50 protein-coding genes and 1 pseudogene (2 of these 51 cut by a window edge) are annotated in these 57,392 nt (G+C 67.1%); 20 read left to right on the top strand and 31 right to left on the bottom strand.

Annotated elements, in window-relative coordinates:
* Both ACQPZQ_RS18125 and ACQPZQ_RS18120 read right to left on the bottom strand, forming a co-directional pair.
* Positions 1-93, bottom strand: the 5' portion of a protein-coding gene (locus ACQPZQ_RS18125) for an alpha-hydroxy-acid oxidizing protein (RefSeq protein WP_433297244.1). The gene continues 207 nt to the left of window position 1, outside the view; only the first 93 of its 300 coding nucleotides appear in the window; the start codon lies at positions 91-93; its stop codon lies beyond the left edge, outside the window.
* Between the two features lie 47 nt (positions 94-140).
* Positions 141-821 (bottom strand): FadR/GntR family transcriptional regulator, encoded by a 681-nt coding sequence (locus ACQPZQ_RS18120; protein WP_433297242.1) that lies wholly within the window; start codon positions 819-821, stop codon positions 141-143.
* Between the two features lie 393 nt (positions 822-1,214).
* Here ACQPZQ_RS18120 and ACQPZQ_RS18115 point away from each other — a divergent pair, with 393 nt between their 5' ends.
* Genes ACQPZQ_RS18115 through ACQPZQ_RS18105 form a run of 3 tightly spaced genes read left to right on the top strand, consistent with a single transcriptional unit; the run spans position 1,215 to position 4,179 of the window.
* Positions 1,215-2,411, top strand: a complete 1,197-nt coding sequence (locus ACQPZQ_RS18115) for an enolase C-terminal domain-like protein (RefSeq protein ID WP_433297240.1) — start codon at positions 1,215-1,217, stop codon at positions 2,409-2,411.
* Complete coding sequence (locus ACQPZQ_RS18110; protein ID WP_433297237.1) at positions 2,408-3,232, top strand: HpcH/HpaI aldolase family protein; 825 nt, start codon at positions 2,408-2,410, stop codon at positions 3,230-3,232. The genes ACQPZQ_RS18115 and ACQPZQ_RS18110 overlap by 4 nt, the downstream gene beginning before the upstream one ends.
* Positions 3,229-4,179, top strand: coding sequence for a 2-hydroxyacid dehydrogenase (locus tag ACQPZQ_RS18105; protein ID WP_433297235.1), 951 nt, complete (start codon positions 3,229-3,231; stop codon positions 4,177-4,179). Before ACQPZQ_RS18110 ends, ACQPZQ_RS18105 begins: the two co-directional genes overlap by 4 nt.
* 113 nt (positions 4,180-4,292) lie before the next feature.
* On the opposite strand, the gene ACQPZQ_RS18100 is transcribed toward ACQPZQ_RS18105, so the two are convergent.
* Positions 4,293-5,489 carry an LLM class flavin-dependent oxidoreductase gene (locus ACQPZQ_RS18100; protein WP_433297233.1) on the bottom strand — a complete coding sequence of 399 codons (1,197 nt, stop codon included), beginning with the start codon at positions 5,487-5,489 and terminating at the stop codon, positions 4,293-4,295.
* A 587-nt stretch (positions 5,490-6,076) separates the two neighbouring features.
* A complete protein-coding gene (locus ACQPZQ_RS18095) occupies positions 6,077-6,925 on the bottom strand; it encodes a class I SAM-dependent methyltransferase (RefSeq protein WP_433297227.1) in 849 nt (282 codons plus the stop codon).
* Positions 6,926-7,229: 304 nt separating this feature from the next.
* Here ACQPZQ_RS18095 and ACQPZQ_RS18090 point away from each other — a divergent pair, with 304 nt between their 5' ends.
* Positions 7,230-8,423: a tetrahydrodipicolinate N-succinyltransferase N-terminal domain-containing protein gene (locus ACQPZQ_RS18090; RefSeq protein WP_433297225.1), complete on the top strand. Its 1,194-nt coding sequence runs from the start codon at positions 7,230-7,232 to the stop codon at positions 8,421-8,423.
* 49 nt (positions 8,424-8,472) lie between these two features.
* Here the strand turns inward: ACQPZQ_RS18090 and ACQPZQ_RS18085 are convergent, their stop codons facing one another.
* Positions 8,473-9,363 (bottom strand): helix-turn-helix transcriptional regulator, encoded by an 891-nt coding sequence (locus ACQPZQ_RS18085; protein ID WP_433299271.1) that lies wholly within the window; start codon positions 9,361-9,363, stop codon positions 8,473-8,475.
* Between the two features lie 249 nt (positions 9,364-9,612).
* On the opposite strand from ACQPZQ_RS18085, the gene ACQPZQ_RS18080 reads away from it, so the two are divergent.
* Positions 9,613-10,638, top strand: a complete 1,026-nt coding sequence (locus tag ACQPZQ_RS18080; RefSeq protein ID WP_433297223.1) for an alcohol dehydrogenase catalytic domain-containing protein — start codon at positions 9,613-9,615, stop codon at positions 10,636-10,638.
* Between the two features lie 412 nt (positions 10,639-11,050).
* On the opposite strand, the gene ACQPZQ_RS18075 is transcribed toward ACQPZQ_RS18080, so the two are convergent.
* On the bottom strand, positions 11,051-11,467 hold the full coding sequence (locus ACQPZQ_RS18075; RefSeq protein WP_433297222.1) for a MarR family winged helix-turn-helix transcriptional regulator: 417 nt from the start codon (positions 11,465-11,467) through the stop codon (positions 11,051-11,053).
* Positions 11,468-11,963: 496 nt separating this feature from the next.
* Between ACQPZQ_RS18075 and ACQPZQ_RS18070 the strand changes: the two genes are divergently transcribed.
* Positions 11,964-12,614 (top strand): FMN-dependent NADH-azoreductase, encoded by a 651-nt coding sequence (locus ACQPZQ_RS18070; RefSeq protein WP_433297220.1) that lies wholly within the window; start codon positions 11,964-11,966, stop codon positions 12,612-12,614.
* A gap of 27 nt (positions 12,615-12,641) precedes the next feature.
* Here the strand turns inward: ACQPZQ_RS18070 and ACQPZQ_RS18065 are convergent, their stop codons facing one another.
* From ACQPZQ_RS18065 to ACQPZQ_RS17955, 23 genes are all read right to left on the bottom strand, one after another.
* Positions 12,642-13,289: a CG0192-related protein gene (locus ACQPZQ_RS18065; protein ID WP_433297217.1), complete on the bottom strand. Its 648-nt coding sequence runs from the start codon at positions 13,287-13,289 to the stop codon at positions 12,642-12,644.
* Positions 13,290-13,423: 134 nt separating this feature from the next.
* Positions 13,424-14,254 (bottom strand): LLM class F420-dependent oxidoreductase, encoded by an 831-nt coding sequence (locus ACQPZQ_RS18060; protein ID WP_433297215.1) that lies wholly within the window; start codon positions 14,252-14,254, stop codon positions 13,424-13,426.
* Positions 14,255-14,310: 56 nt separating this feature from the next.
* The gene (locus ACQPZQ_RS18055; RefSeq protein WP_433297213.1) at positions 14,311-15,144 is read right to left on the bottom strand and encodes a helix-turn-helix transcriptional regulator; all 834 of its coding nucleotides are present in this window, start codon (positions 15,142-15,144) and stop codon (positions 14,311-14,313) included.
* A gap of 721 nt (positions 15,145-15,865) precedes the next feature.
* On the bottom strand, positions 15,866-16,600 hold the full coding sequence (locus tag ACQPZQ_RS18050; RefSeq protein ID WP_433297211.1) for a TetR/AcrR family transcriptional regulator: 735 nt from the start codon (positions 16,598-16,600) through the stop codon (positions 15,866-15,868).
* A gap of 177 nt (positions 16,601-16,777) precedes the next feature.
* The gene (locus tag ACQPZQ_RS18045) at positions 16,778-18,079 is read right to left on the bottom strand and encodes a cytochrome P450 (protein WP_433297209.1); all 1,302 of its coding nucleotides are present in this window, start codon (positions 18,077-18,079) and stop codon (positions 16,778-16,780) included.
* Between the two features lie 148 nt (positions 18,080-18,227).
* On the bottom strand, positions 18,228-19,433 hold the full coding sequence (locus tag ACQPZQ_RS18040) for an amidohydrolase family protein (protein WP_433297207.1): 1,206 nt from the start codon (positions 19,431-19,433) through the stop codon (positions 18,228-18,230).
* A 26-nt stretch (positions 19,434-19,459) separates the two neighbouring features.
* Positions 19,460-21,163: a DUF885 domain-containing protein gene (locus tag ACQPZQ_RS18035; RefSeq protein ID WP_433297205.1), complete on the bottom strand. Its 1,704-nt coding sequence runs from the start codon at positions 21,161-21,163 to the stop codon at positions 19,460-19,462.
* 44 nt (positions 21,164-21,207) lie between these two features.
* Entirely contained in the window at positions 21,208-22,587 is a 1,380-nt protein-coding gene (locus ACQPZQ_RS18030; RefSeq protein ID WP_433297202.1) for a S10 family peptidase, read from the bottom strand.
* Between the two features lie 178 nt (positions 22,588-22,765).
* Positions 22,766-23,683, bottom strand: a complete 918-nt coding sequence (locus ACQPZQ_RS18025; protein WP_433297200.1) for an ABC transporter ATP-binding protein — start codon at positions 23,681-23,683, stop codon at positions 22,766-22,768.
* A 5-nt stretch (positions 23,684-23,688) separates the two neighbouring features.
* Positions 23,689-24,564 carry an ABC transporter ATP-binding protein gene (locus ACQPZQ_RS18020; protein WP_433297198.1) on the bottom strand — a complete coding sequence of 292 codons (876 nt, stop codon included), beginning with the start codon at positions 24,562-24,564 and terminating at the stop codon, positions 23,689-23,691.
* On the bottom strand, positions 24,561-25,556 hold the full coding sequence (locus tag ACQPZQ_RS18015) for an ABC transporter permease (RefSeq protein ID WP_433297196.1): 996 nt from the start codon (positions 25,554-25,556) through the stop codon (positions 24,561-24,563). The genes ACQPZQ_RS18020 and ACQPZQ_RS18015 overlap by 4 nt, the downstream gene beginning before the upstream one ends.
* Positions 25,556-26,509 carry an ABC transporter permease gene (locus ACQPZQ_RS18010; protein WP_433297193.1) on the bottom strand — a complete coding sequence of 318 codons (954 nt, stop codon included), beginning with the start codon at positions 26,507-26,509 and terminating at the stop codon, positions 25,556-25,558. Before ACQPZQ_RS18010 ends, ACQPZQ_RS18015 begins: the two co-directional genes overlap by 1 nt.
* 3 nt (positions 26,510-26,512) lie before the next feature.
* The gene (locus ACQPZQ_RS18005; protein ID WP_433297191.1) at positions 26,513-28,234 is read right to left on the bottom strand and encodes an ABC transporter substrate-binding protein; all 1,722 of its coding nucleotides are present in this window, start codon (positions 28,232-28,234) and stop codon (positions 26,513-26,515) included.
* Between the two features lie 678 nt (positions 28,235-28,912).
* Positions 28,913-30,256 (bottom strand): MmgE/PrpD family protein, encoded by a 1,344-nt coding sequence (locus ACQPZQ_RS18000; RefSeq protein ID WP_433297189.1) that lies wholly within the window; start codon positions 30,254-30,256, stop codon positions 28,913-28,915.
* Between the two features lie 12 nt (positions 30,257-30,268).
* Complete coding sequence (locus ACQPZQ_RS17995) at positions 30,269-31,885, bottom strand: thiamine pyrophosphate-binding protein (RefSeq protein WP_433297187.1); 1,617 nt, start codon at positions 31,883-31,885, stop codon at positions 30,269-30,271.
* A 245-nt stretch (positions 31,886-32,130) separates the two neighbouring features.
* Entirely contained in the window at positions 32,131-33,120 is a 990-nt protein-coding gene (locus tag ACQPZQ_RS17990; protein ID WP_433297185.1) for a hypothetical protein, read from the bottom strand.
* A gap of 295 nt (positions 33,121-33,415) precedes the next feature.
* Positions 33,416-34,741, bottom strand: coding sequence for a Rieske 2Fe-2S domain-containing protein (locus tag ACQPZQ_RS17985; protein ID WP_433297183.1), 1,326 nt, complete (start codon positions 34,739-34,741; stop codon positions 33,416-33,418).
* 49 nt (positions 34,742-34,790) lie between these two features.
* Positions 34,791-35,144 (bottom strand): hypothetical protein, encoded by a 354-nt coding sequence (locus tag ACQPZQ_RS17980; RefSeq protein WP_433297181.1) that lies wholly within the window; start codon positions 35,142-35,144, stop codon positions 34,791-34,793.
* Complete coding sequence (locus ACQPZQ_RS17975; protein ID WP_433297179.1) at positions 35,137-36,246, bottom strand: ABC transporter ATP-binding protein; 1,110 nt, start codon at positions 36,244-36,246, stop codon at positions 35,137-35,139. The genes ACQPZQ_RS17980 and ACQPZQ_RS17975 overlap by 8 nt, the downstream gene beginning before the upstream one ends.
* Positions 36,243-37,205: an ABC transporter ATP-binding protein gene (locus tag ACQPZQ_RS17970; protein WP_433297177.1), complete on the bottom strand. Its 963-nt coding sequence runs from the start codon at positions 37,203-37,205 to the stop codon at positions 36,243-36,245. Before ACQPZQ_RS17970 ends, ACQPZQ_RS17975 begins: the two co-directional genes overlap by 4 nt.
* A 71-nt stretch (positions 37,206-37,276) precedes the next feature.
* Complete coding sequence (locus ACQPZQ_RS17965; RefSeq protein WP_433297175.1) at positions 37,277-38,080, bottom strand: ABC transporter permease; 804 nt, start codon at positions 38,078-38,080, stop codon at positions 37,277-37,279.
* A gap of 73 nt (positions 38,081-38,153) precedes the next feature.
* Positions 38,154-39,248 (bottom strand): ABC transporter permease, encoded by a 1,095-nt coding sequence (locus ACQPZQ_RS17960; protein WP_433297174.1) that lies wholly within the window; start codon positions 39,246-39,248, stop codon positions 38,154-38,156.
* Positions 39,245-40,621 carry an ABC transporter substrate-binding protein gene (locus tag ACQPZQ_RS17955; protein WP_433297172.1) on the bottom strand — a complete coding sequence of 459 codons (1,377 nt, stop codon included), beginning with the start codon at positions 40,619-40,621 and terminating at the stop codon, positions 39,245-39,247. Before ACQPZQ_RS17955 ends, ACQPZQ_RS17960 begins: the two co-directional genes overlap by 4 nt.
* A 1,742-nt stretch (positions 40,622-42,363) precedes the next feature.
* Between ACQPZQ_RS17955 and ACQPZQ_RS17950 the strand changes: the two genes are divergently transcribed.
* The 3 genes from ACQPZQ_RS17950 (at position 42,364) to ACQPZQ_RS17940 (ending at position 45,579) form a co-directional block, all read left to right on the top strand.
* Entirely contained in the window at positions 42,364-42,594 is a 231-nt protein-coding gene (locus ACQPZQ_RS17950) for a ferredoxin (protein ID WP_433297169.1), read from the top strand.
* A gap of 113 nt (positions 42,595-42,707) precedes the next feature.
* The gene (locus ACQPZQ_RS17945; RefSeq protein WP_433297167.1) at positions 42,708-44,375 is read left to right on the top strand and encodes a DUF6282 family protein; all 1,668 of its coding nucleotides are present in this window, start codon (positions 42,708-42,710) and stop codon (positions 44,373-44,375) included.
* Positions 44,376-44,556: 181 nt separating this feature from the next.
* Complete coding sequence (locus ACQPZQ_RS17940; RefSeq protein ID WP_433297165.1) at positions 44,557-45,579, top strand: amidohydrolase family protein; 1,023 nt, start codon at positions 44,557-44,559, stop codon at positions 45,577-45,579.
* A 337-nt stretch (positions 45,580-45,916) separates the two neighbouring features.
* On the opposite strand, the gene ACQPZQ_RS17935 is transcribed toward ACQPZQ_RS17940, so the two are convergent.
* Positions 45,917-46,792 (bottom strand): LLM class flavin-dependent oxidoreductase, encoded by an 876-nt coding sequence (locus tag ACQPZQ_RS17935; protein ID WP_433297163.1) that lies wholly within the window; start codon positions 46,790-46,792, stop codon positions 45,917-45,919.
* Positions 46,793-47,111: 319 nt separating this feature from the next.
* On the opposite strand from ACQPZQ_RS17935, the gene ACQPZQ_RS17930 reads away from it, so the two are divergent.
* Positions 47,112-47,843: a PIG-L deacetylase family protein gene (locus tag ACQPZQ_RS17930; protein ID WP_433297161.1), complete on the top strand. Its 732-nt coding sequence runs from the start codon at positions 47,112-47,114 to the stop codon at positions 47,841-47,843.
* A 36-nt stretch (positions 47,844-47,879) separates the two neighbouring features.
* On the opposite strand, the gene ACQPZQ_RS17925 is transcribed toward ACQPZQ_RS17930, so the two are convergent.
* The gene (locus ACQPZQ_RS17925) at positions 47,880-48,380 is read right to left on the bottom strand and encodes a Dps family protein (protein WP_433297159.1); all 501 of its coding nucleotides are present in this window, start codon (positions 48,378-48,380) and stop codon (positions 47,880-47,882) included.
* 287 nt (positions 48,381-48,667) lie between these two features.
* Between ACQPZQ_RS17925 and ACQPZQ_RS17920 the strand changes: the two are divergent.
* From ACQPZQ_RS17920 to ACQPZQ_RS17875, 10 genes and pseudogenes are all read left to right on the top strand, one after another.
* Positions 48,668-48,955 (top strand): annotated as a pseudogene (locus tag ACQPZQ_RS17920) (DJ-1/PfpI family protein); the annotation flags it as partial.
* 556 nt (positions 48,956-49,511) lie between these two features.
* Complete coding sequence (locus tag ACQPZQ_RS17915) at positions 49,512-49,811, top strand: hypothetical protein (RefSeq protein ID WP_433299734.1); 300 nt, start codon at positions 49,512-49,514, stop codon at positions 49,809-49,811.
* 87 nt (positions 49,812-49,898) lie between these two features.
* Positions 49,899-50,528, top strand: coding sequence for a TetR/AcrR family transcriptional regulator (locus ACQPZQ_RS17910; protein WP_433299269.1), 630 nt, complete (start codon positions 49,899-49,901; stop codon positions 50,526-50,528).
* A 439-nt stretch (positions 50,529-50,967) separates the two neighbouring features.
* Positions 50,968-51,912, top strand: coding sequence for a LysR family transcriptional regulator (locus ACQPZQ_RS17905; RefSeq protein WP_433297157.1), 945 nt, complete (start codon positions 50,968-50,970; stop codon positions 51,910-51,912).
* A complete protein-coding gene (locus tag ACQPZQ_RS17900; RefSeq protein WP_433297155.1) occupies positions 51,909-52,586 on the top strand; it encodes a DNA-3-methyladenine glycosylase family protein in 678 nt (225 codons plus the stop codon). Before ACQPZQ_RS17905 ends, ACQPZQ_RS17900 begins: the two co-directional genes overlap by 4 nt.
* A gap of 59 nt (positions 52,587-52,645) precedes the next feature.
* Positions 52,646-53,341 carry an HAD family hydrolase gene (locus ACQPZQ_RS17895; protein ID WP_433297153.1) on the top strand — a complete coding sequence of 232 codons (696 nt, stop codon included), beginning with the start codon at positions 52,646-52,648 and terminating at the stop codon, positions 53,339-53,341.
* Entirely contained in the window at positions 53,338-54,492 is a 1,155-nt protein-coding gene (locus tag ACQPZQ_RS17890; RefSeq protein WP_433297151.1) for an alkaline phosphatase family protein, read from the top strand. Before ACQPZQ_RS17895 ends, ACQPZQ_RS17890 begins: the two co-directional genes overlap by 4 nt.
* Positions 54,493-54,593: 101 nt before the next feature.
* Complete coding sequence (locus ACQPZQ_RS17885) at positions 54,594-55,610, top strand: HpcH/HpaI aldolase/citrate lyase family protein (RefSeq protein ID WP_433297149.1); 1,017 nt, start codon at positions 54,594-54,596, stop codon at positions 55,608-55,610.
* 173 nt (positions 55,611-55,783) lie between these two features.
* Complete coding sequence (locus ACQPZQ_RS17880; protein WP_433297147.1) at positions 55,784-56,743, top strand: DUF5996 family protein; 960 nt, start codon at positions 55,784-55,786, stop codon at positions 56,741-56,743.
* A 41-nt stretch (positions 56,744-56,784) separates the two neighbouring features.
* Positions 56,785-57,392, top strand: partial view of an oxidoreductase gene (locus tag ACQPZQ_RS17875; protein ID WP_433299267.1) — the 5' portion only. 181 nt of this gene lie beyond the right edge of the window; only the first 608 of its 789 coding nucleotides appear in the window; it begins with the start codon at positions 56,785-56,787; its stop codon lies off the right edge, out of view.

Below are 57,392 nucleotides of genomic sequence, written 5' to 3'. Positions count from 1 at the left end.
GGCGCCGGCGGCTTGGGATGAACCAGTCGCGCCGGTTGACCTCGCGACAGCCGAGTGAGTGCCCCCCTCGGGCGTTGGCCTGAGCGACGGCACGGTGTGCCCCGTCCGCGCCGAACGGGGCCGTCAGGATCGGGGTCGGCTCAGCTCGGGAGCAGTCCGTTCCAGTAGCTGTCCGCGCTGACCAGGTGGGCGTCGAGAAGTTGCACGGCGCGTTCCTCGTCGCGGTCGAGGACGGCCTGGAAGATCCGCCGGTGTTCGGCGTTCGACTGCCTGCGCCGGTCGCGGTTCTGGAAGTAGAACTCTCGCTGCCGCTTCGTCATGAGGTAGAAGATGTTCACCAGCCGCAGGAGCACCATGTTCTGGGTGGCCTTGACGAGTCCGCAGTGGAAGTCGCGATCCAGCTCGCCGACCGGTTCTCCCGCCGCGATGGCGCGGTCCCACTCGCCGAGGCAGCGCCGCAGTTCATCGATGTTCGCGTCGTCGTGCCTTCGGCATGCCAGCCGGACCGCCTCGAGCTCCTGGATGCGCCGCACTTCTGCCGTCTGGTTGAGTTCCTCCCGCGACAGCGGGATGCCGAGCTCGGCGAACAGCGCCAGCGCCTCGATGCTGGCGGACTCCGTCGTCAGATAGATGCCGGACTTCGGACGCCGCTCGATGAGGCGCAGCGCCTCCAACACGGACAGCGCCTCGCGAACCTGGGGCCTGCTCGCCTGGAACCGCACCGCGAGCTCCCGCTCCGAGGGCGCCCGCTCGTTGCGGGCGTAGCCCCGGGAAAGCAGGAAGGGGACGAGCTCGGCCACGAGGGCGTGCTGCTCCTTCACGGCGTCTCCTTGTCGCGCTGACCGGATCGGAATCCGGAGGCTGGCCTTCCAATCTGGTCAGACCAGATGTTACGCTGCCGTAACGTCCGTCACTCCCCTGGGGCTCCCTGGCCCACGCTCGCCGTCGGGTTCCACGTCGAGAGGAGTCACGATGCCCGACGCGTTCGATCCGTCGTTACGCCGCAGACGCGACACCATGTTCGCCGCGCAGCACAGCGTGGGGCTGCGCTCGCCGGCATTCGACCCGTAGCAATCAATTGGCCGCGCGACCCGCGCCTCAACGAGGTCCGACGTCCAGGGGCGGTCGGGAGGACGAAGCCGATTGCGAGCAGATCCACGAACAGTTCGAGGAGTACGACCGCGGCTGAGCACTTCGACGAAGGGGAACCGAGCGTGAAGATCGCAGCCGTCCGCTGCGTGGAGTACAGCGGCACCATGGACCATCCGGGCGTGTTCTGGGAGGAACGCCTGATCCGCCCCGTCGACATCTACCCCCAGTTCCGGGCCGAGGGACCGACGTTCCTGCCGTCGACCGGCGCCGGTGCCTACCGGATCACCTCGGTGTTCGTCCACATCGAGACCGACGACGGCGTCACCGGCACAGCCGGGCCGATCACGCGGGAGCAGGCGCACATCATCGAGACAGGCTTCGCACCGCTACTGGTGAGCCAGGACCCGCTTGCCACCGAGTACCTGTGGGACGTCATGTACCGCTCGGCGGTGCACGGCCGCAAGGGCGTCGAGATGATGGCGATCAGCGCCCTGGACTGCGCGCTGTGGGATCTCAAGGGTCGCCATTTCGGAGTGCCGGTGTACGTGCTGCTCGGCGGCCCGGTGCGGGATTCGATCCCGGCCTACGCCTCCGCGCTCGGCTACTCGCTGGACCTCGACGCAGCACGAGAACGCGCGGCCGAGATCGTGGCGCAGGGGTTCAGCGCCACCAAGTGGTTCCCCCGGCACGGGCCCACCGACGGCAAGGCCGGAATGGAGGCCAACGTCGCGCTGATCGCGGCGCTGCGCGACACGGTGGGGCCGGGCGTCGACATCATGGTCGACGCGTGGATGTCGTGGGACGTGCCGTACGCACTACGCATGGCCGACCGGCTGGCGGAGTACGCGCCACGGTGGATCGAGGAACCCGTTCTGCCGGACAAGCCGCACTCCTACGCCGAGATCACCCGGCGGATGCGCAGCGACATCCTGGTGTCCGGCGCGGAGCACGAGTACACACGCTGGGGCATTCACCAGCTCATGGCCGTCGGCGCCATGCACCTCTACCAGCCCGATACGTACTGGGCGGGCGGCATCAGCGAGATGCTCAAGATCGCGGCGCTGGCGAGCGCGTACGACGTGCAGCTCATCCCCCACGGCCACTCGGTGCCGGCGAACACGCACATCAGCTTCGCCCAGCCGCCGACGCTCACGCCGATGGTCGAGTACCTGCTCAAGTGGAACACGATCCACCAGTGGTTCCTCGCCCATCCCGTCCACCCGGTCGACGGCGAGGTGACGCCGCCGACCGAGCCGGGCCTGGGCATGGACCTCGACGACAACAAGATCGAAAGCCGGCGAGAGCTGAGCTTCGCGTGACCGACGACAAGCGGGGAGAGATCATGGGTAAGACCTTGCGCGAACTGTGGGACGGCACCGACGCGACGATCGGGGGCTGGTGCTCCATCCCCAGCCCGTTCTCCGCGGAGCTGATGGGCCGCAGCGGATTCGACTGGGTGTGCATCGACACGCAGCACGGGCTCGTGGCCTACGACCAGATGGCGCCGATGCTGCAGGCACTGTCCATCACCGCTACACCGGCGTTCGTGCGGGTGGCATGGAACCAGCCCGACCACATCATGAAGGCGCTCGACGCGGGCGCGCAGGGAGTGATCGTGCCGATGGTCAGCTCCGAGGAGGAGGCACGGGCCGCGGTCGCCGCCGCGAAGTACCCGCCCATGGGAATGCGCTCGTGGGGCCCCATCCGCGCGGCGTTCGACGTCGAGAACTACAGCCCCGAGGTGGCCAACCGGCGCACGATCGTGGCGGTGATGATCGAGACCCCCGGCGGGGTGGAGAACCTCGACGCAATCCTGGCGGTTCCGGGTGTGGACGCGATCTACGTAGGCCCGTCCGACCTCGCACTCGGCCACGGCATGACACCCACTCTCAACGTGACAGACCCCGAGCACGAACGGCTCATCGAGACGGTCGTCGACGCCTGCCGACGCCACGGCGTCGTCGCGGGCATCCACTGCGACAGCGTCGAGACCGCACGACGCTGGCACGCCCGCGGATACGCGATGTTCACGGTCGGCTCGGACGCCGCACTGATGCGGCAGGCCGCCACGGCGGTCGTCGCCCAGGCGTTCGAAGGCAGCAGGCAGGTCGTGCTCCCCAAGACCGGGCAGTACGCATGACCGCACGGGATCGCGTCGAAATCGCCGTGATCGGCAACCAGCGCCCCGCGGTGCTCGAGGCGCTCGGTGCCGAGTTCACGCTGCATGAGGTCGAGTCGTTCGACGACGTCGCAGGCTCGCTGGGCGCGGCGGCGGAACGGATCAGGGGCGGCCTGTCCAGCCCCATGATCGGCCTGTCCGCGCCGATGATGGATGCGCTGCCGAAGCTGGAGATCGTGGCGCTGTTCGGCGTCGGACTCGAACGCACCGACCTCACCTACGCCCGTGAGCGGGGAGTCGTGGTCACGACCACGCCGGTCCTCTACGAGGACGTCGCAGACACCGCCGTGGTGCTCGCGATGGACGTCTCCCGCCGGATCACGGCCGGGGACCGGTGGGTGCGGGCAGGGAAATGGGGTCCAGGTGGGCCTCCGGCATCCGGCAGGCGGTTCTCCGGCAAGAGGGCGGGCATCCTCGGCATGGGCCGGATCGGACGGCTCCTTGCGCAGCGGCTCGCTGCGTTCGACATGACCATCGGCTACTACGACCCGCGGCCCGCGCCCGATGTCGATCACCGGCTGTACTCCTCCGGGGTGGAGCTCGCGCGCGAGTCCGACTTCCTGTTCCTGTGCGCAGCGGGCGGCCCGGGACAGCGCGATCTCGTCGATGCCGAGATGCTCGCCGCGCTCGGCCCGGAGGGTGTGTTCGTCAACATCGCGCGCGGGTGGCTGGTGGACGAAAAGGCGCTGGTCGACGCCGTGGTGACCGGCACGATCGGCGGTGCGGGTCTCGACGTGTTCGCCGACGAACCGAATGTGCCGCAGGCGCTGCGGGAGGCCGACAACGTCGTCGTTCTCCCGCACATTGCCAGCAACACGTTCGAATCCCGCCACGCCATGGACCAGTGCATGATCGACAACATCCGGTCCTGGTTCGCGACGGGCACGGCCATCACGCCGGTGCCCTGACACGACAGCCCGATCCTCCGGGCGGCGCGATCCGGGTCGTGCACGTCGAGTGTGGGCCCATGAACGTCAGCAGTGACAACAGGACGTTCATGGGCCGACGTCGGCCTCGTGTGTCAGGCCTGCGTGCTGTCTTCCTGCTTGCGCTCGGCGGCGTACTTGTCCGTCCAGGCCTGGATGGCCGCGCCGTTCTTGGCGTCGAGCTCGCCGTGGCGGCTACGTGCCCACTCCTGGGCCGCGAGCAACCGGCGCTGCGAGGGCTGGAACGCGGGGATGACGTGGCGGGCGAACAGCTCGTAGTGCCGCTGCGTCGCCTCCCAGTTGGCCCAGTCGTGCTGCATCATCATGTAGCAGCCGAACCCACCCGCGGACTGGTCCATCAGCCGCTGGATCTGGATGATGGCCATGTCCGGCGTGCCGATGACGCCGAGCCCGGTCTCGTTGATCCAGGCGACCCGCTCCTCGAAGGTCTCCCCCACCGCCCGGAACGTGGGCAGCGCGAGGGTCTTCTGGGTGTACTCGCAGAACACGTCGAACCCGTAGCGGACGTCCTCGATCGCCTGCTCCTGCGTCTCGGCGATGTGCATCGGGCCGACCAGCCGCCAGCGCGACCGGTCGGTGGGCCGCCCGGCCTTCGCCGCCTCCGCCTCCAGCACGTCCCAGTGGTGGGCGAGCACGTCGAAACCCTCCCGCGTGGTCGCCCCGAGCGACAGCAACGACAGCCCGTGCTTACCGGCCAGGATCGGTCCGGCCGGCGACGCCGTGGCCGCAACCGCGATGTCGAAGACCGGGTCGGAGTACGGGGCCAGCTGCGTGGCGGCCTCGACCAGCTCGTACCGCTCGGTCTTGTGCGACACCCTGCCGTCGCCGAGCAACAGCCGCAGCAGGACCTCCAGATCCTCGCCGAGCGCGGGACGCAGGGCCGACGGCTCCAGCCCGATCATCGCAGCGTCGGTGGGCAGCGACCCCGGGCCCACGCCGAGCATCAGGCGCCCACGCAGCAGGTGGTCGACGAGGATCGCGCGGTCGGCCACCCACAGCGGATTGTGGTACGGCAGCGAGACGACACCGGTGCCGAGCTTGATGGAGCGCGTCACGGCGCCGACGTGGGCGATGAAGGTGAGCGGGTCGGCGATGATCTCCGTACCGGCGCTGTGGTGCTCCCCGATCCAGGCCTCGTCGTAGCCCAGCCGGTCCATCAGCTGGATCGTCTCGATGTTGCGCTGCAGCGACGTGGTCGGGTTCTGGGTGGACGGCGAGTTGAACGGCGGCATGAAGATGCCGAAGCGCAGCTTGTTGACGGGGTTGGGCACGTGGTTCTCCTCGGTCGGCGATGATCGGCGTCGTCGGGACGCAGCGCGAGCGTGGTCGGCACGACGATCCGGGTGTCGGCGCAGCTTCTCCTAGAGCGTCGCACGAAGACGACGGACCGGGCCGCGACGGCCGACTCGTTGCCTACGCACTCGGTCAGGGTCCGACGGGACACCATCGACGACGAGCTGGCTGGCCCTCGCCGAGCGGCTCGGGCTCGACCCGTGGTGGCACCCGGTGGCGCGCCGAGCGTCCGCAGCCCGGTGACGTACTCCGCCACCCCACCGTCCTACCGCCGCCCGCGCTCGGCGCCCACGGGGCCGAGATCCGCGAGTGGCTGCTCGGCAACTGTGCAGCGGCAACGGCGAGCTGTGCCGCCGGGGCCGACTCTCTGTCCGCATGATCATCAGTTGGGGGCCGGGAGCCGGGTCATGCCCTGCCGCAGGGCCCGAAATGTTGATCAATGCCCGGACAGGCCAGATGCCAGGTCCGTGCGATTGCCGCCTACATCGCCCCGGACAACGGATGGCGCCGATCTCGAGCACCAGACGGGTCGACCCGACCTCTGGTCAGCGACGAGGCGGAACGACTACACGGACTCGAGGACGTCGCCGGCATCCTGAGACAAGTAGGCGGTGATCAGCAGGTGCGGTCCGATGCCGACGAGCTCAGGAACTCCTTCTATACGGCGTGCCGCGTCAAGGACCTCATTCCACGCCAACCGGTCAGCGTGGCGTTCCTCGACGTCCAGCATGAAGTAGCCCGGCCCTTCGATTGCGACGGGCGGCGCCGCGGTGAAGCCCGCCTCCTCCGCTTCGGCCATGAACTCGTCGGGCCGGTGCGTGTAGGCCGCGAACCCACCGGGCTCCAGGGGGTCGAGGTAGCCCGTGGTGAGCGCCCTGTCCAGCGTGGCATCGAAATTCTCGTACGCCACGCTGAGTCTCTTCACCAGCGATCCGTCCAGCAGCGTCGCCCACCGGCTGATGGCGGCGGCGAAGACGACACCGCCAGGTCGCACGATCCGGCGGGCCTCGCGCCAGCAGTGCAGCCGTTGGTCGCGGTCGTGCAGGTGATACAGCGGTCCGAGCAGCAGCACCGCATCGACCGAGTCGTCGGGCAGGTCCAGATGACGTGCGTCGGCGACCGAGCTGTCGATCAGGAGTCCGGCGGCGGAAGCAGCCTCGGATGCCTGTTGGACGTGCAACGGGACCAGGTCCCGATGAATCACGCTGTATCCCGCGGCTGCGAGCCACAGACTGTAGGCACCAGGCCCGCCTCCGACGTCAGCGACAGTGGCCGGCATCGGCGGTAGATGACGTTGCACCAGCTCTTCGGTGCGTTCCCGCTCCAACCGCCCGCGCGCGGAGTCCAGGCGGGCCGCTTCCCTGCCGCGTTCGTAGTAGGGCGCCGCCAACTCAGGTCCCGGATCACCGCGCATGCAGTCATGATCGCTCTGTGGAGTCCCCTCCACACCGGAATTCCCTCGCCGCAGCGGTGCGCCCGACGAGTCACCGGGACAGGTCGAGCTACGCCGCCGTGTCGGGCACCACACAGGTAGTGGCCGGTCTGGACGCCGGGCATCCGACCGTGGTGCAGTTCGCGATGAGCTCCTCGGTGTCCAGGGACAACGTAATTCGGGTCACTTCACGGTTGTCCGACTATCTCAGGAACCTCAGCTACTTATACGTTTAAGAAGTGCTCTGCTCCCGGGGCGCAATTGCGACGAGTCGCGAGAGGACACCATGAATATCGAGAACGTCGAGCAGTTCGCGAAGTTCGTATCGGAAATCGAGGCCCGCAGCGGGTACACCCGTCCGGAAGCCTTTGGCGTGGGCATGGCCACTTTCCGGATCGACTCGCTCGACGAGCCCACCACGATCGGCGCCGACGCGACCGTGCTCGACACCTGGTTCCCCGTGCCGAACCGCGAGGAGAATTTCGGCACCGCCGCGGTCCTCGCGAACCTGGTCGGTCACCGGGGCGGGTCCGGGAGCTACCGCCTGGACGTCGCCGATCTGGAACGCGCTCTCGCGACGTTCGCGCCATTCGCCAACGACGGAAAGCGACACGCGAACGTCACCGCACTGAGCCAGTTGCGAGCCACGCTCCAGCGACTCGAGCGCGATCGCGCGCGCTATGTGAACGGTGAAGTGGGACTCGACCGCGTGCTGCCGCGCGGCGTCGTGGTGACGTTCATCGACGACCTCGCCCACAAGCCGGTCGATGCTCACGACGCGTACTTGCGCCTGCACCTCCTCTCCACGCGCAAGGTCAAGCCACACGGTCAGAGCCTCGACGGCGTGTTCGGCTTGCTCGCCAACGTGGTCTGGACCAACGTGGGACCGTTCGCACCCGAAGGGTTCGAGGAAGTACGCGGTCTCCTGCGCAGCCAGGGCGTCGACGTTCACGTGCACTCCATCGACAAGTTCCCGCGTATGACCGACTACGTGGTCCCGACCGGAGTGCGCGTGGCCGACGCGGATCGCGTGCGACTCGGCGCCTACCTGGGCGAAGGCGCCACCGTGATGCACGAGGGCTTCGTCAACTTCAACGCGGGCGCGCTCGGCAAGAGCATGATCGAAGGCCGTATCAGCGCCGGTGTCACCGTGGACGACGGAAGCGACGTCGGCGGCGGCGCGTCACTCATGGGCACGCTGTCGGGCGGCGGAAACATGGTCATCCGCGTCGGCCAGGGCTCGCTGCTCGGCGCCAACTCAGGCTGCGGCATCCCACTGGGCGACGGCTGCACGGTCGAGGCAGGGCTCTACGTCACCGCCGGCACCAAATGCTTCCTGAGCGACGGACGCGTAGTGAAAGCCCGCGAGCTCGCCGGCCACGACGACCTGCTGTTCCGACGCAACAGCCTGAGCGGCGTCGTCGAGGTCGTGCACAAGAAGAACCAGATCGTGCTCAACCCCGAGCTTCACAAGAACTGAGCCCGCAGGCGGAGCCGGCGTCCCGTAGCCGGCTACCGCGGCGCGCCCGCTAAGGCTCTCCGCCGGGCGGACGGCTGGATGCGCGGGCACCCCGACCCTCCTGGGCAGCCGGCCATTGGCTGCCGATCACCGACAGCAGCTCGAGCTTCTCGTGGCTCTCACTTCCGGGGGTGGCGGTGAACACGAGCAGCATCTGCTGCTGGTCGGAGTCGTGCAGCACCTGGCAGTGCAGTTCGAGAGCGCCGACGGCAGGATGCTCGAACCGCTTCACCGTGGTGCGCGGGAAGCCGGCCTCGTGTTTGTCCCACACATGGCGGAACTCTGCGCTGGTGCTCATGAGCGAGCGCTGCAGTGCTCCGGCCCGGGAGTCCGGGCCGTCGACGGCGTGCACGGAACGCAGCATGGAAGCGAGGGTGCGGCTGTGTCCGTCCCATTCGGACGGGTGATACAGGGCTCTCTCGTCGTCGTTCGCGAACCATCGGTAGATCGCGCTGCGTTCGTGGCCGGTGTAGTGGCTGTGGTCCCCGGCGAAGGCGACATGCGACCGCGTCTCCCTGAGTGTCTCGGCGAGGCGGTTCATGACCATGGCGGGAGTGTCCTCCAACCGGTCGAGAATCCGGAGAAGGCCGGGATTGACGTGGTCGGTGCTCGTGGACCGCGTGGGAATGCCGTGGCCGGCGAGGACGAAGAGATGGTCGCGTTCCTCGAGCGTGAGACGGAGGGCTCGCGCGATGGCGGTCAGCATGAGCTCCGACGGTTGCGGGCCCCTGCCTCCCTCCAGCCGGCTGTAGTAGTCGGGGGACATGGCGGCCAGAGCGGCGACTTCTTCCCGGCGTAGTCCGGGAGTCCTGCGGCGCCGGCCACGGAGAAGGCCGACGTCTTCCGGCTGCAACGCCTCGCGTCGCTTCCGCAGAAAATCGGACATCTCCCGGTATTCCACGTCCACGCCCCTTCGCTGCACCCCTGTGACCTACGCATCCGCCGACCGAGTCAACCCGGTGACCGAGGTTCTATCCACTGCTCGTCGGACCCACCCACCGGGTCAGCGTCCGGAATGCGAGGTTCGATAGCCACGCTCTGTCAGAACCTGGTTCCGGCTCCCCCGGTAGCTGACGATTGCATTGCGTCGGCCATGACGTTCCTTCCCGGCTGACCGCTCTCTCGCTATTTCCATGACTATGGGGGTTCCATGTCCACGGCCATCAACCGGCAGATGCAGCTCGCCGGCCCCGGATTCGACTTCCGTCGGGTCGAGCAGCCCGTACGGGAACCGGGCATCGGGCAGGTCCGCGTCATCGTCGAGGCCTGCGGAATCTGCAGCCATTCGGACATGCTGGTCGGCTCCGGCCACTACCCCGGCGTGACCTTTCCCCTCACCCTCGGCCACGAGATCGCGGGTCGCATCGACGCTCTCGGGCCGGGCGTGGCCGGATGGTCCGTCGGCGACCGCGTGGCGATCGGCTGGTACGGCGGGAGCTGCGGGCACTGCGATGCCTGCCGTACCGGCGACGGCGTCTACTGCGCGGAACTCCAGGTTCCCTCCGTCGCCTACGACGGCGGCTATGCCGATGTCGTCGTCGTTCCGGCGATGTCCCTCGCCGCAGTTCCTGACGAGATCACGGCCGTTGAAGCGGCTCCGCTCGCGTGCGCGGGCGTGACTGTGTTCAACGCGCTCCGCCGCAGCGCCGCGCGACCGGGAGACACCGTGGCCGTCCTCGGCCTCGGCGGTCTGGGTCACCTCGGCGTGCAGTTCGCGGCGAAGATGGGATTCGAGACGGTTGCCATCGCGCGAGGCGACAAGACCGGGCTCGCTCGGCAGCTCGGAGCCCACCACTACATCGACAACACCACGGCCGACGTCGCCAAGGAACTCCGGGCGCTCGGCGGAGCCACGGTCGTCCTGTCCACGACGCCATCGGGCGAGGCCGCGTCGGCGACCATCGACGGGTTGGGGCTCCGCGGGGAACTGGTGATCGCGGGAATCAGCATGGAGAAGATCGAGGCGTCGCTCTTCCAGCTCTGCCACGGCAGCAGGCGGGTCTACGGTCACGCTTCGGGCATCGCGGTCGACACCCAGGACACTCTCCGGTTCGCCGCGCAGACCGGTGTCCGGGCGTGGATCGAGGAAGCGCCGCTGGACGACGTCGCAGCCGCGTTCGCCAAGGTCACGAGCGGCGCGGCCCGTTTCCGCGTCGTGCTGGTCACGGGGAACTGAACACCCAGCCGCCGGCCTGGGCGCGGACCGAGCCGTCACCACTGCCGGACCCCGACCCCGCTCGCACATTTCTTCTCGCCGTCGCTACCGGCGGGGTCGGGCGCGCAGCGGGGTCGGCGCCGCGCGAGCACGCTGGCGCGTACTACCGCCGGCGAGCACGGCCGACCCAAGGGCGCCTACATCAGTTTCCTCGCACACTCGCAGTGGCGGCTCCGGATAATCGGAACAGACGGTGCAGACCGCGGATCCTCACCAGGAGTTCCGATGGCCGCACGGTAATTCCGATCACCCTGAGCAGCCAGCCCAGAATGGCGCATCTAAGGTTCTTGATATAGCTACTGCCAGTGGAGGTCGGGATGACTTAGCACAGTGCGGCGTCACTCTCGGAGAGAACACCCGGCGGCGATCCCGGCTAGTCAGCCCGAGCCAAGCGTCTCAGCAAGTCCTGAAGCAGGACGCGTTCGGTACCGGTGAGTGGTTCGAGGTACTGCACCATGGCCTCCGCCACCACCTTCTCGCAGCGGTCGAGCAGTTCGCTTCCCTGGGGGGTGAGGCGATGCCGTATCGCGCGTCCAGGCCCCTGCCTGCGCTCGATCAGACCGCGGCTCACCAAGCCGGCCACCACGCCGCCCAGCGACTGGTCGGATTGGGAGGTCTGCACCGCAAGGCTGTGCGCGGAAGCGTCCGGTACGGCCGCGACAGCGCGCAGAACACCCCACTGGGACAGATTCGCGCCCAGCGGCGACAGAGCCGCGTCGCACGCGGCAGCCTTACGCAGTTGAGCACCTCGCAATAGCAGCGCAATGTCGCGAACATCCACTTCGAGCACACGAACAGAGTAGCCGCCAGTAGGCCTTCGATCATTTGCGAACCGCACACGACGACACCATCAGAGCAGTTCTCATGCCGAACACGAGAGCCGATAGTCCTTTCTTCCTCATGCCCCGCCCCTGCCGTTCGATCCCGCACCGGAGCTGATGCGCAAACAACGTGAGGAGCCGGCGTCCCGGTCCTGGCTCTGGGACGGCAGCACCGCGTGGTCGGTCACCCGGTACGACGACGCGCGCGGCGCTGAGCGACCCCCGGCTGAGCGCGGATTCCAGCCGTCCCGTGCTACCCGCAGGGCTCGGCGGCGGTTGCCGAGAACCGCACCGCCTCACCCACGTTCATGACCGTGACAACCCGCAGCGCCGGAGATCCGTTTCACGACCGGCGCCGCGACCTACGGCATCCACGAACTTCACGTGACCTGGTGGGAGAGGGAACCAGACCGGAGCCGGACGAAAGCGACGGCACGGCGAGGGTGAGCGGCTAGTGTTCGGACCATGCCGAACCTGCTCCTTCTCGACTCGTCGGCCGATCTCCGCACCTCTCGGTCACGGGCGATCACCGCGACGTTCGCGAACACATGGACAGCGCTCGGACCCGACCACACCGTCACCCGACGGGACCTGCACCGGGATCCGCTGCCGCATCTCGCCGACGCCGACCTCCACTGGCCCGCACGGCTCCGCCCCGCAGGCGCCGCACCCCCAGCCGAAGCCGAGCGGCAGCAGCAGGCTCTGATCGACGAGTTGCTGGCCGCCGACGTCCTCCTTCTCGGAGCGCCGCTCTACAACTACTCGGTGCCCTCCACGCTCAAGGCCTGGATCGACAACGTTCACGTCCCCGGCCACACCGCGCCCTTCGGCTCCGCCGACACCCAGCCGCTCAAGGGCAGGCCCGCCGTCATCGTCACCAGCCGGGGTGGCGTCTACGACCCCGGCACGCCCACCGCAGGCTGGGACCACGCCGTCCCGGCGCTGCAGCTCATCCTCGGCTCCTCGCTCGGGATGTCCGTCTCGGTGATCACCACGAACCTCACCCTCGCCGAGACCGTGCCTGCCCTCGCGGACCAGCTCGACCGGAGCCGCAACGAACTCGCCGCCGCACACCGAGAGGCGGCAGAGCTCGCCGAAAAGCTGGGTGCCGCCTGACGGCGACGGGACCGACTCCGTCGCCGGCTAGCTCGGCACGCGACGTGCGTACGCCAGCGGGGTCGGCTCGGCGCTCCCCGGCCAGGTTCCGGTGAGGTTCTCGAGATCGTCGTCGGCTTGGGTCGGCCCGCCGAGGACGCGCCGCACCACGAGTTCGAGCCCCGGCGCACTGACCGTCGTGGTGGTGCCGTCGTCCATGGCCGACACCGAGTCGACCGAGACAGCCCCGACGCCCGGCGAACCAGAGCCGACCACCCGGATTGACGGCTCCCGTCGCTTGCTCCGGCCGTCTGCCTGCTCCACCCACTCCTGGGCCTCCCGGCCGCCGGAGAGGATCACCGTCGCGAGAGCGGCGGCGTACGCGGGATCGCCGCACCCGTCGTACACCCACCTGCGCCCGAGGACGGAGTGCTCCGTCGTGCCGACGAGGAAGTCGTCGGCACGCGCCAGCGGCGCATCACGGTAGGTCAGCGGCACCTGGAGTACCTGCACGTCACCGGTTCGCACCACGTGCGTCTCGATCCCCACCGCACCGCTCGGGTCGTCGAACCGATATGCGCCGACGAGCTCGACCTGGCTCGCCACGGAGTCCTTCGACCACGACCGCGTCGGCAGCCACTTCGCGATCAACTGGTGCTTCGTCGGACTCAACTGCGCACGGTGGATCAAGGCCATGAAGCGGAAACTACGCCACAGATCGCCCCCGACCCAGCGCCGTCCTCGTCCACAACACCGCACCGGCGGCTCAGCCGCCGTCGACGGCTGACGCACGAGCGTCGTCGGCACCCGTCCCGTGCGGCGCGACGAAGTCAGGCGAGGCCAGTGACGAAGGCAGCCAGTTCGTCGAGGTCGCGCAATGTCTCCGATTCAGGCTGGTGTGACAGCAGGAAGAGAACTTCGTCGACCTGACCCTCGGCATAACCGTTCACCATCGACTCATCCCGGCCCGCTCCCCAGATCATCGTCGGCACGGCGTCTCGACCGTGATCGGACAACCACTGACGCACCCGGCGCAGCTCCGCCACCGGGGTTGCGGCTTGGGGCAGCCAGCCGTCACCGAGCAGGCGCAGCCGATCGAGTGCCGCAGGGCTCTCACCTGCGACGTAGACGGGTGGGTGCGGGATCTGGACCGGCTTCGGCCAGCTGAATACCGGGGGAAAGTCGACGAACCGGCCGTGGAACTCCGCCTGCTCCTCGGTCCACAACAGTTTGAGCGCGGCCACCTGCTCGTTCGCTTTCCGTCCACGGGTCGCCGGATCGGTCCCGTGGTTGCTCATCTCTTCCCTGTTCCATCCGACCCCGACCCCGAGCGCGACCCGGCCGCCCGAGATGAGGTCCAGGCTGGCGACTTGCTTGGCCGTGTGGATCACGTCTCGCTGTGGCAGCAGAATCACGCTGGTAGCGAGCACGAGTTCGCGGGTCACGGTCGCGGCCGCCGAGAGAACGACAAAGGGATCCAGTGTCCGGTGGTAGACCCGAGGCAGCTCGCCGGCGCCCGGATACGGTGGCGTGTAGTTGACCGGGATATGCGAGTGTTCAGTGACGGCCAACGAGTGGAATCCGCGTTCTTCGACGGCCGCAGCCAGCGCGGCTGCACCGATACCTTCGTCGGTCACGAAGGCCGCGATACCGAACCTCACGTTGCGCTTCCCCTGACTATCGATTCACTTATCAGATCGCCCCATCGCGACCACTGTCACTCTTCCAGCATCCGAGAAAGTCGAATTGGCGCATCCGTAGACATCTCGGGCGTCCAGATGGCGATATGTAGGTCGGCTAGGCCCGCGGGCGTCAATCGGTGGTGCCACAAGTCGAGGTCCCCGGCAACCGGGTGATGTAGTAGCTCTCGGCTGGGAGTGAACGGTTCGATGTCGTGCTCGCCCCAGCACTCGCGGAAGAAATCGCTCGACGCGAGGAGGCGACCGATCAACATGGACACCGACGGGGCGCAGAGGCGGTCTCCGGCAGCGGCCCTGAAGGCGGCGGCAAACCGGCGACCGGCGGCTTCCCAGTGCTCGATCAACTCGCGCACGTACGGATCGGTGAACATGAGCCAGAGCTCGTTGCGGTCGGTCTCGGGAACGGTCGCCACAGTCGGGTAGAGCACCTCGAACGCCCTGTTCCATTTCACGATCTGCCAATCCGGGTCGGCGACGTACGCCGGGAAATCTTCGAGCACGTCGAGCAGTCGCAGCGCGTGTGTCGGCACCTCTCGTGGAGTCCGATCCTCCGCACACGGACGGGCCACATACCCGGCCAGCGACAAGACGTAGGCATGTTCAGCGCAGGTCAGCCGCAGGGTACGTGCGACCGCGTCGAGCACACTCCGGGACGGACGGGCATTGCGACCCTGTTCGAGCGACGTGTACCAGCCGATGCTGATGCCGGACAGGATGGCGACCTCTTCACGACGAAGTCCCGTGAACCGCCCGGCGACGGGTGGGAGGGACGGCTCGTCCCGGGCACGCCGCAACCGGCGGAGCCTGAGGAACTCTCCCAACTGGCGGCGACGCTGCGCCTCGGCATTCATCCGCCGCCCGCTCATAACGCCTTGGCCTTGTTTGGGCAGACGAGGCGAAACCGATGATCGGACAACTCCATACTCACGCGCGTTCTCCGGTGGAGAGCAGGAGCAGGTTGGGCTGCGGACCTTCCAGCCGACCGACCGATCGTCTTCGCCGTCATTGCGCATGCCCCGCATTGGTACCGTTTCCCTGACTTGGGTGAGGCCGCGCATTGCCGCGACGGCCTGCTATTGACACGTCGACTCCTCACCCGACGGGTGTCAGGCGTCTCCACCCGAGCGACAAGATCCCGGGCGTCTGCCGGAACGCCGGCGGACGCCATACAACCCGACAGATTGACGAGTCAGACATGTCCGGTGGAGCCGGTAGCGACGGTCCGCCTCACGATCGCCGGCCATGAACCGTCGCAACGGCTCGCAGACGGCGGACAGGTCGTTCGGCCAGGGTGGGCAACACCTGTCGAACCACCGTGAGTTCGGGGATCCGCGATGGCGGGCATGAACGTCCTTCCGAGGTCCGGGCCGTCGAGTCACCTCAGTTGACCGCACCCGACGCTCAGCGAGGGCGACATTCTCTGCTCAGCTTCGAGACATTTCCTGCCTCAGGCTTGCGGGAGCGGATCGGGCGGCCGAGGTCGAGAAACCCGACAGAAGCGGCGATGTCCGACGTTCCGCCGACGGTGCGTGGAATGACGTCGGCGGTGGCCGGAACAGCAATCACGCGGCGCTAGGGATTGTCGGTGGCCGCCGTGATGCCGGGCCGGTCCAGCCCCGCCGCGAGTTCGGCGAGCGCCTGGTCGATCTCGCCACGCAAGGCGTCGAGCGGCGGTGCGGTGTCGGGGCCGGTGGCCTGGTCGAGCCAGCGGTCGAGGACCAGCCGCAGTGCGGCGAGTGCGGTTGCGGCGCAGAGCATCGGATAGATGGGGGTGCGCCCGGGCATCGCCGAGGGCCCGACCGCTGACGGGCCGGAATCACCGGGGCCGAGCCGCTCCGTGATGGCTTCGGCGAGGGCCTTCTCCTCCGCGGCGAGGATGGCGAGCTGGTGAGGGACCAGCGAGGGTGCCGTGCGTATCAGCCGGAGGGCCTCGAGGTGGTCGTGGCTGGTCGCGTCGCTGTCGTCCATGACGACGAGCACTGCCCCGCGGAGTGCCTGTAGCACCGATTCGGTGCGAGGACGCGCTCGGAAAGCCGCGATGAGCGCGTCGGCGCCGGCGGCCGAGGCGGCGACAACTGCGTCCTCCTTGCTGGAGAAGTGGTTGAAGAAGGTCCGCAGCGCGATGTCCGCCTCCGCCGCGATCTGTTCGACGGTGACGTTCTCGACCCCGTGCCGGACGGACAGGCGAAGTGCCGCTTCCCGCACCGCGGCCCGGGTGGCGAGCTTCTTACGCTCCCGACGCCCCAGCACCGGCTCGGCATCGCCACCGACACGCGGTTGCGTGCCCGCTGGCACGGAAACGGCCATCGTGTCCCTCCTCGTGTCGTCCGGCACGGAGCCGTCCATTCTGCTCTGCCGGCCAACCGCGGGACCGCCCCTACCTGCTGCGTTCGAGTATCGCGGTGCGCCTGTCCACCGCGGGGCGGTCGGCCGCCGCTGGTCCACCGGCGCAGGCGCCCGACCTCCGGTGTCAGTTCGTGGTGGTCAGGCCCAGGTCACCGGCAGCGCGTGGACGCCGAAGATCTGCATGTCGTTGCGCAGCGGGATCTCCTCGACGGGCACGGCGAGCCGCAGGTTCGGCAGGCGGTTGAAGAGCTCCGCGAACCCGATGCGCATCTCGATGCGCGCGAGCTGCTGGCCGAGGCACTGGTGGATCCCGTGGCCGAACGCGAGATGCGGCGAGCGGGGCCGGTGGACGTCCAGCTGGTCGGGCTCGGAGAAGTGTCGCTGGTCGCGGTTGGCCTCGGGCGTCGCGATCACCACGGTGGTGCCGGCCGGGATGTCGACGCCGCCGACGGTGACGTCCTCGGTGGCGATCCGGGTCACGCCGAGCTGGATGATGCTCAGGTAGCGCAGCAGCTCCTCCACGGTGTTGTCGATCAGGCTCGGGTCGGCTCGCAGGGCGGCGAGCTGGTCGGGGTTGTCCAGCAACGCGAGGGTGCCCAGGCCGAGCATGTTCGCGGTGGTCTCGTGCCCCGCTCCGAGCAGCACAAGAGCGACGTCGACCAGCTGGGCGTTCGTCAACGGCGGCTCAGCGTCGTGGACGAGCCCGGAGAGCAGGTCGTCGGCCGGGTTCTGCCGCTTGTGGTTCACCAGGTGCTGGATGAATCCGTAGAGCGCCGCGCGGGCCTTCGCCCGTTCCTCGTCGGTGGTGGTGAGGGCGAGCGAGATGTGGGTGTTGTGCTGGAACTCTTCACGGTCGGCGTAGTCCACGCCGAGCAGTTCGCAGATCATCAGCGACGGGATCGGCAGCGCGTAGGCAGGGACGAGGTCGGCCTCGGTGCCGGCGGCCTGCATCACCTCGATGTGCTCCACGGCGATCTCCCGCACACGCGACTCCAGCGCCTTCATCCGCCGGACGGTGAACTGCCCGGTCAGCAGCCGCCGCAGCCGGGTGTGCTCGGGCGGGTCCATGAAGACGAACATGCCGTCGGTGCGTTCCTCCACCGCCGCCCGCGCCGGTGTCTCGCCCCGCTCGGCCAGCGCGGCCACCTCGTGCGGTTGCAGCTGGGAGGCGTCGGGATAGCGGACCCGGTCGGAACTGAAGCGCTGATCACCCATGACGGCGCGCGCCTCGTCGAACCCGGTCACCATGAAGGCGTGTGCCCCGTTGGCCAGAGTCAGCGGCTGCACCGCTCCGTCACCACGACGTCGCTCCAGGCCGGGCGCTGGGGCGAACGGGCAACCAGCGGGGCGCTCGGTCATGTCCGTGGGCAGGACCCGGCTCATCGACGTCACCGTCCCGCCCGGGGACTCGTTCGACATCTGCTCGCTCGAGGCACTCATCACATGTCCTTTCCGGGCACGCCGTCGTTCGGCCGCCCGTGGTGGGAGAGCAGAACCACCCTAGGACACAAAGTTGCACGCCGTGCATCGATGCCTGAAGTGCCAGATTTAGCGGGTCCGGCACCGCGGTGGCGCATCCGGCGTGATCTCACATGGCGACCATGCCCCGCTGGATCACGGTGCGCGGCCGAGACTTGTCCCACAGGACGGACGGGTCCTCCAGCGGGTTCCCGTCGACGAGGAGCAGATCGCCGGCCGCCCCGACCCCGATCCGGCCGAGGTCTGGCCGTCGGATGATCTCCGCGTTGACGGAGGTGACGGACCGCAGCACATCGAGCGGGCTCTCGACCTCCAGCTGCAGCCGGAGGCCCAGCAGCTGATCGTCCTCCAGCTCTCCCATCAGGTCGCTCCCCCAACCGATCGTCACCCCGGCCGCCCGTGCAACCTCGATCGCGTGGAGCCCCGAGTCGAGGACCTCCTTGTTCTTCGCCTTCGAAATCGGCGACATGTTGACCTCGCCTCCGCGGCGCTCCATCGCGTCGTAGGCGACGAGCGTGGGAACCAGGTACGCCCCGTGCTCGGCCATCACGCCGGCCGCGCCCTCGTCGAGCAGGTTGCCGTGCTCGACCGTGCGGATGCCGTTGCTCACCGCATGCACGATCGACTCCGGGGAGTAGGCGTGCGCGGCCACGTAGCTGCCGCGCCGGCCGGCCTCCTCGACGACTGCCCGAAGCTCGTCCTGCGAGTACTGAGGAATCCGGATCGGATCCGTCAGCGACACCACACCGCCCGACGCCATGACCTTGATGGCGTGCGCGCCCGTGCGAAAACGTTCGCGCACTGCCCGCCGGAGATTGTCGACACCGTCCACGACCTCGCACATGTGGCCGCCGGGGCAGCAGAGATCGAAGTCGGCGGGCCGCGCGTCGCCATGCCCGCCCGTCTGGCTCAGCGCGGCCCCCGTGTAGAGGTAGCGCGGGGCGACGACGTAGCCCCGCTCGATCGCGTTGGCCAGTCCGATGTCGCCGCCGGCGACGTCGCGCACCGTGGTGAAACCTCGGCCCAGTGCTGACCGCAGCCGTGCTGCGCCGACCAGCGAGACATAGCTCAGCGACATCGACTCGTTCTCGAGCGCGGACAGGCTCGTGCCGTAGGCGTGGAAGTGCGCATCGATCAGGCCCGGCATCACCACCCTGCCGCCGGCATCGATGACTGTCGCACCAGCGGCCGGGGTCAGGTCACCCACGGCGGCCACGGTCCCGCCGACGATCTCGACCGCGCCGTGGGTGAGATCAGGGCTGGAGCCGTCGAAGATGAGCGCGTTGACGACCGTCAGGCTGCGTGAATCGATCATGTTCCTCGTACTCCCGAAGGTCGAACTCACGACGACGCGAAGGGCGAATGGCCGCCCTCGGCGATGAACCGGTCGATCTCCTGCTCGAGCACGGTCAGCGGCACGCTGCCCAAACCGAGCACGGTGTCGTGGAAATTGCGGATGTTGAAAGCTTCGCCGAGAGCTGCCTCGGCGCGACGGCGCAACTCCCAGATCTTCAGCTGACCGAGGTGGTAAGCGCACGCCTGACCTGGCCACGCGATGTACCGGTCGATCTCGGTGGTGATCTCGTGGTCGGCGATCGCCGTGTTGGCCCGCATGAAGTCCTGAGCCTGCTCACGGCTCCAGCCGAGTGCGTGCATACCCGGGTCGACGACGAGCCGGACGGCCCGCCACATCTGGAAGCTCAACATGCCCATCATGTCGAAGGGCGTCTCGTAGATGCCCATCTCGACGCCGAGCCGCTCGGTGTAGAGAGCCCAGCCCTCCCCGTACGCCGAGATGTAGACGTGTCGGCGGAACGCAGGGTGGTGCTTCTGCTCGTGCGCGAAGGGGATCTGGAACGCGTGGCCAGGTGCGGCCTCGTGCAGCGTGAGCGCAGGAATCGAATAGAGGGGGCGCGCCGGTAGATTGTAGGTGTTGAGGGTGTAGCGGCCGAGGCCTCCGCGGCCGAACGTATAGAACGGTGCGAGGTCGGGAGGAACCTCGACGATGCCGAAGCGCATCTCCGGTAGCTTCCCGAAGAAGCGGTCGACCACCAGGTCGAACTTCTTCGCCTCGTAAGCCGCCACCATCAGCAGCTCCTTGGCGGTCTTCGCGTAGAACCTCGGGTCCGTACGCATGAACTCCAGCAGGCCGGGCACGTCGTCCGCGAAGCCCACTTGCGCGGCGATCTCCTCCATCTCCGCCCGGATCGCGGCCACCTCGCGCTGCCCGATGTCGAAGATCTCCTGCGGCGTCAGCTCCGTCGTCGTGAACTCGCGGAGCTGGGCCTGATAGAAGGCGGCGCCGTCGGGGCCGTCGGTCGCGGCCGTTGCCACCGGGAGGTGCGGGAAGTACTCCTGCTCGACGTACGTGAGCAGGTCGCGGTAAGCGGGGATCACCGCCGTGGCGATGACCGCGGCGCCCTCCTCCCGTAGGCGTTCGCGAATCTCCTCCGGCAGCCCGTCCGGCAAGGTGCCGAAGGGCTTGAAGAACACCGTCTCCTCAGGCGCGCCGGCCATCGCGACGGTCCGGATCGTCTCCTGCCGCCCCGTCATCGAGACCTGTGGTGGACCGAAACCACGACCGATCCCAGCTCGCATGTTGTCGATGTGCTGGGCGAAGAACCTGGGTACGTCGGCGAGCTGCTTCACATAACGCCGCGCGTCGTCCTCGCTGTCCAACGCCCGGTTGCCGCGTTCGGCGAGCACGCCCCAGAACGAGGTGTCCGCGTTGGCCGGACGCTCGTACATCCGGTGCTGCTGCTGCGCGATCAACGTCGAGATCTGCTGCTCATAGACCGAGTAGTCCTGCTGCGCCGCCGCCGAGAGGCGCTCGAACGGCACCTCTCTCAGCTTGCCGAGCACCGACTCCCAGTAGCGGAGACGCTCCTGCTGAGCGGCCTCACTCACATCCGGCAGGAAGTCGTCGATCGGCCCGCGCGAGGAGAGGGACTGCTCGCCGAGCTGCTCCGCCCGCCAGCGCCACTCGGACTCGTAGAGATCCCTCAGCAGCTCGTCGGCCTCCTGCAAGGTCTCCGATGCCGTCATTCAATTCCCTTCTTCGTCGGATTCGGCGCTCGGCCCGTCCGGCGTCACGGCTGTCGTTCCCGGCCCGCCTCGAGAGCCGGCGCCTCGCCTCCGGTCGCCCATGTGATGAACTCGGCGATGTCCCCGCTCTGCCTGACGCGCGAAGGCTCGTGGAGGTACATCATGTGACCCGCCTCGTAGTAGCGGCGCATGATGTTTCCGTGAGCCTCGTCCGGAATACGCAGGTGCGCGAGCACGTATTCGGCTGCCGCGAACGGGGTGGCGGCGTCGTAGTACCCGAAGGCCACGTAGACCTTGAGGTCGGGATTCATCCGCATTGCCGACGACAACGCATCGGCGCTCACGACGTAACGGTTCTCGAACTCCTTGTACGACCACGGCTGCACCCGGTCGGTCAAGATCTCGTACGTGAAGTCCGACTCGTACTTCAGCTCGGCCCGTAGGTAGTGGTTCACCGCCGCGGTGTAGGGGAAGAAGATCACGAAGTGCGCGGGGTCCTGGTCCTGCTCCGCCAACTCCAGGTCGCCGGGATGGGCGGTGAAGCGAGCGTCGAGACGTCCGGTCATGAGTTCTCGATCGCGCAGGAGCTCGGCGAAGAAGTGCTTGTGCTCGATCCGCAGGTTCGAACGGAACACGTAGTCGGCGTCCAGCCCGATCAGGTCGGCGATTCGCGTGGCGAGCTCTCGCCGCTCGTCCCTGCTCAGGCGCGTGCCACGGGACAGCGCATGGGCGTATTCGCCCTCCGCGAAGGCCTCCGTGTCAGCGACGACCTCGTGCAGGGTTCTGCCTTCATGCTTGCCGTGATAGTGGGCGATGGCGGCGTAGGTCGGCAGGAAGTTCACAAAAGGAGCATCGTTGCCTTCGTAGAAGCGGATGCTGCCGAAATCGAGCACCGCCGAGATCAGGATGATCCCGTTCATCGCCATTCCGTGACGTGTCGCGAGGTAGCCGGCGAGAGCGGCCGCGCGCGTCGTTCCGTACGACTCTCCCGCCAGGAACTTCGGCGAGAGCCATCTCTCGTTGCGAGTCAGCCAGAGCCGGATCGTCTCCCCGACGAGGTCGCGGTCACCGCTGAAGCCATGGAAATCAGCGGGGTCGCCACCGACGACAGCGCGGCTGTAGCCGGTGGTGATGGGGTCGATGAAGACGATGTCGGCGTGCGCGAGCAGAGACTCGGCGTTGTCGAGCAGTCCATAGGGCGGCGGGGTTCGGTTGTCGACGTCGCCGGAGTCGACACGGCGCGGCCCGAAGAGGCCGAGATGCAACCAGACCGATGACGAGCCGGGGCCGCCGTTGAAGGCGAAGACCACGGGCCGCGTCAGTGGGTCCGCGCCGTCGGCGGTGTAGGCGGTGACGAACACCTCGGCGGTTGGCATCCTGCCCTTGAAGGTGCCCTCGCTGATGACCTCTTCGCTGATCACCATCCGGCCCGCAGTCGCGCGATAATCGAGACTCCGCGAACCGAACCGCATACTGTGCGTCGTCGTCACCAGGTCATCGGTTGGCGGAGTGCCGTCATTCCCGTTCCGCTGGCGTGATGCCTCCTCGGCCCGATCGTCTTCGCCCACCAGTTCTCCTCAGGCTCGTCCCGTTATTCTCCGCCTACCGCTCCTGTTCGACCAGTTCTCCCTTTTCGCCATGGCCGTCAGGTGCGCCGTTCAGCCGGAGTCGTTCATGCATCAGGCGGGCCCGATCCCATTCCGGGTTGATCCGAGGAATCGCCGCCAAGAGCGTCTTCGTGTAATCGTCCTGAGGGTGGTCGAACACCGCGTCCCGCGGGCCCTGCTCGACGATCTTTCCGCTGCTCATCACGGCCACGCGATGTGTGATCTGGCGGACGACGGCCAGGTCGTGTGCGATGAACAGGTAGCTGATGCCGCGCTCGCGCTGCAGATCCTTGAGCAGGTCGATGACCTGCGCCTGCACGGTGACGTCGAGGGCCGAGACGGCCTCGTCACAGATGACGAGCTTCGGGTTCACGACGAGCGCCCGCGCGATGCCGATGCGCTGCGCCTGGCCGCCGGAGAACTGCGCCGGGTACCGACGCGAGTGGTCAGGGTTCAGCCCCACACGCGACATCAGGTCCTTGACGATCCGGGGATACTCCTTCGGGTCCCCGATTCCCTGGTAGCGCAGCGGGGCCGAGATGATCTGTTCGACGGTGTGCCTGGGATTGAGGGACGAGAACGGGTCCTGGAAGACGACCTGAACATCGCTGCGGAACGCCCGGAGCTGCTTCTTGTCGGGCCGTGTCACGTCGTCGCCCTCGAACTCCAGCGTTCCCGACGTCGGTTCGAGCAGCTTCGCGATGATCCGCGCTGTCGTCGACTTGCCCGAGCCGGATTCGCCCACGATCGATGTGGTCTCACCGGGATAGATCTCGAAGCTCACGTCGTCGACGGCGCGAAACGTCGACTTGCCGGTCACGGCGCCGTCGCCCTTGATCGAGAACACCTTGACGAGCGACCGGGCCCGCAACAGGGGTGCGTCCGAACCGTCGTTGACCGTCTCGGAGGTCATGCTGCTCACTGCGCCCCTCTACCGGCCGGTTCGGAGAAGTCGAGGGCGTCCTCGATACGTGGCACCGCGGCGAGCAGCTCCCGGGTGTACTCGTTCTCCGGCCGGGAGAAGATCTGCTCGGTCGGTCCGGTCTCCATGGTCCTGCCGTTGCGCAGCACGTGGACGTCGTCGGCGATCTGACTGACGACGGCCAGATCGTGCGTGATGAACAGCATCGCTGCGCCGGTGGCGCTCTGGAGCATCGAGATGAGCTCCAGGATCTGGGCCTGCACGGTGACGTCGAGCGCCGTGGTCGGCTCGTCCGCGATGATCAGGTCAGGTTCACAGGAGAGTGCCATGGCGATCATGACCCGCTGCCGCATGCCGCCCGAGAACTGGTGCGGATAGTGATCCACGCGGCGGTCCGGATCAGGGATCTTGACTCGGCGCATCGCATCGATGGCGACCTTGCGGGCGTTCTTTCGCCCGCCACCGCGGTGCGCCAGGTACGCCTCCTCGATCTGGAGGCCCACGGTGTAGTACGGGTTCAGCGACGACAGGGGGTCCTGGAAGATCATGGCGATCTGGTCGCCGCGGATCCGGCGCATCTGCTGCTCGCGGCGACCGAGCAGTTCCTCCCCCTTGAACGTCACGGAACCGCTGGTACGCGCGCCCTTCGGTAGCAGCCCGATGATGGCGAGCGACGTCATCGACTTGCCGGAGCCGGACTCCCCCACGACGCCGAGCGTCTTGCCCCTGTCGATACCGAAGGAGATCCCGTCGACCACGGTGGAGCGCCCGTGCCTGGTGTCGAATGCGATCGACAGGTCTGTCACCTCGAGCAGCGGCGTTCCACCGGCCTGCTGCTCCTCCTCACCTCGGCCCACCTCATGCTGCGTCATCGCGCCACCGTTCTGAGTCTCGGGTCGAGGAAGCGGTAGAGCAGGTCGACCACGATGTTCGCGATCACCACGAAGAACGCTGCCAGCAGCGTGACACCCATGATGACCGGCTGGTCGTTCGAGGCGACCGCGTCGAACGCCAGCTTTCCGACGCCGTTGAGTCCGAACACCGTCTCGGTGATCAGAGCACCCCCGAGCAACGTCGCGACGTCCATCCCGAACAGCGTCACCAGCGGCGTGAGTGAGGGACGCAGCGCGTGCCGACGCAGGATCAGGCCGGGCGCGAGCCCCTTGGCGCGCGCCGTGCGCATGAAGTTCTCGCTCAGAGTGTCGAGCACGTTCGTGCGGGTGAGGCGCGCATACAGTGCGACGTAGAGAAATGCGAGCACGATCCACGGCATCAGATACGACTGGAACCAGACGACGGGATCGTCGCCGAAGGCGACCGCGCTGGGGTAAGGAAGCCACTCGAGTTTCGCCACGAGGACGTACTGCAGCACCAGCGCCAAGAAGTAGTTCGGCAGAGCCACACCGGCCAGCGCGATCACCATGGCCGTCCTGTCCCAGCCCGTTCCGGACTTCAGCGCGCTGACCATGCCGAGCGTGATGCCGAAGAGCAGCCAGAGAACGGACGCGCCGACGGCGAGCGTGATCGAAACCGGCAGCCGGCTCAGGATCATGGTCAGGACGTCCTGACCGTTCTGGAAGCTGTGGCCGATGCATGGCGCGGTACAGGCGATTGCCGACGGCCCGTCGCCGTAGGTCCTGCCGACGAAGATTCCCTGCAGGAACGTGACGAACTGGGTGAGGAAGGGCTGGTCGATGCCGAGCTGATGCCGGATGGCGTCGATCCGGTCCGGGGTGCACGTCTGCCCGCAGATGGCCACTGCGGGTTCCGGCGAGAGCGCGAAGAACACCAAGAACGTGAAGAAGGTGACCGCGAGCAAAGTCAGGACTGCCCAGAGGAGTCGCTTCGCCACATAGAGGCCCATCAGAGCCGCCCGCCTTCGGCGATCAATTTCTGCGCCCGGTCGCCGACGATGGTCGCCGACAGGACCGTCAGGAAGAGGAAGATTCCCGGGATCAGAAAGTAGCTCGGCACCGCGGTGAACCAGGGCACCGACGCCGAGATCATCTGACCCCAGGACGCGGTCGGGGGTGTGATGCCGACGCCGAGGAACGACAGCCCGGCCTCGACACCGATGAAGTTCGGCACCGCGAGTGTGGCGATGACGATGATCGATCCGGAGAGATTGGGGAGGATCTCCCGGAATATGATGGCCGCCCGGCTCGCCCCCGATGCCTGAGCAGCCTCGACGAATTCACGGCGGGCCAAGGACATCGTCTGGCTACGAATGATGCGGGCCATGTGCACCCAGCCGAAAATGCTCAGAACTCCGATGAGCATGAGCGGCCGATTGATGTGCGGAAGCGCCGACAGCAAGGCGATCATGAAGATCAGGGTGGGAAAAGCCATCAGGAAGTCCATGACCCGCGAGATGACCTGATCCACGACGCCACCGAAGAATCCGGCGAGCATCCCGAGCACGACGCCGAGGGTCGCCGTCAACACCGTGGCCGAGATCGCGATGAGCATGGAGACCTGCGCCCCGTAGACGATCCGAGCGAAGATGTCGCGGCCGTTCTGCGGCTCGACCCCGAACCAGTGCCGGGACCCGATACCGCCGAACGAACCCAGTGGAACGCCGCCGGTCGCCGAGTCCACCGCGCTCGGGTCGAAGGTGTACGGGCCCCAGCCGCTGATCTTGGTGATGAGCGGCGCGAAGATCGCCATCAGCAGGACCAGCGCCAAGAACCCGGTGCTCAGGATCACTGGGACGGTGAACAGTTGTCTGGACAGTCTCACGACGGAGAGCGGTGCGGCGTTCAGCAGCGCCTGCTCGCTCTCGGCGTCGGATACCGTCGCCGGCGTCAGTATGGCCATGGTCTACTTCGTCGGGTCCTTCAACCCGACCGAGGTGTAGTCGATGTACCCGGTGCGGCCGGGGTGGGCGAAGGCGTTCCCCACGTTGGACCCGGCCATCTGGAGGTTGGTCGCCCAGTCCAGCGGCACCACTGGGGCCTTCTCCATGATCTCCTTGTTGAGCTCGGCGTACTCGGCGTTCTGCTGGTCCAGGTCCGTGATCACAGAGATCTCGTCGAGGCGCTTGTTGATCTCGGGATCGTTGATCTGCGAGATGTTCTGGTTGCCGGTCTGAGTGATCTGCCGGCCGTCGAAGAGGGGCTGGAGGAGCGGAATGCCGGACAGCCACGGGGAACACCACCCGGTGATCGCCATCTCGTGCTGCTTCGCCGGCGTCGCGATGATCTCGTAGTACGTGGAGGCGTCGATGACGTTGAGCGTCAGCTTGATGCCGACCCGCTCCAGCGACTGCTGCATGGCCTCTGCCTGGGCTTTCCAGACCGGAATCGACCGGACGTCGATGGTGGCCTCGAAGCCGTTGGGGTATCCGGCTTCGGTCAGCAACTCCTTGGCCTTGGCCACGTCGCCCTGGTCGCCCTCGCTCGGGTAGAGGTTGAACGGCACTCGGCCCGGCACCTCGGGAGTGAGCATGTCGTGCGTGATGGTGGCCATCTGCTCGCCGCCGGTGGCAGCCTGGTTGCTCTTGAGGTCGACGGCGTAGTTGATCGCCTGGCGCACCCGGAGGTCACCCAGGGGCTGCTTCGTGGTGTTCATCGCCATGTACGTCGTGCAGTTCGGGACGTTCCGCACGGTCCGGGACTTGAACTGCGGCTGCTGGATGCGGGAGAGACTCGCGGCGAGAAGCGGGTTGGTGCTGGACGCGATCGCGTTCTTGTCCTCACCCTGATCCGAGATCATCCGCTGGTCGATCGTGCTGGGATCCAGACCGAAGATGAACTTGTAGTTGTCCGGGTAGGCCGGGCGGACGTCATCCGTCTCCGGCTTCCAGTTCGGATTCCGGGAGAGCGTGAGCTGCGATCCTCGGGTGTAGCTGTCGAGCATGTAGGGGCCGGATGCGATCGGGTTCTGGTCGATCGAGGTCGGGCCCGGCACCTTGTCGGCAGGGAAGGGCGTGAAGACGGCCGTGGCCGCGATGTCAGGGAACCCTGCGAGCGGCTTGCTCAGGTGGAACACGATCGTCTTGTCGTCCGGGACCTCGACGGACTTCAGGCCGGCCGGGTCCTTGTAAACGCCCTGGTACTGACCTGATGGGTCGAGGTAGGGCCGGTGATAGTTCTGCCCGATCGCGACGGCCGAATCGAATGACCGCTCGATGCTGAACTTGAAGTCCTGCGCCTTGATCGGCGTGCCGTCCTGGTAGAAGATGTTGTCCTTCAGCGTGAAGGTCCACACCGTTTTATCCGCGTTCGGCTGCCCCGTGTCGGTGGCGAGGTCGGGCACAACGGTCGTGCCCTTCCCGGGTTCATTGGAGTACGTCGTGAGCTGACGGTAGATCAGCCGATAAAAATTGAGGACGTTACCGTCGTTGCCCATCTCCGGGTCCAGGTGGGAGAAATCCACGGCGCCGAGGATGTTGACCGTGCCACCCTTCTGGGCGGGTCCGGTGTTGAGCGCGAACCCCTGAGCGTCGGTCTCGACATTCGCACCGGCCCCGCTCGCAGAATTTCCGCCGCCTCCACAGCCGGCAAGGAGCAGGCTTCCCGCGGCAACGATGGCGGCGACCACCCTCAAGCGCCTTCGGTTCAACGTTCTGCCTCCACTGTTAAGGCTCCACAGCAACGCCAAGGCGCCGTTCGCACCAACAACTGCCTGGTCTTCGACGATCGGGTCCGCAATCATGTGGCCGCAGTCGCCGAAGGCCTCATTTCGTCATAGCGACGGCGACGCCCTCACGGCGGTCAGCATCGGCGGCCGGGCTGTGATATGCGACGTGTGACATATTACCGAGACGGAAGGACCTGTCAACGACCAAGATCCGCGCGACCGCAGCCGGCTCCGGGACCACCAACACATGCGCGCCGAGGCCGCGTGTGGCCTGCCGGTGGACGGGGAATTGCCCTGCCACCCGGACTCCTCACCCCTTGGCAACAGCCGACGGAGGAGGCGCTGGACAGGGAGCGCAAGCAGACACCCCGAGGAATCCGCTGCGGAGCGTCGGACCCACGCTCGATCGACTGAGCGCTGACGACGCGAGTGCCTGGCGGCCGGCGCCATATCCCGAAGTCGTCGAGGTAATGGCGGAGGGATAGCCGGAGCGTGGGATCGCCGGGATCCGGGACGTCGACGTGACGCCGGGCCTGCGCACCCTCGAGCGCGCCTCCATCGTGCGGCCCTGGTTCCCCGATGCGCTACGGCCGGACTGAAGCGACCGCGGCCGGGGCGATCACCATCAAGGCTGCCCGATCACCGGGCCGTCACCGCCGCCAGCTCCCGGACATCCACGAGATCCGCAAGTCTCCACAGGGCCCGGCTCCACTCCGCCGCCTCGCGCTTCCCGACGACCGGCACCGCCAGGTCCTCGAACTTCTCGGCCAGCTCGGCGTCCGTCAGCGGATCGTCCGGGTCACCTTTGCGAGTGTTGCGGATGTGGTGGGTCTCGGTTCCGTCCTTGTCGATGATCGTCACGCGTGCCGCCCGCCGGCCCGGGAAGGCAGCGTCGTACTCGGGATCGACCGCGAGCCCCGTGCGCCCGGCAAGGTCTCGCAGGACCGGATCGTTCAGTCGCTCCTCCGTGAAGGCTTGGAGCCGAACCGATCCGAGCACGAGCGCTGCTGCCACGCAGTAGGCCGTGCTGAACTTCGCCTCGAACGGCGTCTTCGGGTCAGAATTGCCGGCGACCTTGATCGCGGCGCCGTATGTCGCCACACGGATCTCGCGCACCTCGGGCACCCGAACCCTGTTCCGCAGCGCCAGTGCGGCGTCCACGGCGGCGAACGTGTGTCCGCAGCAGGAGTGGTTCTTCACCGTCGCCTGGGTGATCCCCCACGGCCGACCCAGCTGCTCGGCGGCCGTGTCCCAGTCGGGGTCCCGGGCCATCGCCGCACCGAACCCGGCCTCGCCGTCGAGGACGTCCGACGCTCCTGTGAACCCGTGGGCTGCTGCCATGGCCGCCAGCAGTCCGGCCTCGGCCGCATGGCCGGCGTGCAAGGGTTTGCTCATGGCTTCGGACCGGAACGCCTGCTGCAGACCGGCCGCCATCGTTGTGGCGGTGGCAAGCGCGTGAGCGAACCGCTCGGCGTCCAGGCCGAGGATCTCCGCCCCTGCCGCCGCCGCTCCGATCGTCCCGACGGTCCCGGTCGTGTGCCAGTAGGTGTAATGGGCCGGCTGGATGGCTGCCGCGATGCGGTCACCGATCTCGTAGCCGACAGCGACGGCCCGCAGGAAGTCCTCCCCGCTCGCGCCACTGTGCTCGGCGGCCGCGAGCGCGGCCGCGACGGTCGGCGAGCCGGGGTGATAGACGCCGTCCCGGAAGATGTCGTCGAGCTCGGCGGTGTGCGATGCCGTTGCGTTGATGAGCGCGGCGGTGCGCGCGCTCGCCCTCGGTCCGCCCGGCACCAGATGGCACGGACCGCTCTCCCTCTCGTCGACGAGGGCAGATCGAAGGATCGACGCGGGCTGCATGTTCGAGCCGGCGATCGTGGCGGAGAACCAGTCGACGACCGCGCGGGTTGCGGCGTGCCGGACAGCAGCGTCGAGCCCGGCGCTGCGCTGCCCGACCGCGAACTCCGCGAAACGACGTAGCACCATCTCCGCCTCCGATCAGAACTGCGACTCGTACTGCGTGGGGTTGATCCGCGCCTCGACGATCAGCGGCCTGGTCAGCTCGGCGATTCCGCTCAACGCCTTCTCCAGCTCTGCCCGGGATTCGGCGCGGACGCCGTCGCAGTCCATGGCCTCGGCGAGTACGACGAGGTCGATGTCGTCGATCCGGGTGGCTGTGCTCGGATAACCCTGGGCCATCTGCTTGAGCTCGATCCGGTTGAGGCTGCCGTCGACCAAGACGACGAACGCCACCGGCAACCCTGCGGCCGCGGCCAGTCGTACCTCGGTGGCCGTCATCGCGAACCCGCCGTCACCGACCAGCGCGACCACGGGTCGTGACGGGTCCGCGACCTTGGCGGCGATGGCGGCCGGAACCCCGAAACCCATCGACGAGAGCCCGTTCGTCATCAGCAGCGACCGTGGTTCGTAGGTCTGCCAGCCCTGCCCGACGAGCAGCTTGTGCGACCCCACGTCCGTGGTCGCCACCGTTGTCCGGGGAGCCGCCGCCCGCACGACGTCGATGACGTCGGTCGGGTTGAGCGCTCCCACGACCCTTCCCTCGTAGTAGGCCGTTCGCAGGTTCTCGCGGTGCCGTTGCACGTCGCCCTCGCTCCAGCGGGCCTCGCCGGACCAGTCGTCGGTCAACCAGTCGAGGATGGCGGGGATGTCGCCGACGCACTCGCACTGGCTCGCGTAGATCTGGTCGGTGTTGGGCGTCATGTCGATGTGCAGGACGGGCGCGGCCGCCGTCCACGGCTTGATCAGCTCGACGGCGTCGAAGCCGACGGTGACGATGAGGTCGGCGTCACCGAGGAACTCCCAGAGCACTTGGTTGCACGCCATGTCCAGCACCCCTGCGAAGAGCGGGTGCTCCTCGGGGAACACCCCCTTGGCCATGGGCGCGACGACCACCGGGGTCGAGACGGTCTCGGCGAACCGCACGAGTGCGTCCGTGGCACGGCCGCGCACCGCGGCAATACCCGCGAGCACGACCGGCCGCCGCGCACCGGCGAGCAGAGCCAGTGGGTCGGCGCCGTCGGGCCCGCGGTGGACTCGCACTGCGCTCACCGACGACGAGATCGGTGGCATGACGAAGTGCGCGTCCCTGGCCGGCTGCCGGCTCACGTCACCGCCGATGGTGAGGTGAACCGGGCCGGGTCGCTCCGCCGTGGCGAGCCGGAAGGCCTTGCGCATCGTGGTCGCAACAGCGGTCGACTCGATCCGGCCGGCCCACTTCGTGACAGGGCTGTACAGCAGCTTGTGATCGACCACCTGGTGGGTGAAGTACTGCTCCCGCGCGCTCTCGATCTGCCCGGAGATGGCCAGCATCGGTACTCGATCGAGATGGGCTGCGGCGACCCCGTTGAGGAGAGCGGTAGATCCCGGGCCGAGGGTGGACAGGCACACGCCAGGGCTGCCGGTGGCCTGAGCGAAACCCTCCGCCATGAACGCCGCAGTGGCCTCGCGCCGAGCGAGGACGACGTCGACACCACGCGCCCGGCACCTCTCCATCAACTCGATGATCGGATCGCCGGGATATGCGAAGATACTCGAGGTACCGGCCGCCACCAGCGCCTCGGCCATCACCTCGGCAGTGCTCGCTCCATCGCTCATGGCGTCCTCCTCATGATCGCCGTGCGTGCTGGACGGACCGCCGGACCCGCTCAGGCTCAGCGGCAGCGCGACGACCGGACACGGATGGCCCGGTAGCTGCCGCGGCGACGGGCCTGGACACCGGCGGCGCCCCTCCCCCACCCACAGCCCCGTGCGGGCGGACACTGATCGCCGCACTCCACGATGAGAATCGGGACGACATGCTCGGGAACCTAGATCAACCAGCTCCAGCGGGCCAGAGCTCGTCATTCCCAGTAGGCGAAGGCCATTCCCGTACCCGTGCCGGCCGGGGTTCGGTAGCCGGCGACGTAGTCAACCAGCGTGAAATTTCTTCCCTCTAAGGCACCAGCCGCCGCGACCCAATTCAGAAGCTCCGAATTTCCCGACCTGAGCTGTTTGCGCTCCAAGGCGCCGAGAGCCTCGGAGTCGCTCCGCTCCAGAGCGGACAGGAACCGGTGATCGAGCTCTTCGTCAACCACGAAGTGGCTCAACCCGCCGGAAGCGATGACCGCCACCCGCGCGTCGCTGGTCCACGACGCCACGGCGTTCCGCACCACCCGCCCGAGTTGGTAGCAACGCCGCGCCGAAGGGACATTCGGAGGGAAGTAGGTGTTGATGAAGATCGGCGTGATCAGCGTCTCCGGCGTCAGGCCGAGCCGGTACCGCGGGAAGGTGAAGGCGTGTCCCAGTGTCCGTCCGGCGGGCTGCTCGGTAAAACTCAGCGGATCGAAATCGGCGACGACGAGCGACTCCATGACGAGGTGGCTCAGCTCGGAGCAGACCTTATGACGCTCAGGCCGATCGGAGTGGGCGGCCCAGGAAGCCGCACGAAGGCCGGCAGGCATTCGTTCGAGCCGTTCCGCGTCGGGCGGCATGTCGGTCAACTCTGTTCCGAGAAAACAGGCGAAGGTCGGCGTGCCGTCACGCTGGAACATCTCCTGTTGGTCATCACCGATGACGACGGCGACGTCCACCTGAGCCTCCGAGAGCCGACGAGAAAGCTCCTGCAGGGACTCCTGGCAGCGCTGATACTTGGCCGCCCAGACCGCCGGATCGAGCTCGTTCTCTATTCGCGGGTCCGCGCCTTTCAAAATCTCGTCGTAGGCATGGTATTCGGCATCCTGACCCAGTAATGAATATCCCCGATCCCGCCTCCCGTGGTCTTCCCAGAATTCAACCCCCGAGCTGAGCTGGGGCGTGTGCGAACTCGCCACACCCAGCACGATCTCTGCCATGTCCGCCGCCTACCCTTCAACTGTCGCCAAGCCAGACCTCCACCGTCCATCGACGCGAAGGTCCGAGCCGGGCAGGTCCACTCGGGCCGGGGAACCGATCGGGTACGGACTCATCCTGAGCCAGCACCCGATCGGTTCCGCGGCCTCCTCGATGAAGACGTCCGTTTCGCCTGATCACACCGGGCGGCGAGCCGGTCAAACCCCGTGGTCAGCCGGCGAGAATCCGACCGATCCTTGGCAACATCAAGCAGGCTACGTCTCCGCGCCCGGGGCACCACACGACGTACGAGTGACGTCAGGTGCCGATCCGCGCTGTCCCCTCTCGGGTACCGAGGTTGCCCGCAACCAGATCCTGCCAAGGGGTATCCGCGTCGATGGTCGCCGACGCGGCGGTGACGCGCGCGAAGTCGTACCCGACCCCCAGGCCGAGCGGTGGCTTCCCCTCGTCCACGAGCCGGATCGAGTCGGCCAGCACGCGTCGCAGCCTGATGATCGCGAGGTCGGCCGGGACCAGATGCTCCTTCGCGCGATCATAGAGCGGGCCGGACGACATCTGTACCGCGCCGTCCTGAACCCGGTTACCCCCGCGGAATCCGGCAAAGCTCTGTCCATTCGCCATGGCCTCGCGGTCCTGGGGAGGGATGCGCATGCGCCGATTGCCCGGCTCCGGCCCCCAGATGCTCGGGTCGATACCCGCCCGGTTCGCCGCTGCGGAGCCTCCCCTGCCCTTCGGCACCATGAAGATGCCGAAGGACGAGCAGGTGTGATCGTCCCTCGGAACGACGATCACCGCGCCGTTGCTCCCTCCGACGAAGGCGGTGTACGGCATGACGAAGGCGGTGATCCTGACGTACTTGCTCCCCGAGCCGTCAGCGGCCTTCCGCACAGCGGCGTAGTGGAACCCGAACGGGGTGTCCTCGACTTCGATCACCGGTGCGTTGTCATGACTCGGCCACGGGTTGTCACCTCGTGGGGGCGTCGGCATGTCGTGGTCCCACGGGTCGCCGGCGAACTCGAACGAGCCGACATTGCGCGGCCCCGCTCCCATCACGGCCAACGTGTCGAGGTGGAGCACGCCGACGTGCGAGGAGTCGATCGATCCCTCCAGCACCTGCATCCAGTTGCAATCCATGATCATCTCGGTCACCGCGACCTCGTCAGCCGGCGCCCCGTCCCAGCGGAAGATCGGGAAGGGTGGCGCAGTGTCCGGAGGGCCGAGATATACCCAGCCGAGCCCACCGCTTTCCTCGACCGGGTAGCTCCCGTGCTTCACACGCTCTGTGAAGCGGGAGCCGGTCAGATTGGGCGTCTCCAGGATCGTCCCGTCCACGGCATATTTCCAGCCGTGGTAAAGGCACCGAATGCCGCAGTCCTCGACGCGACCGAGCACGAGCGATGCGCCCCTGTGGGGGCACAGCTCGTCCAGGAAACCGATTCTCCCCTGGGTATCCCGGAACGCGACGAAGTTCTCCCCGAGTATCGTTACCTTGATCGGAGCGCAGTCCGGTCCGGGCAGGTCGGCGAGTTGGAAGGCCGGCACCCAGTACCTGCGGAGCAGGGTACCCATCGGCGTGCCCGGCCCGACGCGGCATAGTGCCTCGTTCTCTTCCGGCGTCAGCATGCGTCCTCCTCGGTTGCGTTACCTGCGCTGGTGATTGACATAGTTGCCCTCAGCTTCTGATGACGACCGGATCGTAGATCTGCACGGCTTTATCTGGAATCAGCTCCAAACCGAGAAGCATCAGCGGATAGCCGCGGCCGACCTCACCGGGCCTTGCCAGTGCCACAGCCTCGTAAACCGCCGGGTTCACGTGCAGCTCGTTGACGTAGTTCTTCTCTTCCCACGCTCTCCAGATCTCGGTGCACGCCCGCTCGACGACGAGCGCCATCCACAGAGACGGCAGGGTCGATCGCTTCTCGACGACACCGTCTCGCCCATTCGCCGAGATCATGCCTTCCTGAACCACCATGAGACCTTTCTGGGACACCGTTCTCGTCGTCTCGGACTTCGTCGGCTCACTCATCAATTTCTCTCTGTCCCGGCGGGCCGGCGTCGGCGAATGGGTAGTGGCAGGCCACATAGTGGTCTTCACCTAGTTCGCGCAGCGCGGGTTCCTCGTCAGCACAGAGTTGCTGGACGCGAGGGCACCGGGTCCGAAATCGACACCCGGTGGGGGGTGCCGTCGGTGAGGGCGGCTCTCCATCGATGGTCAGGCTGGTGGGCCTCTTGGGAGCGTTGGGATCCGGTCGGGGTACCGAATCGAGGAGGACCCGGGTATAGGGGTGAAGCGGGCGGCCGTACAGGGACTCTGCGGGTCCGGTCTCGCACAACTTCCCGAGGTACATGACGGCGACTCGGTCGCTGACCTGTTTGACGAGGGCGAGGTCATGCGCGATGAACAGGTAGGACAGGCCGAGTTCGGTACGAAGCCGCTCGAAGAGGTTCAGCACTTGGGCCTGGATGAGGACGTCGAGGGAGGAGACCGCCTCGTCGCAGATGACGAGAGAGGGCGAGAGCACGACGGCCCGGGCGATGGCGACTCGCTGGCACTGGCCGCCGGACAGTTCACGGGGCTTGCGGCTTCCGTAGATCCGGGGGTCGAGCCCGACCTGATCGAGGACCTCATCCACGCGGCGGCGACGGCCGGTGCCGGTACCGACCCGGTGGGCGACGAGAGGCTCTTCGACGATGTCGGCCACCCGCCATTTCGGGTTGAGGGATTCGAAGGGATCTTGAAAAACCATCTGCATGTGCCGCCGGGCTTCGCGGAGCGAGCCGCTGCGCAGGGAGGTCAGGTCCGCACCGCCAAAGGTGACCGAGCCGGATCTGGGGCGAGGGGCCTGGAGCACGGACCGGGCGAGCGTGGACTTGCCCGAGCCCGTCTCGCCGACGATGCCGAACGTCTCGCCCGGCCACACGTCGAGTGAGACACCGGACACTGCGTGTACGACCGCGCGCCTCACGCCGCCGTGGGTGCGCACCGAGAACTGTTGCACCAGGTCACGCACGGCCAGCAGCGGTTCGCGAGCACCCCGCCCCCGCTCGGGATCGGCCGCGCACTCCGCGGTCGGCTCCTCGCGTTTCAGATCTGCGCGTGCAAAGCGCCGGGGGACGGCGATGTTCATCGGGTTTCTCCGGACCCGTGCGGGCGGAAGCAGGCCCACCAGTGCTCTGCATCGTGTTCTGTCAGGGCCGGGGCGCTGTTCCAGCAGATGTCCGCCACCCGCGGGCAGCGGGGGGCGAACGAACAGCCGCTTCCCAGCGATGAGGGGTCTGGTGGCCGGCCCGGCACAACCGGCAGCTGGAGATGAGCAGGCCGGTCGAGGCGCGGGATCGCCTCCAGCAGCGCCTTCGTGTACGGCATCCGGACGTGTTCGAACAGTCGACGGGTTGGTGCGCGCTCGACGGCCTGCCCGGCGTACATCACGATCACCTCGTCGGAATAGGACGCGGCCAGTCCCAGGTCGTGACTGATGAAGATCAGAGCCATATCCAGGGCACGCTGGAGATCCAGGAGCAGCTCCATGATCTGGGCCTGGGTCGTCACGTCCAGGGCCGTCGTCGCTTCGTCGGCGATCAGCAATTTGGGGTGACACGCCAATGCGATCGCGATCATCACCCGCTGCCGCATCCCCCCTGACAGCTGGTGCGGGTACTCGTGGAAGCGCCGGCCGGGTGACGGTATCCGTACCAGTTCGAGCAGCTCGATCGCCCGCTGTCGTGCCAGAGCAGAGGAGAGCGGCAGATGCTCCCGGATCGCCTCCATGATCTGTTTCCCCACCTGCATGGTGGGGTTGAGCGACCGCGCCGGATCCTGGAACACCATCGCGATATCGGCGCCCCGGTACCGGCGGATCTCATGTTCCGGCAGGCCCAGCAACTGTTCACCCGCGAACAGGACGGTGCCGGTGACCGACGCGAAGCTCGGCAACAGGCCCAGGATCGCGCGGCAGCTCACCGTCTTCCCCGAGCCCGACTCCCCGATGATCGCCAGTGTCCGGCCCGGTGACACCGAGAAATCGAGACCGTTCACCACGCGCGCGACGCGGCCGTGACGGCGGAACCGCACCTGCAGGTCCCGCACCTCCAGCAATGTGCTCTCCGCCGCGCGACGGTCATCCGGTGCTGCGGTCGAGAGCGGAGGGATCAGCACGCTCATCTCACATTCCAGCGGGCTCGCATCGCGTCTCCGAGAAGGTTGAAAGCGAGGGTGGAAACGAACAGGAACATGCTCGGAAACAGCACGAGCAACGGTTCGGTCGAGATGCTCTGCTGCCCCTGGTAGATCATGTTCCCCCAGCTGGGGCTGGGTAGGGGCACGCCGAGCTGGAGGAAGCTCAAGGCCCCTTCGACGACGATGATGATCCCCATTCCGAGCAGGGCGAAGGTGATCAACTGCGGAAGGATGTTGGGGGTGATGTGGCGGAAGAGAACGCGGCCGGTTCCCGTGCCGCTCAACCTGGCCGCCGTCACGAACGTCTGCTCGCGCAGGCGAAGCGTGGCTGCCCGTGCGGTACGGGCGAACGCCGGCACGCTGAAGAACGAGAGCGCGAAGATCGTGTGGCTGACGCTCGGCCCCAGACTCTGGGCGATCGCCAGGGTGAGCACCAGTGACGGAAACGCGATCAGGACGTCGAGCACGCGCATGATCACCGCGTCGATGACACCGCCCCGATAGGCGGCGAAGGCCCCGAGCAGTCCGCCGAGCACGAGGCCGATCACGTTCACCGCCACAGCGATGGCGAGCGAGACGCGGCCGCCGTACAGGAGACGGGAGAACACGTCGTTGCCCACCGAATCGGTGCCGAGGAGATGCCCGGGCGACAGCGGTGGTAGGTCCGAGTCGATGATGCTGCCGCCGATCGGATCCGGAACCGGAAGGACGGCGGGCACCAGGAAGCACGCGCCGAAGACGACGATCAGCAATGCGAGGGGAACTGCGAGCTCCAGCCGACGCACCCACCCTCTGCGGGTTCGTCTCCGCGTGGCACCCGTGCTGTCCGATTGCGGGCCGCCCGATGGGAGGAGGGCGTCAGGCGATGCGCTGACCATAGCGGATCCTCGGGTCCAGAATGGCGTACAGGATGTCGGTGAGGAGGTTCACGAGAACCGTCGCGGTGGCCATGAAGAGCACGATCGCCTGCACGACGATGACGTCGCGGTTGTTGATGGCCTGGATCAGTTCCTGACCGATGCCGGGGAGGGCGAAGATCTGTTCGCTGATCACCGTGCCACCGAGCAGGTTCCCCAGATTGAGGCCCACGATCGTGAGCAGGCCGAACAGGGAGTTGCGCAAGGCGTGGCGGGTCAGTACATGGAAGGGGCTGATCCCCTTGGCACGCGCGGTGACGACGTAGTCCTCCTGCATCTGGTCGAGGATGTCGCCGCGTAGCAGCCGGGTGTAGAAGCAGAACAGTGGGAAGCCGATCGCGACCGCGGGAAGCGTGAGCGACCAGATGTTCTCCAGGATGTTCTCCTCCAACGGCACGTAGCCGATCGCCGGAAAGAGGGGGATGTACACCGCGAAAACGATGACGAGGAGGAGCGCGAGCACGTAGTTCGCGATGGACAGGCCCGCCATGCTGACCGCCATGCTCACCCGGTCCACGAGCCCTCCCGGTCGGCGGGTCGCGAGCAACGCCACCGGCATGGTCAGGATCAGCGAGATGCCGAGCGCGTAGACCGCGAGCTCGAGGGTCACGGGCAGGCGCTCGGCGAAGATCTCGGTCACGGGCTGCCCGCTCGCCAGCGACCGCCCGAGGTCGCCGGTGAGCACTCCGCTGAGCCAGTCCCAGTACCGCGTCACGAGCGGCCTGTCGAGGCCGAGCTCGACCGTGAGCTGCCGGACCTGCTCAGGCGTCGCCTCCGCTCCCAGGAGCTGCTGTGCGGCGTTGCCCGGCAGGACGTTCAGCACCACGAAGGTCAGGGCGGTGACGCCCCACAGCACCGGAATCGCGGTGGCGAGCCTGCGCAGCGCGAGCCGGAGGCTCGGCGACTGCACGACGGCCATCGCGCGCCCGGCTATCTGGCCGGGATGCTGGTCGGTGGCGTGAACGGGCTGGGGGCCCGCCTGAGTGGTGGTGTCCACGGCGGTCCCGGAAGCCGGCTCCGGGGTGCGGATGGTCATGGGTTCTCGATCCAGACCTCGTCCCAGACCGGGAGGAGCGACACGCTCGCCATCGGGATCTTGGTCGACACCCCGGGCCCATGGACGTTCTTGCGAGCGACCGCAGCGGGCGCGACGGCGATCATGAACGGCGCGTACGCCTCGTCGCTGATGTACTTGGCGACGTCCCCGTAGAGCCGGCCTCGCTCGGTCTGGTCGAGGGTCGCCGCCGCCTGGCCGATCATGGTGTCGAGGTTCAGGTCCTGGACCCCGCTGTACGGCGCGCTGGAGAGGAACCGGAACGGTACTCCGGAGCTCACCCCAGGGTCGAAAGCTCCGTTGCTCTGCAGAGCCGCCTGCCATTTCTTGCCCTCGAGCTCCTGGATGGTTCTGGGCAGCTCGTAGGCGTGGATGGTGGTCTCGATCCCTGCCTGTTGCCACTGGCTCTGCAGGACCTGCACGGTCTCGGTGGCCACCTTGTCCGTGCCGCCGAAGAGGTCGACCTTCAACCCCCCGAGCTGCGCGACGAGCTGCTTCGCCTTGTCCAGGTCGAAGGTGCGATAACCGGGGACCTCGGGCTGGTAGAAGAGGCCTCCCGGCCCGGTGAACGACTGGGTCGCCGGGTACAGGCCGTCGAGCAGATGAGTGCGGATCGCCTCGGTGTCGGTGGCGTAGTAGATCGCCTCACGCGCGAGCTTGTTGTCGAACGGTGGGACCGCCGTGTTGAGCTGGATCAGCCACGGCGACGTGCCGTCCTGCTGACTGACCGTCAGGTTCGCGTTCTGGCTCGCCTGCTGGACTATGGAGGGAGTGGTGAGCGTGCTCGCCTGCGCCTGCCCGGCCTGGATCGCCTGATAGGTCGGCTGGTCGCCGACGATCGCCTTGAACACGAGTCCGTCGAGGTAGGGCTGGCCTTGCTTCCAGTAGCCCTCGTAGCGCTTGAGCACGATCTCCGAGCTGACGACGTTGCTCACGACCTCGAACGGACCGGCACCCACCGGCTTCAGGCTGAACTCCTGCTGTCCCATCTTCTGCACCGCGGTGGGGGAAGCGATGCGGTTGACGCTCGTGCTGACGAAGACGTTCATGAGAGCCGCGTACGGGCGGCTGAAGTTCAGGACGACCGTGTGATCGTCCGGCGTCGTGATGCCTCCCTCGGCGAGCGGCGGCCACGACGCGGAGGGGCTGCAGACGCACGCCGTCTTGAGGTCGCGGTCGATGTTCCATGCGACGGCCTCGGCGTTGAGCGGGGTGCCGTCCTGGAACATCACGCCCGGCCGCAGAGAGATCGTGAGGCTCTTCCCGTCGTCGGAGACCTGGTAGCCGGATGCGAGATCAGGTTCGACCTTCCCGCCGTCGGCCAGCTTGAACAATCCGCCGAAAATGGCGCTCAAAAAGAGTGATGGCGCCGCTCCGGCGGAGGCCGGATCGAGCCCTCGGGGCCAGGTGGATGTCACTCCGTTGGCCAGGTAGGTGAGAGTGCCGCCGCGTTGTGGGGGGCCGGCAGAAGCGTCATCGCTACTCGTCGTCGCACGTGGGGAGCATGCCGCCGCAAGAATCGATACGACGGCGATGCCGAGCACGATCCATTTCCGTGGACGCGCCATTAATCTCACTCCAGATCTGGCGATTCCGGCTAGCGGAAGAGCTTCCCGTGAAGGGGAAGAGTGCTTGACCTTTGCGGTTGCCACCGGCGGTTGTTCGGTGGCGTTCGACGATGGGGCTTCAGTGCGGCTACCGACCTGGTCACCCACGGCAACAACCCTCCCCCGTCGTGTCGGCGTGGCTTGCGCTCACCCCTAGGCCTCTGACGGCTCACGACGAGGGCGCTGCACTGCGCTACGACGGGATTGTTAGCAATCTTGTCACGAGAATCGTTGAAAACACCGGCCGTGTCAACGCCCAGTTTCGGTCGAAAATGATCTTCGCAATGCTAACTAGTCCTGACATTACGACGGCTGTACATGATCTACGGTGACGGCGTCATGCCTCGGCGGCCGGCACGAGCAGGCCCCTCGACCAGCGATGTCGCACCGACCCCGGCAAGAACTTCGATGGCACACCCACGGCCGCGCAGCCCTTGACGGACTCGAAGCGAAGGTGCGACATTGAGATCGTTCCGTCAGGACAACATTGGCGACATTCTTGTAGACAACCGCGCCATACGTCGGCGCCGGCCCTGGATCGTCACCATCCGCGCATTGCGGTCGCGTTCCTTCCGTGACCCTGTACGGCGGCGGCCCCTGACGCAGCTCGTCACATTCGGTGACGGCCGTGCCGGGCATGTGGGCAGACCAGAAGGGGGCACGACTTGCTGACCGAAGAGGCCACCGACCATCCATGGCTGGTCGGATCGGTCCCCTCACCGCGACAGATGTCGCGCCCGCGCACGCGACATTCGTACGCGGTGCGCAGAATGTGCGCCACACAGCAGACGACTGACCGCGGAGATTCCGCGTGCTGCCACCCAGCCAACGCGGTGACGGTGAAATCGCCATTCATACAGGCTGCCAACGCCACGCGGGAGACCGGCGTGCCCGGAATCCTCGCCGTCCGGCGAACCGGGCGGCCGTCGTCGGCGCTTCGGTCACCGGACTCAGCGCGGCTCGTTCATTCCGGCGCCGAGAATTCTCCGGCGAGATACTGCTCGCCGGCGGGGAGGAACACCGGCCCTACAGCCGGCAGCCGCCGTCCACACAGTTCCTGCCCGACGCGGCCCGGGCGGCGGCCGACGGGTACCCGGCCCTCCACGGATCCCTCCGGATCGACACGCTCACGAGCCGCCGTGCGGTCGGGCTGGACCTCGAACATCAGCTGGTCGCCCAGGACGGCGGTGAGTCTGCCGTTCTCCGGTCAGGTGATCGCGACGGGGACGATGCCCCGCGGACTGCCTCGGCTGGTCGGGCAGTACGACACGCATCTCCAACTCGTCGGCCGGAGTACAGGTGCCGACAGCGGCCGGTCGGCCCATGCCGACGGGCCGAACGTTCCTTCGTCATGACATATGAATTCGCGGCCGAACCGTGGGTGCCCTGGCCGTCAACCGTCCGCAGGATCTCGGGTCGTACCGCGCGCTCATCGCGAACGGAACGGCCACCACGACGGGGTGATGGGCCATGGCGAGAGGGAGGAAGTCATGAAGGTCTGGATCGATCAGGACAGGTGCACCGGCGCCGGCCTGTGTGAGCTGCTCGAACCGATCGTCTTCACCATCGGCGACGACGGGTTGGCCGTGGTGCACGACGGGGATTCCCTCCTCCCGGCCGGTCCCGCGGGCGCGGTGACCGTGTCGCCCGAGAGCGAGCGCCAGGTGTTGGAGGCCAGCCAGGCATGTCCCGGACGTTGCATTCGGATCGATTCCGAGTGACTGGCCGGGCGTAGCACCCCCCGGCGAGATGTGCCGTACGTCGCCGCGGCAAGGGCGACAAGCCGGGGCTTCGCATGAGAACCCCCGGCGTCACACCTCACAGGAGAAGAAACGTGCCGAGATCTTTCCAGGACACCCAGCTCGTTAACGGCTCAGAGCCGAATGAACCGGCGCCGGAGCATCCGACCGTCCTGGAAATGATCCGCGAAGCGATCATGCGAGGTGAGTTCGTACCCGACCAGCGCCTGGTGGAGGCCGATCTTTCGGAGCGCTTCTCGGCCAGCCGCAGCGCGGTGCGCTTCGCACTGCTGCAGCTGACCAGCGAAGGACTCGTGGAACGCATTCCGCATCGCGGGGCCCGGGTGCGGGCAGTGTCGTTGGACGAGGCCATCGAGATCACCGAGGTCCGGATGGTCGTAGAAGGCTTGTGTGCAGCCAAGGCGGCAGAACGGGTGACTGATGCCGAGGCATTGGAGCTGCGCAGGATCGGCATCCGCATGGCGGATGCGGTGTCGGCCGGCGACGTACTCGGCTACTCGGAGGCCAACCGCCTGCTACACCAGCGGATTCGCGAGCTCAGTGGCCAGGCCACCGCCGCGCGCGTGCTGGAGCACTTGCGTGCCCAGAGTGTCCGCCACCAGTTCAGGCTGGCTATGCAGCCAGAGCGGCCCGGGGTCTCACTCCCCGAGCACCAAGCGATCATCGACGCTATCTGCAGCCGCGATCCCATCGCAGCGGAAACTGCGACACGGCTCCATCTCACGAGTGTGATTGAAGCACTCAGGACGACTTCGATTACGACGATTGAGACTGACATGGATAATCATCCGACACCTTCGGAACGGGCTCGTGAAATTGTCAAGGGCGCCTACGACGTGCACATTCATGTTGCACCGGACGTGATGCGCCGCCGCATCGACGACCTCGCGCTCGCGCCGAGATTCGCGGAGGTCGGGCTGGCCGGGTTCGTGCTGAAGTCGCACTACCTTCCGACCGGGGAGCGTGCTGCCGTGGTGCGCGCCGCGGTACCCGGCTTCAGTGCGGTCGGCGCCATCACCTTGAACGGTTCGGTGGGGGGAATGAACCCCATCGCCGTGGAGCTCGCAGCCCGCAGCGGCGCCCAGGTCGTCTGGATGCCAACAGTCGACAGCGCCAATCAGCGCGAGTGCACCGAGCGCGATCCCGAGGGGGCGCGGCCGCCGATGTGGGCGCAGTTACAGCAAGAGCTGCGGGACGAGGGCATGGCGGCCGATCCCGTCGAGGTAGTCGGTTCCGACGGGCGGGTGCTCGAGGCCACCCGGCAGGTGTTGCGAGTCATCGCCAAGCACGACATGACTCTGGCAACCGGCCATCTCAGCGCGGCGGAGATCGACACCGTTGTGGACGCCGCCCTCGTCGTGGGGGTGCGTCGCATCGTCGTCACACATCCCGAGTTCACCTCACAACGGGTGGCGATAGACATGCAGCGGCGGCTCGCGGCGAAGGGGGCGTTACTGGAGCGCTGCTTCACCACTCCGTACACCAGAAAGGTCTCGTGGGAGCTGTGGCTGGAGAACATCCGGGCGGTGGGTCCAGAGCACTCGGTGCTTTCGAGCGACCTCGGACAGCCGTTCAACCCTCCCGTCGAGGACGGGCTTGCCCTGCTGGCCGACCGGCTGCTCGCCGCGGGGTTCACCGAGGACGAGATACGGCTCATGGCGGTGCACAACAGCCGCTGGCTGGCCGGCGTCGACGAGCAGCGGGTTGGCCTCGACCTCACCGCCGCCGGGAGAAGCTCATGAGAGCCGCGGCGAATTCGGCGACGCGCTCCCGGGGCGCGATCCGCAACGAGGCGAATAGGTGCCAGGACGGTGATGTCCTGGTGGTGGCGCCGACGTTGCGGTCGGACGCGGGGCATTTCTCCGTCGATCATCCCGACAGCAACGGCGCGGTCGTAGCGCCCACCGGACAGGAGACGCCCCGATGATCATCGACTGTCACGGACACTTCACCACCGTCCCCACCGATCACACCGACTTCCGCAGCGCCCAGCTGGCCCGCCTGGCCGACCCCTCGCTACCCGAGCCCGCGCTGTCGGACCCCAGCGACGACGCCGTACGCGACGCCATCGAGAACAACCAACTCAAGCTGCTGCGCGAACGCGGCGGCGACATGATGATCTTCTCCCCACGCGCATCCGCCATGCAGCACCACGTCCCCGACCCCCACGTCGCCCGCCAATGGGCCCGGGTCAACAACGACCTCATCCACCGGGTCGTCGGGCTGTTCCCCCAGCACTTCATCGGAGTCTGCCAACTGCCCCAGACCCCCGGCGGATCCCTGGATGACTCCGTGACCGAGCTGCACCGGTGCGTGGAACAGCTCGGGTTCGTCGGGGCCAACCTCAGCCCCGACCCCTCCGGCGGGCACTGGACCTCACCCCCGATGACCGACCCCTACTGGTTCCCGATCTACGAAGCACTGGTCGAGCTCGACGTCCCAGCGATGATCCACGTCTCCGCCTCGTGCAACCCGGCCTTCCACGCCCTGGGCGCGCACTACATCAACGCCGACACCTCCGTGTTCATGCAGCTGATCGAAGGCGACCTGTTCACCCGCTTCCCCACCCTGCGATTCGTCATCCCCCACGGCGGCGGCGCAGTGCCCTACCACTGGGGCCGCTACCGCGGACTGGCCGACCGACTGGGCCGCCCCCCGCTGCACGAGCACGTGATGAAGAACGTCTTCTTCGACACCTGCGTCTACCACCTGCCCGGCGTGCGCCTGCTCCACGAGGTCATCGACACCGACAACATCCTGTTCGCCTCGGAAATGATCGGCGCCGTCCGCGGCATCGACCCCGAAACCGGCCACCACTGGGACGACACCAAACGCTACATCGACCAACTCGGCCTCACCGAGGACGACCGACGCAAGATCTTCGAACTCAACACCCGCCGCGTCTACCCACGACTCGACGCCCAACTCACCGCCGCAGGACGCTAGTCGCCGGTGGCAGAACACTCGGTGCGGCGGCCCATGCCGAACACGCCGGCCTCGGCCGCCGCACGGTCAGCAGTGAGCGCAGGGACCTGTTGCCGGTGCCCACGCGCCCTCGGAAGCTGTGTCGGCCGGGCCTGGCGCGGTGCGAAGGCGCACTGAGAGGCGCTGGACGGCACAGCGTCCGGCACAGCGGCAGGCAAGGGTCGAACCTTCGCTGTCGGTGCCGGCCCGCGCCACGCAGCACCGCGCCGACGGGGTGACGCCGGTCCGAGCGCCGGCGCATCGTGCGCGTCGGAGGCTTTCCCATCGGCTCACCGGGGGACCGCGAAGATCATCCGGATCACAGCTTGGGGAGAACCTGCGCCGCGATGTCCTCCAGCACGTCCTCACGGCCCGCGAAGACACCATCCACGCGCGGCCAGGGCGCCACGATGTCGGTGAAGCCGAGCTCGTCCGCCCGGGAGAGGAAGTCCCGGTAGCACTCGACGGAGGACAGCGCGTAGACCGGTGCCGAGTCGAACTGCAGGACGCGCTGGACCTCTCCCCGATCCCTGCCCTCCCTGGCCAGAACGTCGTCGAACCGGTGGGCAGCCGCTGCGACGGAGCTCCACCACTCGTCGAGGCTCGGAGCGGCGCGGGTGCCCATGGTGATCCACCCTTGCCCGAACCGGGCGGCCACCGCCATCGCTCTCGGCCCGTCTGCGGCCACGACGAACGGCAGCCGGGGCTGCTGGACGCAACCGGGCGCCCTGCGCGCCTCGAACGCCTCGTAGAACTCGCCCTTCCAACTGACCGTGTCGGTGGTCAGCAGCGCATCCAGGAGCTCGACGAACTCGGCGAACCGACGGGTCCTGCCGGACAAGCGCTCACGGACGCCGAAGACCCGTGAGTCGTAGTCGCCGTCGCTCCCCGAGCCCACGCCGAGGATGAACCGTCCGTCGGAGATGTCGTCCAACGCCGTCAGCTCCCGCGCGAACGGAACGGGGTGGCGGATGTTCGGTGATGCGACGAGCGTGCCGAGCCGGATCCGTGTGGTCGCTGTTGCGGCGGCGGTGAGCGTCGGCACCGCGCCGAACCACGGGCCGTCCACCAGCGAGCGCCATCCCAGGTGGTCGAAGGTCCACGCGTGGTCGAACCCGTACTCCTCGGCCGCACACCAGCGGCGCTTCGCGTCCGCCCATCGGTACTCGGGAAGGATGACGATCCCGGCCCTCATGTCCACACCCCGCGTTCAGGCACCGTCGTACTCCATTCCTCCGGCACCGGCCGTCTCCGTGCAGCCGGTACACGCCTCGTGAGCAATGCCATGATCACGAATGCCGGGCGGAGCGCCCCAGGCGGGATCCCCGCGCCGTAGCCGCCCCGCAGCACGACGCGCCGGCGCGTGTTCCCGACGAACTTCTCGATCGGCGCCATTTGCCGATAGCGTCGGTGATCCATGCCAGCGACGGAGGGGTTCGACCGTGAACGAGAGCGAGCCGGCAAGCCTTCGCCGACGTGGCCGACAGACAGTGATCGGCCGAGGGTGATCGGCGATGGACAAGCCTCTCCAGCTACTGGATGAGTCCTTCTCCCGTGTGCTGGCCATCGTCGCGCACCCGGATGATCTCGAGTACGGCACAGCCGCCGCGGTGGCGCGATGGACAGCGCAGGGCAAGCAGGTCGTGTACTGCCTCGCGACGAGTGGCGAGGCCGGGATCGACGGGATCGAGCCGGAACGCTGCGGTCCGTTGCGAGAGGCCGAGGAACGCGCGGGCGCGGCGCTGGTCGGCGTGGACACCGTGGAGTTCCTCGGTTACCCCGACGGCGTGCTGGAGTACGGGCTCGACCTTCGCCGGGACATCGCCCGGGCCGTGCGGCGGCACAAGCCGGACGCGGTGATCACCGGCAACCACCATGAGACCTGGAGCCCCGGCGTCTACAACCAGGCCGACCACATCGCGCTCGGTCGGGCGGTGATCGACGGGGTGCGGGACGCGGCCAACAGGTGGGTGTTCCGCGAGCTCGCCGACGAAGGACTCGCACCCTGGCGCGCCTCCCAGATCCTGGTCCCCTGGAGTCCGATCGCAACACACGCCGTGGACGTCACCGACACGTTCGATGCCGGGGTCTCCTCACTGCGGGCGCACTCCGAGTATCTGCGCGGCCTTGGCGATTCGGACGCCATGAGCGACCCGGAAGAGTTTCTGGCAGCCCTGGCTCGTCCGGTCGGCGCAAGCATCGACACCCGTTATGGCGTCGCGATGGAAGTCATCACTTCCGATTGATCAAACCCGGCCGCAATCGCTGCCGCACTCACTCCGTCAGGCGCTGTGATTCTCCGCGCTGATCATCCAGGCGTACTTCTCCAGATCATCGATGATCGCGTGCAGCAGATCGGCACTGGACGGGTCGTCCGCATCGACATCGTCGTGAACGGTCCGCATGGTCGCGGTCGCAGCGGCGATGCGATCGGTGATCAGGTCGACCACCGTGGCGGTGTTCTGCTCGCCTGCAGGAAAGGCCGGCAGACTGGTGGTGGCGGTCACGGTGTCGGAGCGTCCGTCAGGGCTCGCCTGCAAGGCCCGCAGCCGCTCCGCGATGGTGTCGCTGGCTTCGCGGGCGATGTCGACCAGCTCGTCGAGCTGCAGGTGCAGGTCACGGAAGTTCTTACCGACGACGTTCCAGTGCGCCTGCTTTCCCTGCAGATGCAGTTCGATCAGGTCGACCAGGACGACCTGAAGGTTGCTCGCCAGCCGCGCCGGGGCAACGAAGCGCTCGGCAACGCCGGTCCGCCGCCGGGAGTCGGCGCGAGACGGGGTCATTGCAGTCATATTCACATGGCCTTTCTTCTGACTCATTTTCTGTTGCGTGAACCAGCTGGCAGCTCACATTCCGGGACCGATGTCATGGTATCGCGAAGAAGAACAACCGGCCGTAGCGATCGAACGACGCGCAGTGCCGGCTTTCCCGATCAGTTCGGCGGCTCGCAGACCGGCCACGTGTCCGAAATGTCTATCCTCGTGATCGTTTCAGCCACGGGCTACGCCTTTCACGTAAATCTGCTCTACGTCGAGCCTGCTCGCCCCGCCGGCGCCGGACCCCCGCGTGGGTGGCCGTACATCGCACGATTTCGGACAGATTGCGCTTCGACACTCCTGGTCATGGCGATGACGTGCTCCCGGCCCGCCCTGTCGACCCGGAGCTGCGCGAGGCCGTCGCGAGCATCGCGGCACAGTCGGGCAGGGTCTGCTCGATCTGCACGGGAGTCTTCATCCTCGCCGCAGCGGGGCTGCTCGACGGCCGCCGCGCCACCACGCACTGGCGTCACATCGGCGGCGCTGACCAGGAGCTGCCCGGACATCGTCGTGGAGCCCGACACCATCTTCGCCGCGACGGCACGACGTTCACCTCAGCCGGCGTATCCGCAGGGATCGACCGTGCATTCGCACTGCTCGAGGACGACCACGGCGAGGAGCCGGCGCGGCAGGTCACGCAGTCGCTCGTGGTGTTCCGCCAGCGCCGACGCGAGCAGTCACAGTTCTCCCCCACGCTGAGCGGCCCCCGTCCGCGGACTTCGGCACTGCACTCCGTGTTCGACGCCGTGGCCGCCGACCCGGCTGGCGACCACTCCACCCCGAAGCTCGCCGCGATGAGCCCGCGCCACGTCACCCGTCTGTTCCACGAAGGGCTCGGCACGACCCCCACCACGTACATCGAGTCGGTGCGCTCGCCGAGGCCGCCGAGCGGGTCGGCTACGGGTGCCCCGAATCGTTACGCCACGCGTTCGTGGCACGACTCGGAGTGTCACCGAGGCCTTACCAGCAACGATTCCGCTCCGCCCGAAGGCGCGATGCAACAGCCGGCAGCGGAACGTCACGGACACGCTGAACCATCTGCTACCTCGGGCCGAATCGACGGCTCCGCCCCCTCGCGGTCGTCCGTCGTGTGTCGGGATGCCAACCCGGGTACCCGCACCCATGGCGAAGTGGGAGCACCTGCATTTCTCCAGCCAGTCGGTGCCCGGTGCCGGTGGACCCGCCGGCGATGCGCGCACACCGGACGGGCAGAGCGCGCTGCGGCTGCACGCGGGGATCGCCACCATTGCGTTCGTGCTGTCCACCCTCGTCACTGTGATCTTCTTTCTCGAGGGCGAGACCGTGCTCGGCATCATCTTCGGGGTGATCACGCTGGGCTGCATCGGCGCATTCGGGTGGGCGACCGCCAGCCTGCGACGGGCACGCCTGAGCCGGTAGCCACATCGGAACCTGGCGGGGCCGGCACCACCGCGGCGTCGCAGCTGATATTGGATCGCTTGTCCCAAAACGTGTTACCGTCGGGTGATGCCCCGCCCCAGGACGTTTGACGAGGACCGCGCCGTCGACGCGGCGATGCGAACGTTCTGGGCCAACGGCTACGAGGCCACCACCACGAGGGAGTTGTGCGCGGCGACCGGTCTCGGCCGCAGCAGCATCTACAACACCTTCGCCAGCAAGCACGACCTCTTCGAGCGGGCCCTCGCCCGCTACATCGAGACGACGACCGCCGCCCACCTGGCCATCCTGAACGACCCGCAGCTGTCGGCCATGGAACGCATCCGCGCCTTGTTCGCCATGATCATCGAGGCGGAGCAGGAAAACCGGCGCGACGGGCGCGGTCTCGGCTGCCTGACGGTCAACATGACGGTCGAGCTGGCCGGGCGGGACACAGAGACAGCCAGGACACTGGAGCTCGACGTGGAGCGCCGCCTCGAGGCGATGCGAGCGGTGATCACGACCGGGCAACGCGACGGCGACATCGCCTCTCGTCGCGATGCCGACGCACTGGCCCTGTACATCAACACCGTGATCGCCGGAATCCGCGTCGCTGCACAGGGGGGCGTCGAACGCGCCGCCCTCGAGGCGATCGCGGCGACGGCAATGGACGCACTCTCTCACTCAACTGCCGCGAACGGCAGCAATACGGGCATTTAAGGATCATCATGCACACCGAGTGGCCGACGACCCCGATCGCCGGTGCCACAAGTACAAGTGTTTTTCTCGCCCGTCCGATTAATCGCAACGGTCGATGAGTTGCCTTCAGGTCGGCGATAGAAAACCATGTACTCTCGACTTCATATCCAACCGAGTCAGAGTTTGCGCCGTAGGTGATTCGCGAGAGTACATGGACAGTCAAGGCACCGTGCGTCACCCCACCAGGAACGGACCCGTATTGATGACACCCCTCCGCGCAGGCCGGACCGCCGCGCTCGGGTACTGCCGTTCGACTCCATGGCTCATCAATACCCGACCGCGCCTGCGGCCTCACCAGGAGCACAAAACGAAAATGATCCGCCTTCGATGAAGAAGGATTTCCGTCAAACGTCGATTGGCCTCACCTTGATGACTCGCATTTTGAATCGGAGCGAATGAGTTGCAGCTCAAGCAACTGGAGTACGTGATCGCGCTCGCCGAAACTTCCAGCTTCACCAGCGCAGCCCGGCGGTGTGACGTCACTCAATCAGTGCTGAGTTACCAGATTGCCCGGCTCGAAGAGGAACTCGGAGCGAGACTGTTCGAGCGCACGACCCGAAGCGTGCGAATTACTGAAAGAGGGCTCATCCTGCTGGCCCGAGCACGGATGATCATCGAGCAGGTAACCGCCATCAGGCATGACGCCGAATCCCTGACCGAGCTCCGCAGAGGCCGCCTACGAATCGGAATCAGCCCTGCCGCAACTAGTATGCTGGACTGCGTTCGCAGCATAGGTCAGTTTCATAACTCCCATCCTGGAATTCACATCTCCGCGCGCTGCGCAACCGCCTTCGAAAGTATCCGCGCAGTAGCCGGGGACTGTCTCGACGTCGGAATATGCGAGCAACTGCCACGGTATCCCGAGGGGATCACATTCCACGAGCTGGTGCCCAAGGAGAGGCTCATCGCGGTGGTCTCGGCGACCCATCCGCTGGCCGGGAAGATCCATGCAAGCCTGGCCGAACTCGCCGAATCAGGATCGTTCATCGAGTCTCGGGCCGACAGCGTCCTGCGAAGAAGAGTGGACGATGCATTCCACGAGGCGAAGGTCGATCGAACCATCGAGTTGGAGCTCGGCCTCGAGGGAGAGATCGTGCAGTACATCGCAGAACATGGCGGCGTCGCGATCGTTCCGCATGCATTCATCAGAACACCGGTCGGGTCCGACAGGCCGGATATCAGCGTGCTGCACCTGGACGGAGCCGAGCTGACCGTCACACTCGGCGCATACACCAAGAAAGACGGCCGCTCCGCAGCGGCGGACGCTTTCATTCGCCTGCTCACTGATGAACCTTCTGATCGAACTCCGATTCCGAGGGGGGCAGGCGTACCATCGGCCGAATGATGCGGAGCGCGACGACTCCCGAGCACCACTTACGCCGCGCCGACCCCGTACTGGGCGCAATCATCGACAGGGTCGTGCGCGAGAACGGCGGCACCCGGCTGACGCTGCCGCCCGATCCAACGGCGCCGACCGATCCGAACATCCCGACCGACCACTACAGCATGCTCATACGCGCGATCGTCAGCCAGAACATCTCGCTCATCGCGTCGACCGCGATCTATCGGAGACTGAGCGAGCGCTTCGGCGGCCGTCCGCCGACGCCGCGAGAAATCCTCGACAACGATCCCGACGAGCTGCGCCTGGCCACCGGCCTCTCCAGAGCGAAGACGATATCCCTCCACTCGCTCGCCGAGCACATCGTCTCCGGAGAACTCGACCTCGAGCAGTTGCACGAGTTGCCCGACGACGCGGTGGTCACGCAGCTCGTGGCGGTCAAGGGCATCGGCACGTGGACCGCCCACATCTTCCTGATGTTCCACCTGCACCGCCCGGACGTACTAGCCGTCGGCGACCTCGAGATACGCCGCTGCGTCCAGCACGAGTACGGGCTGCCGGAGCGGCCTCGCCCCGCCGAGCTGGAAGAGATCGCGGAGCCGTGGCGCCCCTACCGAACGCTCGCATGCATGTACCTCTGGCAGATCGCGCACACCAGGCCACAGCTTCAGGTGTACTGACTTGGTGGTCCCGTCCACGCGGCGAGGGCTGCGGAACACAGGGCGACCGAGGAGGGCCGATGCCAGGCGGCGGCGTGGAGGCGGTGGTCTTCGACCTCGATGGCGTGCTCGTCGACTCCGAGGAGCTGTGGGACGAGGTGCGCCGTGCGGTGGCCGACGCGGCCGGACGACCTTGGCCTGCGGATGCGACCCGTGAGATGCAGGGAATGAGCACGGCGGAGTGGTCCGCATATATGACCGACACGGTGGGCGTCCCGAGCAGGCCGGAAGCGGTCGCGACCACCGTCATCGACAGCATGGCTGCCCGCTACGGCACGAGACCGCCCCTGCTCCCCGGCGCACGTGAGGCCGTGCTGCGGCTGGGCAGCCGGTGGCCGCTCGGTCTCGCGTCCTCCTCTCCGCGGAGATTGATCGACGCTGTGCTGGAGTCGGCGGATTTCAGCACCTCGTTCGGGGCCACCGTCTCCACCGAGGAGGTGGGCGCGGGCAAGCCCTCCCCCGCCGTCTACCAGGAAGCAGTTCGGCGGCTCGGTGTGTCCGCGGCGCACGCCGTGGCGGTGGAGGACTCGAGCAACGGGCTCCGGTCCGCGGCGGCGGCCGGTCTGGGCGTCATCGCCGTGCCCAACGTGGCCTTTCCGCCGGACGACAACGCCCTCATGCTGGCCGGTGTCGTCGTCCGCTCACTGGACGAGATCTCCCCACAACTCGTTGTCACAGCTGCCGCAACGCCTGCACAGCGTGCTCGCGGCCGATGAAACCTCTGGTACCGCAGTACGGTGCCGCCGCACTCGCGGACGTTGTCCCGTCGATTCTGGCGGGGCTCGGCGTGCCGGACATGACACCGATCCTCGGGCTCCCCGGGGCGCGCAGGGTTTGTCTCCTTCTGGTCGATGGGCTGGGATGGAAGTCGCTGCGCTCCCGCGAGGCCGAGGCCCCGTTCCTGTCGTCGCTGGCCTCCGAGCGTGAACCCATCACCGCAGGCTTTCCCGCGACGACCGCGACCAGCATCGCCGCGCTCGGCACTGGCCTACCACCGGGCGAGAACGGCGTCGTCGGCTACTCCTTCGCCGCTGCCGACAATGTGATGCTCAATGCTCTGGGGTGGCATCGTCACGCTGACGGTCGCCCGGTGGACCTGCGCTCGCGGATCGTGCCGGAGGAGTTCCAACCTCATCGCACCGCGTTCGAACGCGCGGCCGACGCCGGCGTCGCCGTCAGCATCGTCGCTCCGCGTGACCAGAACGGCAGCGGCCTCAGTCGTGCGGTGCTGCGCGGCGGCCGGTTCATCAGCGCACACACCTTGGGCGACCTCACCAGCAGAACGCTGGAGGCACTCCGCGCTCACGACCGCGCCTTCTGCTACGCCTACCACGGCGATCTCGATGTGCTCGGCCACGTCTACGGACCGAGCAGCGACCCATGGCGTCACCAACTCGCGTATGTGGATCAACTCGCAGCAAGGATCGCCGACGGACTCCCCCACGGGGCGATGCTCGTGATCACGGCCGACCACGGCATGGTCGAAATCGCGGCTGACGATCGCGTCGACCTGGACAACGAACCGCTGCTACAAGACGGGGTTCGGATGCTGGGTGGAGAGGCGCGCGCTCGGCACGTCTACACGGAATCGGGCGCGACCGACGACGTGTTCGACGCTTGGCAGGATCTCCTCGGTGACCGAGCGTGGATCCTGCGCAGGGACGACGCCATCGCGGCGGGATGGTTCGGGCCCCAGGTTGACGACCGCGTTCGTCCGCGCATCGGCGATCTCGTCGTCGCAGCACAAAGAACCCTCGCCATGACTCGGACGCGAACCGAGGTACGGCTCAGCAGGTTCGTCGGACAACACGGGTCACTCACTCCGCACGAACAGCTCGTTCCGCTTATGGTGTTCCAGAAGGGATAGATCGGCGCATACCGGCCATATCCATCGAATATGGATGCCGGCAAACCGGGTGCGTTGAATTCATCGTGACCCACGTTCAGTTTCACGCCGTTCGACGATCAATGGAGAGAAGTGAATATATTGACCCCGAACGCTCCCTTGCCTACGGTCGTCACGAGGTGGCGACGAATCGGCTACTCCAAGAAAGGGGACGAAATGAGAGCAGGTCAGCATTGACCAGAACTGGAGGAGTCGACGCTCGTACGTGGTTGCTCGTTCCCGGCGACCGTCCGCACCAGTTCAGCACACCTGCGGATGCCGAAGCGGACGCAGTGATTCTCGACCTGTCCGACACCGTCGCACCCGAGAACCTGGAATTTGCTCGTAGCGCGGTCGCAGAGCACCTGTCCTCGGGCGGTAACGCGTGGGTACAGATGAACGGATCGGGTAGCGGTCTCTGTCGCGGCGACGTTCGCGCGGTCGTCCGCAGTCCGGGCCTGCGGGGAATCGTTCTGTCCAGAACCGAGTCGGCGGAACAGGTGCGAGACGTCAAAGCGCAGCTGCGCGCGGGCGTGATGATCGTGGCGCTGGTGGAGACGTCCACAGGTATCGAGAATGCACGTGCGATCGCCGCTGCTCATGGCACTCTGCGTCTGGCGTTCGGATCGGCGGATCTCCGACGTGAGCTGGGGATCATGGGCGAGGCGGGCGCCCTGCTCTATGCACGTTCGCGACTGGTGATGGCCAGCCGCGCGGCCGGGTTGCCCGGCCCGATCGACGGTCCGACCATCGACCCGGACGACCTGGTCGGGCTCGCCGAGGACCTGAGGCGCTCGGCCGGGCTCGGCTTCACCGGCAGGCTGTGCCTTCACCCCCGGCAGGTCCGCATGACCAACTCGGCGTTCGCGCCGGCCCAGAACATGCTCGCGTGGGCACGCCGGGTGCTCGCCGCCAGCCGCGCCTCACCCGGTTCGGCCGTGCGCGTCGACGGAGAGATAGTCGATTGGTGGCACATCGATGCCGCCCGGTACCTCGTGGATCGAGCCACCCTCTTCGATCCCACGGAGGGGCCCGGGCTACTTCGTGCCCGCGTTGGCGCCCGAGCACGCAACGAACATCACCGGAATGGTCATCCATGACTCCGTCATGGGATCTCTGAAGAGCACACGATGAACCCACGCCATTCCTGACGAAAATGAGATCCCTACCGTCGACGGCGACCGCGCCGGTTCCTTCGCCACGGTATCCATGGGCGCGGGTGCCGGGTAGCTTCGGGCGTCGATGGCATGCATGGCGAATCGAGGTGGTTATCGTGACACCGCAGGATCCGGTGCCAGCGAGCACTCATCCGATTACAGAACGCCCTGACGATACCGCCGACTGGCCCATACTGCCGGTTGCGCAATGGCGACCCACCCGAGACACGCTGCACCTGTGGACCCAGATCATCGGAAAGATCCGGCTCGCGAACTCGCCTTTGGTCAACCACTGGTGGAACGTTCCGCTCTACGTCACCTCACGCGGGCTGACCACCTCATTGATCCCGCACAACAGCGGCCGCAACTTCCAAATCGACTTCGACTTCCACGACCACGAGTTACAGATCACGACGTCCGACGGTGGATTGCGATCACTGCCCCTCGAGCCGCGCACCGTCGCCGACTTCTACAACCGAGTACTGAACCATCTGAACGACCTCGGCCTCACCACCCGAATCTGGCCGATGCCGGTCGAGATCGAGGGCGCCATCCCGTTCGACAAGGACGACGAGCACGACTCGTACGACCGCGACCACGTGCGGCGCTACTGGCGAACGCTGGTCCAGATCGACCGGGTCATGCACGCGTTCCGCAGCCGGTTCCTGGGGAAGGCGAGCCCGGTCCATCTGTGGTGGGGCGCTCTCGACCTCGCGACCTCCCGCTTCTCCGGTCGCCCCGCGCCTCCACACCCCAGTAGCGCACCCCACCTCGGTCCGCACGTCATGCTGGAGGCCTACTCGTGCGAAGTGAGCAGCTGCGGCTACTGGCCAGACGGCGACCAGGGCCTGTTCTACTCCTACATCTACCCCGAACCCGACGGGTTCCGCGACGCCCGTGTCCAACCCGACGGCGCTTACTACAACGAGGAACTCGGCGAGTTCGTCCTCCCCTACGAACGGATCCTCGAAAGCGCCGACCCGGATGATCTTCTCCTCGATTTCCTGCAAACCACCTATGCGGCTGCAGCAGATCACGCCGGATGGCAGCGATCAACGCTGGAGCGAACTACATGACGAAGCGATGGTTTTCCTGTACGGAAAGGAAGCGCTGAGTGATGGACATGCACGTTGACGGCAAGACAGCCGTTGTGACAGGGGCCAGCAAGGGCATCGGCCTGGCGATCACCCAGACCCTGGCGGACGCCGGGGCGCACGTGATCGCAGGAGCGCGCACTCGAACAGCAGAACTCAAAGAACTGATCGACGCAGGTAGAGCGACCTTCGTGGCGGTAGATCTGACGGACCCTGCTGCGCCCGCCGCACTGGTGGCGGCCGCGGTCGAGCGCGGTGGACCCGACATCTTGATCAACAACGTCGGGGCTGCGACTCCCCGCCCGAACGGCTTCACCAGCATCACCGACGACGACTGGGACCTGACGTTGACGCTGGGGCTCATGGCGACCGTGCGCACGACCCGGGCAGCCGTACCACCGATGGTCGAACAAGGCAGCGGCGTGATCGTGATGGTGGGCTCGGTGAATGCGTTCCTGCCCGATCCGATGGTGCTTGATTACTCCGCCACCAAGGCCGCCATGACGAACTTCGCGAAGGGCCTCTCGAAAGAGCTGGGACCACGGGGAATCCGGGTCAACTCGGTGAGCCCCGGCCCGGTGACGACCGACCTGTGGCTCGGGGACAGCGGCATAGCCACGACGCTGTCGAA

The sequence above is a fragment of the Pseudonocardia sp. CA-142604 genome, from assembly GCF_050948475.1.
GTDB classification, from domain to species: Bacteria; Actinomycetota; Actinomycetes; order Mycobacteriales; family Pseudonocardiaceae; genus Pseudonocardia; species Pseudonocardia alaniniphila.
Note: the sequence above shows the minus strand (reverse complement) of the source record. Positions and strands in the feature narration are given on the sequence as shown.

Excerpts from the sequence above, each read along its gene's own strand:
- ACQPZQ_RS18105 (WP_433297235.1), top strand. The coding sequence starts at position 3,229 with ATGACCGCACGGGATCGCGTCGAAATCGCCGTGATCGGCAACCAGCGC.
- ACQPZQ_RS18095 (WP_433297227.1), bottom strand. The coding sequence starts at position 6,925 with ATGCGCGGTGATCCGGGACCTGAGTTGGCGGCGCCCTACTACGAACGC.
- ACQPZQ_RS18090 (WP_433297225.1), top strand. The coding sequence starts at position 7,230 with ATGAATATCGAGAACGTCGAGCAGTTCGCGAAGTTCGTATCGGAAATC.
- ACQPZQ_RS18080 (WP_433297223.1), top strand. The coding sequence starts at position 9,613 with ATGTCCACGGCCATCAACCGGCAGATGCAGCTCGCCGGCCCCGGATTC.
- ACQPZQ_RS18070 (WP_433297220.1), top strand. The coding sequence starts at position 11,964 with ATGCCGAACCTGCTCCTTCTCGACTCGTCGGCCGATCTCCGCACCTCT.
- ACQPZQ_RS18065 (WP_433297217.1), bottom strand. The coding sequence starts at position 13,289 with ATGGCCTTGATCCACCGTGCGCAGTTGAGTCCGACGAAGCACCAGTTG.
- ACQPZQ_RS18055 (WP_433297213.1), bottom strand. The coding sequence starts at position 15,144 with ATGAATGCCGAGGCGCAGCGTCGCCGCCAGTTGGGAGAGTTCCTCAGG.
- ACQPZQ_RS18050 (WP_433297211.1), bottom strand. The coding sequence starts at position 16,600 with ATGGCCGTTTCCGTGCCAGCGGGCACGCAACCGCGTGTCGGTGGCGAT.
- ACQPZQ_RS18045 (WP_433297209.1), bottom strand. The coding sequence starts at position 18,079 with ATGAGTGCCTCGAGCGAGCAGATGTCGAACGAGTCCCCGGGCGGGACG.
- ACQPZQ_RS18040 (WP_433297207.1), bottom strand. The coding sequence starts at position 19,433 with ATGATCGATTCACGCAGCCTGACGGTCGTCAACGCGCTCATCTTCGAC.
- ACQPZQ_RS18035 (WP_433297205.1), bottom strand. The coding sequence starts at position 21,163 with ATGACGGCATCGGAGACCTTGCAGGAGGCCGACGAGCTGCTGAGGGAT.
- ACQPZQ_RS18030 (WP_433297202.1), bottom strand. The coding sequence starts at position 22,587 with ATGGTGATCAGCGAAGAGGTCATCAGCGAGGGCACCTTCAAGGGCAGG.
- ACQPZQ_RS18025 (WP_433297200.1), bottom strand. The coding sequence starts at position 23,683 with ATGACCTCCGAGACGGTCAACGACGGTTCGGACGCACCCCTGTTGCGG.
- ACQPZQ_RS18020 (WP_433297198.1), bottom strand. The coding sequence starts at position 24,564 with ATGACGCAGCATGAGGTGGGCCGAGGTGAGGAGGAGCAGCAGGCCGGT.
- ACQPZQ_RS18015 (WP_433297196.1), bottom strand. The coding sequence starts at position 25,556 with ATGGGCCTCTATGTGGCGAAGCGACTCCTCTGGGCAGTCCTGACTTTG.
- ACQPZQ_RS18010 (WP_433297193.1), bottom strand. The coding sequence starts at position 26,509 with ATGGCCATACTGACGCCGGCGACGGTATCCGACGCCGAGAGCGAGCAG.
- ACQPZQ_RS18000 (WP_433297189.1), bottom strand. The coding sequence starts at position 30,256 with ATGGTGCTACGTCGTTTCGCGGAGTTCGCGGTCGGGCAGCGCAGCGCC.
- ACQPZQ_RS17995 (WP_433297187.1), bottom strand. The coding sequence starts at position 31,885 with ATGAGCGATGGAGCGAGCACTGCCGAGGTGATGGCCGAGGCGCTGGTG.
- ACQPZQ_RS17990 (WP_433297185.1), bottom strand. The coding sequence starts at position 33,120 with ATGGCAGAGATCGTGCTGGGTGTGGCGAGTTCGCACACGCCCCAGCTC.
- ACQPZQ_RS17985 (WP_433297183.1), bottom strand. The coding sequence starts at position 34,741 with ATGCTGACGCCGGAAGAGAACGAGGCACTATGCCGCGTCGGGCCGGGC.
- ACQPZQ_RS17980 (WP_433297181.1), bottom strand. The coding sequence starts at position 35,144 with ATGAGTGAGCCGACGAAGTCCGAGACGACGAGAACGGTGTCCCAGAAA.
- ACQPZQ_RS17975 (WP_433297179.1), bottom strand. The coding sequence starts at position 36,246 with ATGAACATCGCCGTCCCCCGGCGCTTTGCACGCGCAGATCTGAAACGC.
- ACQPZQ_RS17960 (WP_433297174.1), bottom strand. The coding sequence starts at position 39,248 with ATGACCATCCGCACCCCGGAGCCGGCTTCCGGGACCGCCGTGGACACC.
- ACQPZQ_RS17950 (WP_433297169.1), top strand. The coding sequence starts at position 42,364 with ATGAAGGTCTGGATCGATCAGGACAGGTGCACCGGCGCCGGCCTGTGT.
- ACQPZQ_RS17940 (WP_433297165.1), top strand. The coding sequence starts at position 44,557 with ATGATCATCGACTGTCACGGACACTTCACCACCGTCCCCACCGATCAC.
- ACQPZQ_RS17935 (WP_433297163.1), bottom strand. The coding sequence starts at position 46,792 with ATGAGGGCCGGGATCGTCATCCTTCCCGAGTACCGATGGGCGGACGCG.
- ACQPZQ_RS17930 (WP_433297161.1), top strand. The coding sequence starts at position 47,112 with ATGGACAAGCCTCTCCAGCTACTGGATGAGTCCTTCTCCCGTGTGCTG.
- ACQPZQ_RS17925 (WP_433297159.1), bottom strand. The coding sequence starts at position 48,380 with ATGACCCCGTCTCGCGCCGACTCCCGGCGGCGGACCGGCGTTGCCGAG.
- ACQPZQ_RS17915 (WP_433299734.1), top strand. The coding sequence starts at position 49,512 with ATGCCAACCCGGGTACCCGCACCCATGGCGAAGTGGGAGCACCTGCAT.
- ACQPZQ_RS17910 (WP_433299269.1), top strand. The coding sequence starts at position 49,899 with ATGCCCCGCCCCAGGACGTTTGACGAGGACCGCGCCGTCGACGCGGCG.
- ACQPZQ_RS17900 (WP_433297155.1), top strand. The coding sequence starts at position 51,909 with ATGATGCGGAGCGCGACGACTCCCGAGCACCACTTACGCCGCGCCGAC.
- ACQPZQ_RS17895 (WP_433297153.1), top strand. The coding sequence starts at position 52,646 with ATGCCAGGCGGCGGCGTGGAGGCGGTGGTCTTCGACCTCGATGGCGTG.
- ACQPZQ_RS17890 (WP_433297151.1), top strand. The coding sequence starts at position 53,338 with ATGAAACCTCTGGTACCGCAGTACGGTGCCGCCGCACTCGCGGACGTT.
- ACQPZQ_RS17885 (WP_433297149.1), top strand. The coding sequence starts at position 54,594 with ATGGAGAGAAGTGAATATATTGACCCCGAACGCTCCCTTGCCTACGGT.